The following is a 57,472-nucleotide window of genomic DNA, read 5'->3' as shown; positions in this document are numbered from 1 at the left end:
CGCCGATGGTACTGCGAAAGCGGGAGAGTAGGTCGCCGCCAGTTTTTATTTAAAAGTCTCATAGATTAAATTCTATGAGACTTTTTTTTTGCGCATAACTCTCCATCTCTCATCTTAATCTATCCCTTATCAAAGGAAAGAAACAAGGGAAAAGTAAAAAGAACCAGGAGAAAAGGAAATAGAACAAAGTAAGAAGTAGGAAGTAGGAAGTAGGAAGTAGGAAGTAGGAAGTAGGAAGTAGGAAGTAAAAAAAGACAAGTAAAGAAGCCGGAGAATGTAATCAATCATCATTCATCAATTATCTTTCATTACTCATTACTCATTACTCATTACCCATCAATTATCAATATTGTTTGCCATCTTCTAGCCGCGATAGAAACGGTTACCCCGCAGCGGGAACAGGAAAAGTGAGGCACTAACCCGGGAAGCAAGGCGCGAGGAGTAAGAGTGGATAGCGGGATAAAGCTCCTGAAAATATGATCTGCGTTTGAGAGAACAAATTGTTATAAAGCACTTATTGTAAATATAATCTGGCTGTTATAGTTTGTGGCAGGAAGGGCAACCGATACTCCAGAAAGATGTAATTGTACAGGGATGTTCGAATAGGATGCCAAAGCGAGTACTGCTGTAATTCTAAAAAATTCTATATCTGTAGTTGGTGGGATAACGGTATATGTTGTACCACCTGAAATTGAACATCCAACGCATGTTGTGGTTCCGTCTCCGGTTCGTCTGGCACTTAAAATAAGATTAGAATTCCAGGTAGGATTGGCAACGTAATGCATACTTACTTTACCGCTGGTTAGTAATAATGGAACGCTTGCTGCCAGAATAATTTGGTTGGTAGAGCTTTCGTAGGTTCCGGCGTAATTATTTCCTGCTTCGGTTATGGATGGAATTGTAACTGTCCAGTTTGTTCCGCCTACTGTTAATGTGCGTTGTGACTGTAACTGAGAAAATACAACCAGAATGGCAATAAATATATTTTTAGCAATAAACTTCTTTAGATCAATCATTTTTTCCTTTTATTCTGTTATGGTATAGGTAATGATAACCGGCGTGTTCGATCTTGCATTTAGACTGGAATAGTTGTTGGTTACAAGAGTTACTGTTAGCTGATGTCCATTATTGGATCCGTTTCCTGTAAAGGCTCCTCCAATTCCGCTGATTACAGTCTGAGCTACCGTCGTAAGGGTAATCTGTGCAGATGGAATTCCTAATGTTCCTCCTCCTGAACCTGATGCTGTTGCTGCCTGAATTTTAATATCGATTCCCGGAATGGTCTGGTTGACAGATGCCGTGATTCTGCGTGATAATCCGGAAGGGGCAATGGCAGAAGTATAGTTAATCCATTTTGATGTATTTGCAATGGGCGCTGTTATAGCATTTCCGGCCTCGGTTGGGGCAGTATAATTTAAACTGATCGTTCCGGAAGGTTCAATATCCATAAGTGTTACGACAGGTAGGGCAACAGCAACATTTCGGCTTCCTGTCGTTTGAGAAAATAGTTGACAGGATATCATCAGTAAAATTAAAAATATAGATTTTGAATAATTCATTTTTTTATTTCGTTGTAAGTTACTTTGATGGATTCCTGCTGATATTTGATTTCCGATGGCTGCTTTATGACGTTAATGATTACTTTTTTTATTTCTGAAGGATTTAGCGTTAAATCAAAACTTTCTATGGGAATTTTGTACTTTTTATCCAATCCGTTTCTGTAAACTTTTACTTTCCATTCTCCGGGTCGCAAATAGGTAAAATCAAAATTTTCTCCGATCATCACTATTTTACGATAAATCTGATTTCCGTTTGAGGCTTCGATGATGATATTTTCTTTTTTCTTATGGTCTTTTTTGTTGGATAATCCGATAAAGTTGGATTGCGTATTTTCCGAATATTCAATTTTTCCCTGAATTCCTGCGGCGCCTGTTAATCCGAAATTGAAAACATTTTCCTTATTGGTTAACTGTAAAAAAGCAGGAAGACTGATGTTTGAAATATCATTAATATCCGTTGTAGAGCGATCGATTTCCAGAATATAATCTCCGGGAATCACATTTTTAAAAACAAAATTTCCGTTTTTATCTGTTACAGATAAATAATGCCCAAGTAACACTCTGATTCCTTCCACTTTTTTTACGCCTAGATTGGAAATTGTTCCGGAAAGGGCAGTATAATCCGCTGTTTTTTGTGTGGGAATATTCAGTCTGGCGGTATATCGAAGGGAGAAGATAAAATCTTTATTCCCTAATTCTCCGCGCTGTAATGTGTATCTTCCGGAAATATCGAACTCATGTCCCCGAAAAATTTCCTGATGAAACAATACTTCAAATAAATTTCTGTCGGCAAAATATTCTTCAGGCATGTAATTGTTCTGATAAAATAAACTGAAACTTGTCTTTTGAGAAATCCTGCTCAGAATTCTTGCTCCGTAATAAACCTGCTTCTGATTTTGCATCTGGTATCTTGAAGTAACGGCATAACTTCCATAGATATTGAATGAAGTTCTGAATTTTTCAAAGCCGATGTTTGCCGTATAAAAACTTGAATTGCCTGAAAAATTCAGAAGGTAATTTTTTGTTTTTCCGAATTGTCCTTCTGCATTGAATTGAAAAATGCCGAGCTGCTGATCGATGCTGATTCTGAAAAACTGTTCTTTATAATCAAACTCCTTTGGCATAAGGCGGTCTTCGTATCGCTGAAATCCATTGAAAACGGAGAAAGATCCTTTTTTTGCATATCTGTATAGAATTCCATACTGAAGGTGTTTTCTGTAAGGTGCGGCAAGAAACAGGGTGTCGCGCTGAAAGTTTTTTGCATCCTGAACAAAATTGGCGATAAGATCTACTTCTTTTGAAATCCGGTACTGAAGAGTTCCGTTGAAAGTACTCGTATTGTTAAAATATCCTGCATATTGCGGACTTGTACGCATATACATGACATTTCCGCTGATTTTATTAAAATTCGCAACCGTCTGCATCATAAAAGCGTTTCCTTCTGTCTTTTGAGTTTTGCTGTAAGAGATCTCTCCGGAAACTTCAATATTTTTATTTAATTTAAATTTTCCTGTTACATACGGAAGCTGTGCATCAGAATCCAGCCTGAAATTGTTGAAACTTAAAACAGTATTGTCTTTACGGGGAATTTTATATAAATATCCCGCTGTAATTTCAGACTCTTTTGAGATTTTAAATTTGGAATACACATTAAATTCATCCTGAATCTCTCTGAAAAATCTGGGGTGATTATAAAAACCTCCGAAACTTATTTTCTTGATGTCAATACGAACTTCTGCACCGCGGCCGTATCGGGCATATTCCGTTAAAAATGAAGAGGAATAATTTTTATCTCCGAGATGAATAAATACGTTTTCCCTCTTGTAATTCACAAAATATTCTTCATACTTCGTGAAAGAATTAAATTCGACAGGATTTTTCGTTACCGCGTGAAATTCGATGAGATTTTTATTTTCTTTATCCAGACTGCCTTTACCGTAAATTTCTCCCTGAAATCCGTTTTGGTAATCGCCTCGGTTTTCCATTCCTGTAAAAGCAAGGGAAGCAAAGACAGGAAGCCTGTGAAAAACATCTTCTTCTGATGGTTTTACTGAAATAATCTTCACACTTGCATAAGCAGACTGATTTTCTTTCGGATGATCTGCCGAATAAACGGAAAGTATGATGTTTTGAGATTCATTTTTACCTAAATCCGGACTGGTTGTTTTTGATACAGTTATTATTTTCTGTTCACCCGGAGATAAAATCAATGAATTTTCCTGATCAGTCAGCGCGTTTTTACTTTCCAGAATCAGATTTTCTTTAAAGTTTCCGTTGTTTTTTAATAGAAAAGTGGAAATGATAGTTTCTCCCGCTTTTACAAATTCAGGAGCATTTAAAGCAGTGAGTAAAAGTTTTCGGTTTCCGGAAATAACAAATTCAAAATCATTTGAAAACTGATCGCCTGTTTTCTTTTCCGTTCCGTAAAGAGTAATTTTATATGTTCCCTGAGGAGTTTCGGATGCAATTTTTACCGGAACAAGGTAGACACTTTTTTCTCCTGATGAGATTTCGATTTCTCCTTTTGCTAAAATGGGAACGATGTTCTGGTTAGAAGTTTCAACAGAGAGCTTGTAAATTTTATTTTCAGAAAAATTATTTTCTATGGTAAATGGAATAGAAGTGGTGATTCCCGGCATCAGACTGTCTTTTTTTTCAGCAAAACTTTTTGTCTGAGAAAAAATTACTGCCGGAAATAAAATGAAAATATATGATGCACAGTTTTTAATCATTTTTTACTTCTAATTCCACATTGAGGGCAAAAGCATTTTCATCTTCATCGGTTGCGATGAGAACAGCCTTATAAAGGGAAGGAGCCGTTTTTTCCAGATCAATATGAAAGGATTTTGAGGTTTGTGGCAGCAATCCCATTGCCTGACTGGAAAAACTTCCTGTTTTCTGTCCGCTCTTTTTATCATACATTTCCATTACCACTGTCGGTTTGCAATACAGATTTCCTTTATTGGCAATGGCAACTTTTAAAATCTGTCTTCTGTTTTCTTTTTCAATCTTTATTCCTTCGAATTTAAGATCTGGTTTTGCTAGCTCTGCATCAAGATCAGTAATCACCTGAATGGCATAACGGATGATCGAAGTTATGCTCACTCCCTGCTTATTCTCATCAGGATTTATTTCTTCCACAGGTTCTACAATAATAACGCTCCAGTAACTTCCGGGTTCAGAAAGTTGATCAGGAACGGTAATTTCATAGTAGATTTCTGTTTTTTCCTTGGATTTAAGCGTAACCAGATTGGTGTTCATTTTAATCCAGTCTGTATTGGTTTTAACGTTGGTATGAGGAGCAGAATACTGAATCGTTCCATCGGACTGATAACTGAAATCCTGAAGAAACAATTTTACACTTTGGGATCGGCTCCCTGTATTTTCAAGAGCAATTTTGCCTTTATAGATTTTTCCGTTTTCCACTTTATAGGTATGGGAAAGTCCGTTCAGTACTACAATTCCTGCTTTCAGAAATACAAACTGAAGCATTAAAAAAGAAAATAGCAAGATCTGCTTTATCATAATCTATGTAAAGTTTTAAGTTTGATAAAAGGCTATACAAGACCAAGAAGAAATTTTTGCAACTTCTTCCTGCCTGTATATCGGAAAATGTATTTCTTAATTGTCCGAGATCGTGTAAGTAACGGTTGCAACCGTAGTTGCCGCCGCTGTGAGATCTGCGTAGGCAGCAACTCCGCCGGGACCACTTCCGGGAGCTAAAGCATAGGTAAGATTGTGTCCGTTATTCGCTCCGTTTCCGGTATATGCGCTTCCGATTCCGGAAATAATGGTTTGGTCTGCGGCGCTTAAGGTAAGCTGTGCAGAAGGAGTTCCTAAAGTTCCGCCTCCCGATCCTGTTGCCGCTGCAGCGGTTACGTTGATATCAACCCCCGGAATAACGGCATTTAGTTTTACGGAAACATTGCGGGTAGGATCTGCGACAGATTTTATAGAAGAATAATTAAGTCATAAAGTGGTATTGGCTGCGTTTGCGACAATCGGGTTTCCGGCTTCTGTAGGAGCGGTGAAGCCCAAAGTAATGTTTTTGCTGGCTGCAGGTTCAATATCTACCAAAGCTACTTCCGGAACGGAAATCGTAATGGTGTGATTGTCGGTATTGGTGTCTTGGGCGCTCAAATGCGCAGATGCAGCAAGGGTGACTAAAGACAAAGTTAAACTGAATTTAAATCTTTTCATGGTGATATATTTTGTTCAGTGAAGTTAATAAATTAAAATGTAATATGAAAAGTTTTTAACAATAAATTTTTATCATTATTAATTCGTTATCAATAATTTATAATTTAAATGTTTTATTCAATTTAATTATTTTGAGTGTGAAATTTTATGATTTACCTCAGTATAAAAGAAAAAGCTTTAACCTGTTTTGCATGAGGCTTCATCCATTTTACTTAAAATGAAATGAAAATACTCCGTTGAAAAGTTAAGATTAAAACCTGCTTAAAATTCCCCAATGGATTTTAATATCGTTGAATTTAAAAGGATTTCCAAACTCATTACCATTAGAAAGCTGGAAACTCATCAATCCGATCGGGATAAAGAAATTGAAACCGAGCCCGACACTGTAGAGTTTGGGTTTTACATTAAGAGATTTGTTGTTGAGCTGTCCGTATTGCCCGAAAACATCAAAAAATGCCTGACTTCCGATGAGATAACGGTATTCTAAACTTCCGTAATAGTAAAAATCGGCGGCGAGAGAGTTTTCATTGAAACCCCGCATGGAATTCCAGCCCCCGAACCGGTACAATTCATTGGCAGAAAAGTCGATTTTAGAATCCATCATCGCTCCTTCCGCTTTGATGTTGAGGAAATGATTTCCGTTGATATGATAATTGTGCTCTCCAAAGAAGTAAAACTGATTCTGCGGAGATTTTATATTGTCTTTGGTATAAGTGGTCGTTAAATAATCGTATCCCGCGTTAATTTTTGTTTTATAAAGGAAAAGATCAATATCGGTCGGTTCTACCATTTCAAACCAGATTCCGATTCCTTTTTTGTTGTAATCTTTACCCTGAACATACAACGTATCGATGATGCTGGAACTTTCGAAAGTTCCTCTCAGTCCCAGTTTGTTTCGGGAGTTCAGATGATAATAAAATGCGGGAAGAGCCTTCACATTGGCAAAAGTAGAATCCTGACGGAAAATATTCACCTTCATATTAAGACCTACATTGGATTTAAAAAGGTAAGGAATATCGGTCTGAAGATCAAAAGTCTGTCCTTTATCCGGGTTTCTCTGCCAGTAAAGATTGATGAGCTCAAAACTGTTGAAAATATTTCTGAAATTTACATTCAAAGTTCCGTTCAGGGTAAATTTATCCGTTTTATCGTTTCCGAAACCAATGACCCCGTCAAAACTGTTTGTCTTTTTCTTTTCCATGAAAAGATAAATGCTCGTGGAATCTTTGGTAAATAACGTTTGCGGAGGACGCTCCAAAGCAACAAACTGATGGCTCTGGAAAGACTTATTAATGGCAATCAGGTTTTTATCATCATAGGTTTTTCCCTTAAATTCCTTTTCAAGATTTTTAATGAATCTTTTCGGAACACTGGTGTAGCCTTTTACCACGAAGTTATCAATGGTTCTTTTATCGTTCTTGTTGATGTCGAGTTCTACAATAGGATAACCGTTTTTCTGTCCTTTATATTTGGATTTTATTCTGCTGAATGCAAAGCCTTCATCAATGTACTTTTTGTTGATGCTTCTTTTTGTTGAATCTAAATTTTTAGTGAAAAATTCTTTCTGAATCTTCGTTTTATTTGAAATAGAATCTGAAAGATTAACGTAAGTCTGGTTGAAATTCTTCCCTTTGTCATAAAATATTTCTGTGCTGTCACCTTTTTTTCTGACTTCTTTCAACTGGGTGAAAAAGTAATTGGTCTGAGCCAGAGAATCCAGAAACTTCACTGCTGAAGCAGAATCTTTTACCTTTTTCTTCACCTTGGTTTCAGAATCGATCAGGAAATAATGCTTCTTCTGCGCCTGTACAAAAACGCAAAACAGTATAAAAAATATTTTTAGAATTAATTTCAATTTGTCATTCTGAATATAGTGAAGCGGAATGAAGAATCTCTATAAAAATACAAAAAGATTCTTCACTGCATTTCATCCCGTTCAGAATGACAATGCGCCCAATCATTCAACTCAATTTAAGCCAGTTTATTGTATTTCTTCATCAAATTTTCATAAGTTCCCTGCGGAAGAATCCATTTGAGCGGAACTCCGATTTTCTGTCCGAATTTACCAAAATAATAGTGTGCTTTCCATTTATTTTTGCTTAAAAGCTGATCTACATATGTTGCAACTTCCAGAGGTTCTGTTCCGTCGCCCACGTGAGAATTCATTAAAGCATACACTTTATCGAAAACACTTTTGTAAGGTTCTGAAACCTTTGTTCTCACCCTGTTTTCTGCGATATTTGTTTTAATATCACCCAAATGAAGCGAACAAACGTGAATGTTCCAGGGATACACTTCGTATCTCATTGCTTCAGTTACTTTATCCAAAGCCGATTTTGAAGCCGAATAAAATCCTCGGAAAGGCAGTCCCATTTCACTTCCGATACTGGAAACATTGATGATTTGTCCGAATTTATTTTCGCGCATTTTAGGCATCACGGCGCTCATCATTTGTACAGCTCCGACCAAATTCAGGTTAAACAGTTTCAAAATATCTTCTTTTGAAGAATCTTCCACGGCTCCTACCATTCCCATTCCGGCATTGTTGATCAGAACATCGATTCTGGTTTCTGTTTTCAAGACTTCAGCAATCGCATTTTGAACGGCTTCATTGTCTGTAACGTCCGTCGGAATCGATTTGAAATACTGACTTTCGGTGTGTTTTCTGCTTAAGCCATATACTTTATGACCTTTCTTCCCGAAATATTCTGCTAACACGAAACCAATTCCTGAGGAAGTTCCGGTGATGATGATGGTTTTATGTTGTGACATCTGATTGTATGTAAATTTAAACTCTGTTGTCATTCTGAATGAAACTCAGTGGAATGAAGAATCTGTTTTTAGATTTCTCCTTCGTCGAAATGACAACTATAAATTGATATTATGTGTAAATATTATTCTTTAATTAATAAAATTTCCAAATCCTCCCAAAACATCGGATACGATTTCTCCACAACATCTTCCTCTTCAATATTTAATTCTTTGATCAGGCAAAACGGTGCAAAACTCATCGCCATTCTGTGATCCTGATACGTTGCAATGGAAATGTTTTCCTGAGGTTCGTTGAAACTGATGGATTTAATTGTCAAATCTGTAAATTCTGTTTCTGCACCCAGCTTTTTTAGTTCATTATGTAAAGCTAAAAGACGATCGGTTTCTTTTACACGCAAAGTTTCTAATCCTGAAATTTCAAAAGGAATTTTCAGAGCTGCCGCGGTTACACAAAGTGTTTGGGCGATGTCCGGACAATTATTCATATCCAGAACGATCTTTTCGGGAAACTGAAATCCTTCAATCGGCTCAAGCGTTAATTTATGCTCCTGTTCCGTGAAAGTCGTTTTGATTCCGAAAAATTCTTCATATATTTTTACAATTGCCGAGTCTCCCTGTGTAGATTCTTTGTAAAAGCTTTTTAAATGAATGGTTTTTCTTCCCAACGCAGCGAAAGAGTAGAAGTAAGATGCCGAACTCCAGTCACTTTCGACTTCATAATTGATAATTGACGATTGACTATTCACATCAAATTTTTCAACTTTTATGGTATTTTCGATGAAGCTGCTTTTAATTCCGAATCGGGTTAAAATGTTGAGCGTCATTTCAATATAAGACCGTGAAGTCACTTTGCCAACCAGATTTATTTCAAGTCCGTTTTCCAGTTTCCCAGCAATCAGAAGAAGAGAGGTGATGAACTGGCTGGAAATATCCGCCGGAACATCCACTTTGGTCTCCGTAATTTTTCTCCCGTGAATTTTAAGAGGCGGAAATCCTTCATTTTCCAGATATTCGATTTCGACACCCAGATTTTGCAAAGCAGTGACCAGATTTTTGATCGGTCTTTCTTTCATTCTCTTGGAACCCGTAAGAATTGTGGTCTTTCCCTCCTGAATAGAATAATAGGAAGTAAGGAAACGCATCGCTGTTCCCGCGTGATGAATATCCACGATCTCCGAATCTTCGGATAGGGCTTTTTTCAGGAGCTGTGTGTCCTGAGAATTCGATAAATTCCCGATTTCTATATTTTTAAACAGACTTTCTAAAATCAACAAACGATTCGAAATACTTTTCGAACCGCTGATCTGTATGGTTTTGTTTTTCTGTAATTTTGATTTTTCTAGCTTCTTCATTGTTCGTCTAAGTTGGAAGCTCGAAGCTGGAAGATGGAGGTGAAAAGTTTAGTTTAAAAACTTCCGGCTTCCAACTTCCGGCATCCAGCTATTTTAATTTTTCATTATTCTGATGGCGGTCTTTGTCGCGATCCGTCTTGATCTTCATTTTTCTGTCAAAAGCTTCCTGCAGATTAACTCCGGTCTGATTGGCTAAACATAACGTTACAAACAGAACATCTGCCAATTCCTCGCCTAAATCTTTGCTTTTGTCGCTTTCCTTCTCGCTTTGTTCTCCATATCTTCTGGCAATGATTCTTGCCACTTCGCCTACTTCTTCCGTCAACATTGCCATATTGGTCAGTTCATTGAAATAACGAACGCCAATTGTCTTGATCCATTCGTCAACTTGCTGCTGCAGATGTGTAATTTCCATTTATGGTTTGTTATTGATCTTTTCCTCTAATACAATTATTTTCGCTTCCAGTGTTTTTATTTCTTCTTCATGATAGACAGAATTTCCGATGTTCTCGGTAAAATCTGCAAATCTTTTCAGAAGTTTTCTTACCGTTATATACACAATAATCAAAACGGCAAAAGCTCCGATATTTACAATATTTAGATCCATTTTTTAAAAGTATTGATAAGCACCCACTGTAGGATTTGAAGTTCTCGATACATTTGCGATATCGGTTGGAACGGTTGCCGCAACAGTTGTACTTCCTTTTCCGATTGCCGGAGAATTCTGTTTTACTCTCAGATTCATCTGGGCTGCGAAATAATTAACAAACAGCGGATCCAAATTTTTAAGTGACTGAATAACTCCCGGACTTGTATTGAAATCAAAACCTGCTTCCGATGTTCCGGAATATTTGATGAGACAGTTCTGAATGGTAAAATTAAATAAGTTTGGCGGAGTCTGCTCAAAATTAACCGAATTGTCACGGTCGGAATACACGATGCTGTTTCTTAAATTAAAGATCAGCGCTCCGTATTCTTTCACTCCGGATGCATTCGTCCATTCGTTGGCGGCTAAAATTCCGTTTCGGTTATAAGAATGCAGAAGCTCCGAATAATTGGCAATCGTACAGTGGGTAAAATTATGCGTTCCTCCTTTGAAAATTCCTACCGCAGATTCTCCGCAATTATTCATCACAAGATTTTTTGCAGTAATGGTAGAAGCAACGGCATAAATCCCATATTCCTGAAAGGTGTGGATAAAAGAATTGCTGATATTGGCATTGGTCTGTTTCATCTCAAGACCTTTTGTTCCTCCGAATAATCTTGCATAATTCATATTCAGGGTAGACCCGGCTTCCATTTTAATGGAGTTCCAGTTCTTAGGAATTGTATCGTATGCAGGATCATTTCTGTCTCCGCGAAGCGTAACATTGTTGGCTAAAGTACCGTTGATATTCAGTGTGGCTCCCGAAAGCACTTTCATTCCGCTGTTTTTGTGGAAATACAATTTTGTACCCTGCTGAATATTCAGGATAACATTCTGGTCAATCGTTAAATCTCCGTAGATAATTTTAGCCTTATTGTTATTCCATGTTGCATCTGAGGTAATAATATTCGGATTCGTAGGTGTTTTTATAAAAAATTCCGCATCCTGAACCACGGAGAACAATACAACCTGTTGTTGTCCTACTGGGCTCTGGAATAATATTTTATCTTCGGCAATCGCTTCAGGACCGGTTGCTTCCGGTGCAATTTCAACGAAAATATACAGACTGTCTTTTTTTCTTAACGGTACATCTTTAAAATCATATCCCGGTTTCCCATCCACATTGATCTTATACAAAGAGGTTGCACCTTTTTGCAGGTGAATCCGAGGGATCAGAATGTCTTTGTCTTCATTATTATATACTTTTACCGCATACGTTTCTGAACGAACCTGATGATAAACCGTATCGCAGAAAACCGTGTCTTTGGAAAAGCTTAATTCCTGCGAAGGAGCATCGAAACTGATGTCGTCCTTATTACAAGATACAGCCATAACAAGCATCCAGAAAGAAAAAGCCAGTAATAATTTGAATTTCATCGAAATTAAAGTTTAAATAGATTTCAAATTTAACGAAAATACTTTGAATTTCTTATGAAGAAAAAAATATTGATCGTCTATTTGTAATTTTAAAAAATTATTGTATTTTTGCACCCTAAAATTAGCAGAGAAATATCCATTACTATTTCGAAAGCAAACTTTAATTTTTTAAAAATTGTATTATGAAAAACGGAATCCACCCAGAAAATTATAGACTTGTTGTTTTCAAAGATATGAGTAACGACGAGGTGTTTCTTTGCAAGTCTACTGCAGAAACAAAAGATACTATCGAGTACGAAGGACAAGAATACCCATTGATTAAAATGGAAATCTCTTCAACTTCTCACCCTTTCTACACTGGTAAAGTGAAGTTAGTTGACACTGCAGGTAGAGTTGATAAGTTCATGAACAAATACAAAAAATTCGCTAAGTAATTTTTTGTTGCCACAATATTTAAAAGTCTTTCGGTTTCCGGAGGACTTTTTTGTTGTATTTTTGTTTAGACGTTAAACATTGAATTTTAAACTAAAAACTGAACGATGCAATTAGTATTTTCAGATGCACAATACTGGGAAGATTTTCTTCCGCTTACTTTTACACGTCCCGTTGCAGAAATGCGATGCGGAATCCTTACTTTCTCCGAAAGATGGCAGAAAATTTTAGAAAACGCCGAAATTTCTTTCTTCACGGAGATGTATCTGCAGGGAAAATTTCCTGAGCCTGCAAAAAAAGAGAGTCTTTTTCTGGTGACGAATTTTTTACCGACAGAAAATGTTATTCAGCAGATCAAAGACCTGAAACAGGGAGAAGCATTGGTGTATGAAGATGAATTAGTTGCTGCAAAAATCAATATGGATGGTTTTTCTCTGCATCAGATTGAGAAAATGACGGATATTAAAGAGGAGCTTATTTTCTTTAAAAAACCGACGGATCTTTTTACCTATAATAAAGAAGCTATAGATTTCGATTTTGCATTGCTTACGAAAGGCAGAGTTTCTCAGGAGCTTTCTTCAACCAATGGATTTTTGGGAAATAAAGAAGATCTGTATATAGAAGAAGGAGCACAAATTGAATTTTCGACCATCAATACAAAAACAGGCAAAATCTATATCGGGAAAAATGCTGAGGTAATGGAAGGTTGTAATCTTCGTGGTCCGATTGCGCTGTGTGAAGAGTCTAAGTTTAATTTAGGCGCGAAGATTTACGGAGCAACAACAATTGGTCCTCATTGCAAAGTGGGCGGAGAAGTGAATAATATTATCATTTTTGGATATTCTAATAAAGGGCATGACGGTTTTGTTGGAAATTCGGTGATCGGAGAATGGTGTAATCTGGGAGCAGATACCAATTCTTCCAATCTTAAAAATAATTATGCTCCTGTAAAATTGTGGAACTACAGAACCAAATCTTTTGAAGATACAGGATTGCAGTTTGCCGGTTTAATTATGGGCGACCATTCTAAAACAGCCATCAACACGCAACTAAATACAGGAACAGTTGTAGGTGTTGCTTCTAATATTTTCAAAGAAGGTTTCCCGCCGAATCTGGTGGAAAGTTTTTCGTGGGGCGGTTTCAAAGGAGATGAGAAATTTAAATTAGACAAAGCCTATGAAGTGGCAGAACGGGCAATGGCAAGAAGAAAAGTGCCTTTAACCGATGAAGATAAGGCTATTTTTAAACATATTTTTGATGCGTATTAATGCGATCAATAAAGGAAACTTCAAATTATTTTGAAGTTTTTTTATTTTTAATGTAATAAAATGTAAAATCCGGTTGTCTTACTTATAGAAACAAAACTTATGACCCAAGAAACTTTCAGAAGTACGGTATTCATTCTCAAAGATGAGATGTATCGCTTTGCGAAAAGGTTTGTCATGAGCAGTGATGAAGCAGAAGACGTGGTGCAGGATCTTATGATTAAATTCTGGCAGAAGAAAGAAGAACTGGAGCAGTTTGGGAATTTAAAATCCTATGCTCTGAAGTCGGTCCGGAACGAGTGCCTGAACAGACTGAAGCATCACGATGTAAAGCTGGGATTTGCAGATATGCAGCTTCATCGTTCCGAACTTTACAGTATGGAAGTCAATAATTTAAAGGAACACATCATTGGTTTCATTAATCAGCTTCCGGAAAAACAGAAAATGGTAATCCATTTGAAGGATGTAGAAGAATATGAAGTCTCGGAAATCGGCGAAATGCTGGAAATGGAAGAGAATGCAGTAAGAGTAAATCTTATGCGGGCCAGACAAAAGGTAAAAGAACAAATTTCACAATTGATGAGTTATGAGCAACGACAAATTTCAAGATAAATACGAAGAAATCTTCCAGAATTTAAAGGAAGAAAAAATGAACTGGGATTTTAATGATTTTCTGAAAAAAACGGAAGAAAAAAATGATGAGGTTCAGGAAAATATAACACCGATCGTCCCTATCGATACGAAAACAAAACCATCGTTCCCGAAATGGTTCTGGATGGCTGCAAGCGTAGTTTTGCTATTGAGTGTTGGTCTGATTTTTAATTATACTCACAATTCAAATATGGAAAATCAGGCTCAGTTGGTTGAAAACCAGATAAAGAAGCAAAAAGATAATTTCATCGAAGAAAACAGTGAACATACGGAGCAGGTAGCGGTAAACCTTCCGAATGATTCAGTTTCCGGAGCGAAAAAAGATTCGGTTTTTCATGAAACTCCGGTTGCCGAGAAAGATTATCTGGATGAAATTTTACCGAAAAGAGGAAGGCTGAAGAAAGAAAGAAAGCCGAAGTATGTATATAACTCCTCTAAAGCTTCAGATTCTACAGGATATAAAGATTCTTACGTTATCGTTAACGGAAAAAGAATCGAAAATGTAGAAGAAGCGATTAATGTGACTAAGTATTCATTTCAAATATTTGCAAATAATGTTAGTGAAAAATTAGCAAAACCAACCGTCGTGGATGACGATTATTAATTAACCTTAAAAGATTATGCACCTGATCAGGCACTAATAATCCAAAATAAAAAATTGACTCATGAAAAAAGTATTCATAATATTCGCACTCGCTTTTTCCCATTTCTTTAATATTTACGGGCAGGAAAAAGATAAGTTAGATCAGCTTTTTGATAAATATCAGGAAGTGGAAGGAGTAACGTCCATTAAAATTGCCAAACCGATGTTCGGAATGCTGAGCAATCTGGATTTGGGAGATGCTGAACTGGATCAGATAAAACCGTTATTATCCAAAATTAACGGACTGAAAGTATTCATTGCCGAAAAACCACAGGACGGAAGTTCTGCGAAAGGACAGAAGCTGTCGCAAATCAACAAAGACATTTCTTCTTATTTAAGCAATCTTAAGTACAGTGAAATCATGACAATGAACAGTAACGGAGCTAAAATAAAATTTCTTTCAGCAGAAGAGAAAAACGGAATTTTGGATGATCTGTTATTGAGCATCGATAGCGGAGGAGAGGAAAATATTCTTGTAAAACTGGACGGAAAACTTTCGATGAATGATATCAATAAAATCATCAATTCTACAGAAACAAAAACAAATCCGGTTACCAATACCAGAAATAACCTCACTTCGGAAAATACCTCTTCTTATCTGAATGGCGAATCCAGAAATGTAGGCGAGTTCTCAGGAATTCAGGTGAGTACAGGTGTTAATCTGGTGTTCAAGCAGGAAAGTCCGACCAATGTAAAGGTAATTGCCGATGCCGATAAGCTTCAGTACATTGTTACAAAAGTTGACAACGGGGTTCTGAAAGTGTATGTTGATAACAAAGGACAGAAAAATTTAAAATTTAAAAACATCAGTGTCAACGTTTCTTCGCCAAGAATGGATAACATTAAAGCGTCTTCGGGAGCAACTTTTACCACGATTAATTCTGTAAAAGAAAATAACCTTACCATTGATGCATCTTCAGGTTCTGTAGTGAAAGGTAAATTCAATATTTCGAATAATGCTTTATTGGAAGCGTCTTCAGGAACAAGCGTAAAAGTTGAGGTAAATTCCAGAAGCTTAGTATTTAAAGGATCAAGCGGTTCGGATGCAAGTATTCAAGGTGAAGCAGAAACAGCAGCTTTTGATGTCAGCAGCGGTGCGGTTTGTAAAGGCGAAGCATTTCAGGCAAATCTGGTGGAAGCGGAATCTACTTCGGGATCTAACCTTTCTGTAAATGCGGTAGATAAATTAAAAGCGAAGGCTTCATCAGGCGGAACCATCCGATACAGAGGAAATCCGGAAATTACTTCAGACATCAGCAAAATGTCCGGCGGAAGTTTAAAACCCATCAACTAAAAATTTAATTTAAATCCAAATTGCCATGAAAATATTAAAACACCTTTTTCTTATCGCCTGTGCGATGTTCATGTTACAATCCTGTATAGTTTCTTCGGGAGCCGGTAAAATGGCTTACTTTTCAGATTCCGGGAACGATTTTAAAGGAGCAAAATTTACCACCATCAATGTTCCGATGTTTTTAGCAAAACCTGTTATTAAAAAAGCATTAAGAGAAGACGGTGAAGATAATGAAGAGGTGATCCGGCTGATCCGGAAAGTTTCAAAAATTAAAGTTTTAACTGTAGAAAACGGAGATAAATCGATGCTGAATGATTTTGCGAAGTATTTAAATAACAATAATTATGAAGAATGGGCAACCATAAAACATGACGGAGAAAATGTAAATATCCGGGTGAAACAGAAAGATGATGTTATTAAAAATATGCTGATTACGGTAAATTCAGATAAAGAGTTGGTTTTTGTGGATGTTCGGGGAAATTTTACAGCCAATGATATTTCAAAAATGATTTCATCGGCATCCGATAAATAGCACTTTATCTTCAAATCATATCACTAAATTGTTTTTTTGTACAACTACCGTTCCGCAAAAAGGAGCGGTTTTTTGATTTAAGTTATTGATTATTAAGTTTTATTTAAACTATGAAAATCGATTTTCGTATTTCGGTAAAATACCTTAATTTTGCAAGAAAGTAAAGATGTCTATTCATAACAAAATTGTAGAGACAGCCATCACTTTCGATGACGTGCTTCTAGTCCCTTCTTATTCAGAAGTTTTACCTAATCAGGTTTCTTTAAAATCAAGACTTACCGACAAAATTACGCTTAATGTTCCGATTGTTTCCGCTGCAATGGATACCGTTACAGAAGCTGAACTGGCAATTGCACTGGCAAGAGTCGGCGGTTTAGGATTTATTCATAAAAACATGACGATCGCTGAACAGGCTGCACAGGTTAATCGTGTAAAGCGTTCGGAAAACGGAATGATTTCAGATCCTGTTACGCTTTCAAAAGATCATACTTTGGCTCAGGCTAAAGAAACAATGGCGAAATATAAAATTTCAGGACTTCCTGTAGTAGATGCCGAAAATACTTTAATCGGGATCATTACCAACAGAGATGTAAAATATCAGGAAAATCTTGAAATGAAGGTGGAAGAGATCATGACGAAAGAAAAGCTGATTACTTCTGATAAAAATACCAATCTGGAGAAAGCGAAAGAGATCCTTCTTAAAAACAGAGTGGAAAAGCTTCCGATCGTAGATGCTGAAAACAAACTGGTAGGATTAATTACCATTAAAGATATCGACAATCAGTTAGAATATCCAAATGCTAACAAAGATCAGAGCGGAAGATTAATAGTTGGAGCAGGAGTTGGAGTAGGTGAAGATACATTGGAAAGAATCGAGGCGCTTGTAAAAGCAGGCGTTGATATCATTGGAATCGATTCAGCTCACGGGCATTCCATCGGAGTCTTAAATAAAATTAAAGAAATCCGACAGGCTTATCCTGATCTGGATATCGTTGGAGGAAATATCGTAACGGCTGAAGCGGCTAAAGATCTGATCGAAGCCGGAGCAAATGTTCTGAAAGTAGGAGTAGGTCCCGGTTCAATCTGTACAACGAGAGTGGTTGCAGGAGTTGGAGTTCCTCAATTATCAGCAATTTACAATGTTTACGAATATGCGAAAACAAAGAACGTAGCTGTAATTGCAGACGGAGGAATCAAGCTTTCCGGAGATATCGTAAAAGCGATTGCCAGTGGAGCAGGAGCCGTAATGTTAGGTTCGCTTTTGGCAGGAACTGATGAAGCTCCGGGTGAAGAAATCATTTTTCAGGGTAGAAAATTCAAGACTTATCAGGGAATGGGAAGTCTTTCTGCGATGAAGAGAGGAGGAAAAGAGAGATATTTCCAGAGTGAGGCTAAGAAATTCGTTCCGGAAGGAATCGAAGGAAGAGTTCCAAGCAAAGGATCTCTGGAAGAAGTAATTTTCCAGTTAACAGGAGGTCTGAGAGCAGGAATGGGATATTGCGGTGCTAAAGATATTGAAGCGTTACAAAACGATACCAAGATGGTAATGATCACAGGAAGCGGATTGAAAGAATCTCACCCGCACGATGTCATCATCACGCAGGAAGCTCCGAATTACTCTTTATAATAAATTAAATATATTTTAAAAGCTATCTCAGTACTGTTGAGGTAGCTTTTTTTATTTGTTTTTTGTCCTGATTATAAAAAAACCTCCGCTTTTGGCGAAGGTTTATCACATATAATAAAATTTTATTTCTTCACAAACTTAAATTCGTGAGTCTGGAAATTTTTAGTATTGATCTTCAAAAGATAGATTCCTGCGCTTAGTTCAGAAACGTTTACTTTTTCATTAAATTCTTCAGATTTTACAATTTGTCCGGCCATATTGTAGATCTGAACAGATTTTCCGTCTTTTATCCCTGAAATTTTAATGATCTCAGCAACCGGATTGGGGAAGATCTGAATTTTAGAATCATTGTTTCTAACATCTGAAGCTGCAAGAGATGTGCTGTGCAAATCTCCCGTCATGGTCGCATTGGAAGTCGTAAGATTTCCTCCGCAACCTCCGGCTTGTGATGTAAATGATGTATTCTCAACCCAGGTTCCAAAAGTAATTGATGGTGGATTTTGTACGAAATTATTGTTACCCGTAGAATTATAGTAGATTAAGTTTGGGCTTGAAAAAGTTCCGTATCCTTCATCAGCAAGGAATTCCCATCTGCTTAATGTATTATTCCACTGAATTTTAAATTCGCAGGTTCCTAAGCCGCCACAAGGTTGTCCGTCTAAAGGTGTTGTAATATATATCCCTTTATTAAAGGCGTCTACTCCCGTTTTTGTAAAAACAAAATTCTGATTATCAAATATATTATGACAACCGTTAAAGGTGATCGTCTGTGCAAAGGCAGAACTGCCTAAAGCCAGACATAACAGGTAAAGTTTTTTCATAATATTTTAAAATTGTGTCGGGAAAATACCTTGTAAGGAAATAATACATTTCAAAGTTACGAAAGGAGGTCTGTTTTCGTGTGGCTGTCCTCCTCCTGTCTGGTTTACCATGGTCGATTTCATGGTTGTATTTGCAGCAGCATCAGAATATTCTTTATCTAATCCTTTTGTATCTGCAGGAAGATTACCCGTAGGCGAATTTTGATTTCCTTCAGCGGTTACAGCATTTACTGTATGCGAGTGAGGCGGCATTTGCGTTACCTGAAGTGTTACAGATTCTGTTCCCCCGATTTGTCCCATCGTGTAGTTGGTAGGTCCTCCCGGAGCTTGTCCTTCGTGTACCAGAACTCTTCCCCTCATATCTGGTAAAGCGAATGTTGTAGTTCCGTTACCACCATAAGTGGTTCCTAACAGTGCAAAAAGAGCCTGATTTTGTGCAATTGGTAAAAGTTGTCCGTTACAGGCAGCCCAGTTTTTTGGAACGAAATTGTAAGGTACGAATGCGATTTGTCCTAGGAAAGGCTCTGAAGCTTGTGCTTTTAAAACAGAAGTAGATGCAATGCTCAATAGCAGAGTACATCCGAATACAAGTTTTTTCATGACGAATAAATTAGTTTTAATTAGGTGTTGTAAAGTTAACTATTATTCTGTATATTTTAATTATAAATAACAAAACCTTTCAGACTTGGCTGAAAGGTTGAAATATTTTAATTGATATTTAATTATTTATTTAAATTATTTTTAAAATCATCGATCCTGAAATCTGTCAGGGCATTGCCTTTTTCCACTTTTTCTTTTGAATATAATCTGAAATCATTTTCTGTTTTTTCTAAAAGATAATCGTAAGGCCCAACGTGGGAAATTAGTTTTACTAAAACAGGGGAAATTTCAAGACATATAAAAAGTCCCATAATAAAAGCGGCAGCTAAACCGATAATGGCGGAGTTTTTTCCCAGTTCGTCCAAAGCCTGTAATCTTGCTGCAAAACCATTGAATTTATCTTCAAAAGTCTCGGTAGATTTTCTCTCTGTTTCTAAATTGGTATATACTTTAGAAATTTCTTTATCTAAATATTCAAGTCTGGGAGAAACCTGTTTCTGGTAATTTTCAAGATCCTGTCTTCTCTGCTCCTTCAGTTCCTGCTTTCGTTTTGCATTGGGACCGAAACCTTCTTTCCCGCTTGTTAATCCGGATTGCTTTCCTAAAATTTCTTTTTCAAGCTCTACAGAAGCGGAATCATAAGATTTTTGATAGTTGGCGATTTTATCGGAGATTTGTTTCTTTTCAGTCTCAAAAGGTCCGCTTTGCTGAAGAATTCTTCCGTTCATCTCGCCCTGAAGCTGTTTTTTATTTCTCTGAATGATTGTATTCAGTTGTTTGTTTACCTCCTTTTCAAAAATTTTAAGCTCAAGAGGTTTAGAAATAATAATTCCTAAAAAAGTCGCCAGAATTAATCTGGGAATTGCCATTAGAATCTGATTCCACCATGTTCCTGTCTTTTTGATGGAAGAAACGATGTATCGGTCCAGATTAAAAATCATTAAACCCCATAAAACACCGAAGCCAATTGCTGTCCAGATATCATCGAAAACCGTATACATCGCGTAACCTGCGGAAAGTGTTGCAAATACAGCGGTAAAAAGTACAATTCCTCCGATTCCCGCGAATTTATTCCATTCGCTCGGAGTTTTTCTCAAAATATGAATGTTTCCTCCGGAACAGACCATCAGAAACTTTTGGAACCAGTTTATTTTATGATTCACCTGATTTATAGTTTGTTGGTTGTTTTTCATGATAGAAAAATTTATACAAATGTACTACTAAAAATCATACCAATGTAAAAGATAGTATTATGTTTTACCAAGTATATAGGTTTGTTTTATTATTTTACTGTAAATCAATTAATTAAATTTATTAAATAAAATATTCTTATCTTTATGTATAATCACTAAATATCAAAATATGAAAAATGTAATCTGCCTTTCTCTGGCAATGGCTTCGTTTGCGCTTACTTCCTGTACCAAAGAAAAATCGATAGATGATGATCTGAAAGAAGTTGCCGCAAACATCAACAAAACGACACCTCAGAATCTTGCCGACGGAGTGCGTCTCGACAGCGTTTCTGTACAGCCTGGGAAAATTTTTAAATATAATTATACCCTAACCGACGATGTAAAAGAAAGTGTAAGTCCTGAAGAAATTCAAGTTTTTAAAAACAATGCAAAAGAAGGAGCTTTAAGAGTTATTAAAACTTCGCCGGAGATTAAAGAATTCAGGGATAATGATGTTACCATGATATATAGCTACTATGATAAAAACGGAAAACCGACTGCCGATTTTAAAATTACCCCCGAAGAATACAAAACAAAATAAACCAATCAATCACTCACAAAATATTTATCTGTGAGTGATTTTTATTTCAGCCGATCCGGATTTTGTTTTAAAAAGCTTTCCCAGCCGGTGTAAGATTTTGTATCTGCAATCGTTCCTGAATTAAAATGATGACATACCGCAACTGCCAATCCATCGGAGGCATCGAGATATTTTGTGGGAAATTCTTTCAGATTTAAAAGACTTTGGAGCATTCCTGCAACCTGCTCTTTACTGGCATTTCCGTTTCCGGTGATCGCCATTTTTATTTTTTTCGGAGAATATTCTGTAATCGGGATATTTCTGTGAAGACTTGCCGCCATCGCAACGCCTTGCGCGCGGCCTAATTTCAGCATACTCTGAACATTTTTTCCGTAGAAAGGAGCTTCGAGAGCAACCTCATCAGGATGAAATTCGTCAATCAGCGCCAAAGTTTTATCAAAAATATATTTAAGTTTGGTTTCGTGGTTCGGATACTTTTTCAGCAATAATTCATGGATGGAAATCATTTCCATTTTTCCTTTTTTTATGGAAATAATCCCAAAACCCATCACGGTTGTTCCCGGGTCGATTCCTAAAATAATCTTCTCTGCAATCATTGCTTCAAAGATATGAACTTTCAGCCTTTTAAGAATGTATTTTTTTGAATCATATTTTACAGCAGTCCCAGTTTCTTTTCTGCAATAGGAATCCAGTTTTCATCATGTCGAAGCAAAGTGATTTTATCAACTAAGAATTTAGTTTTATATTCTTTTTCTTGATATTTCTCCCATGCTTTCAGATAGTTTTCCCACGTCAGATTTCGAAAACCCACCGTTACATGAGGGTGGAAAGAATAATTCATAAAGTTGAATATTTCCTTTACCCGAAGATAAAGATCATTTAGTTGTTCGTTGTTTTCAGGTTTCACAAAAACCACAGGATTTTTAGGATGGGCAAAACTTCCGAAACCATTCAGTTCAATTTCAAAAGGAGAAACAGCAGTATCAATCTTCTGGAAAGCTTCCAGAATGTCATTTTCTAAAGTAAGCTCTCTGGAAAACGGCGGAAACAAAGTAATGTGCGCTTCATTTTTCAGAGCTTTGGAATTGTCAAAATTTAATGCAAAGTCCTGTTTGAATATTTTTATTTCTTCAATAATTTTTTGTGGCGGATAAATGGCGATGAAATACATCTTTTTCATTGATTGAAATTAAGAATTTTAAAATTAATTATGATGCATAAGAAAATTATGTATAGATTTGCTAGGTATAAAAGATGAGATATTGAAAAAGAACAGTCTGTATAAAGGAACCCTCCAAAACATCATCCTGAAGCTTCTTGCCAAGGAAGTAAAGATGTATGGATACCAGATCACGCAGCGCGCGAAAGAACTTACGCAGGGCGAACTGGAAATGACGGAAGGTGCGCTGTATCCGCTTTTGCATAAGCTGGAAGCGGAAGGAATGATTTTGTCTGAAATCCAGAAGATCAACGGAAGAGACCGGAAATATTATCTTCTGACCGAAAAAGGGAAAAAGCAGCAGGCAGAACAGGAAGCAGAAATGAAAAATTATTTATTTAACCTCAATACGATTTTTAATATATGATAACCAAAGAACAGGAACATCAAATAGAATTATATTTAAATTCAAAAAAGCTGACTGCTCAGATTTTAGCTGAAGTGAAAGATCATTTTATTTCTCAGATCAGTCATCTGATGCTGTCTGAAAATTTAAGTTTTCCCGAGGCTTTTCTGAAAACTAAAATCAGTTGGAAGAATGAGCTGGAAATGGTAAACGCAGATTTTCTTTCGTTCAAAAAAGTAGCCAGAATCGAAAAAGTTATTTTACAGCAGAGGTTTAGAAAGATTGGCATTTTTTCTTTCATTCTTGCAACAGTAGCAACATTCATAATGTTTTTAAATACGGATGTTTTTTTTACAGTTCAGATTGTATTGTTGGGAAGCTTAGCAATTCTTTTGGCATACAGTTTCATTGCTAAAAAGATGAAATTTTCCAATTATATCGCCATGAGCTTTCATCCCTTACTGCTTAGAAATCTTCTTTTCGGAGTGCTGATCTTTGCTTTTGGATCTTTTATAACAGCAGAAAACTGGAAAATCATGGATATGAATGTTTCAAAATTTCTATCGGTATATTCTTTGGCGGTTCAGCTTCAGTTATTGTATTTCAATTCAAAGAAAATTAATGTTTTAGTTTAAAATTTAAAATGATGTTTTCAAAAGAACACGAACAGGAAATTACGGATTATCTTATTTTTCACAGGCTTCCTCTGGATATTTTAGTTGAGGTGAAAGATCATATGATCTCTCAGATTGCCGATATTCAGATGGAGGAAAATGTGGGTTTCGATGAAGCTTTTCTTAAAACGAAAAAGTTATGGGGAAGTGAATTTAAAATGACGCGTTACTCTATTTTTTACCAAGAACAGATTCCTGTTATTGTAAAGAGAATTGCGAAGGTAAAGTATCGCAGCATTTTTAAAAAATCGTTGATTTTCGGTCTGGCTTCTTTTACAGTAAATCTCCTTTTGATCTATTTTTCAACCGATCAGGAAACTTACAGTGATCTTTTCAGGCTGTATAATTCACTTTTTGTAATGGTTCCTTTTTTATTATGGCTGTTTAATAAAAATTTGAGAAAATATGTAAAAAAAGATTTTAAATATCAGGGAAAATCTTTCTTTACCATCTATCAACAGAATCTGGGACTTTTTGTTTTGACGCTTAATATCTCTTTTCAGCTTATTCTACGGGATGATAAATATGTTTTCCGGTTTTTCAGAACAGATGATCCTGTATCGGTATTTTCATTGCTGATTGCTCTAATCATACCTTATATACTGCACACCACTGTGATCTTCGTGCTGATTAATTTTTTCGAACATAAAAAGACAATGACGAAGATGAATAATTTTTTAACGATTTAATCAGTTGAAGATTTAAAATAAAATAAGATGTTTTCAAAAGAACAGGAACAGGAAATTACAGATTATCTTATGCTTCATAAGCTTCCTCTGGATATTTTGCTGGAAGTGAAAGATCACATGATTTCTCAGGTTGCAGATATTCAGACGGAAGAAAATTTAAATTTTCAGGATGCTTTTCATAAAACCCGGAAATTGTGGGAAAGTGAGTTTAAACGTACAACGTATTCCGCATTTTTTTCAGAAGAGATTCCAGTAATTGTGAAGAAAATCGTAAAAGAAAGGTATTTCAGTATTTTCAAAAAATCTTTGTTGTTGGGGTTGGTTTCAGCTGCGGTGAATTTTGCATCTGTTTTTCTGATGAAGGATGCCGAAATCTATTCTTTATTTTTCCAAATACAGAACGGGCTGTTTATTCTGTTTCCTGTCGCGATCTGGGCTCTGCATTACAAAATGCTTAAATACATTAAGTCTGATTACAAATACAAAGGTAAATTATATTATACCATGTATCAGCAGAATGCGGCAGTTACTATTTCCATGATCGGAATTATGGGGCAGATCGTTTCTAAAGAAGGAAATTATCCGTATCTGTATTTCAGAGAACATAACCACGATGAAATTGTTTATGTTCTGATCACCTTAATCCTTCCTTTTGTTGTTCAGGTGATGATTATTTTCGTGATGATTAATTTTTTTGAACATAAAAAATCATTAGAAAAAATGAAAGAGTTCCTGAATCTTTCTGCTGAATAATTTACATCTTCATTGCATTTCCTTTTGTAGAATTCATCTCCGAAATAGTGCTTTCCAGAGCATCTGTAATTTTTTTGATCTCAACGTGAGGTTTAAAAGTAAATCCTTTTCCCTGTTCCTCATCGGCGATATTAGAAAGAATAATAACCGAAGTTTTTGTTTCCGGATAAAAGATATTTAATGAAGGAGAACCTTTAACGTAACCGCTGTGGAAAAATGCCGACGGTTTTCCGATGTTGCTCATAATTCCGTATCCATAACCCATTTTCCCGAAAATAGCATGATGTCTTTCTGCACTTTTAGATTCAAACTTTTTCAGTGTTTCAGGACGGAGGATTTTTCCGCTGTATAAAGCAGTGTTCCACACATGAAGATCGTTAATGGTGGATAAAATTCCGCCTGCAGGAACTCCGATATCTTTACTGGCGAGTCTTTTCGGCATATTCTGGATCTCTTCGAAGTTTTTTCTGTTACCTAAATAAGCTCCGGCAAAGTTTTCTCCCTCAAAAGAAGTCGCAGTTGAAGAATGATTCATTCCGGCTGTTTTAAATAAATCCAAAACATTTTCGTCATACGATTTACCCGAAACTTTTTCCACAATTTTTCCCAATGTATTAAAACCGTCGTTGGAATAAAAGAAATCTGTTCCGCTTTTAAACTGGAGCTTTCCGCCTAAAGTATTCAGTCCCGAAGTATGGTTCAGAAGCTGATGAATGGTAATGTTTTCGTAATTTTTATTTTGAAACTCCTTTAAATACGTTGAAACTTTATCGTCTACATTCAGTTTTCCCTGTTCCATCTGAAGCAGAATTAAAACAGCGGTAAATTGTTTGCTTACAGAACCGATAGCAAAAACAGTACTGTCATTCATTTTTAACTGATCTTTAAAATCTGCAAAGCCCTGATTTTTTCTGTACAGCTCAACCGAATCTTTGAAAACCGCCACACTTCCGTTAAACTGATATTTTTTGAAAACAGAATCGATCTGGTTTTTCAGAAGACTTTTTTCAAAAGCAATGATCGTACTGTCTGCAATTGCCTGTTTGTCCACTTTTTTTTCGGACGGAATAAATGGAATCTCTTTTTGACAGGAAATTAAACTGACAGAAATAGAAGCACAAAGAGCAGAGAAAAGTAATTTTTTAATCATTTATTGTTTTTCTTTCAGGAAGCAATTTTTATGCCCCTGTTACGAAAAAGCCTCCTAATTTTCATTAAGAGGCTGGTTGTAAATTATTAAATGGTAATTAGAATGATACTGTATTTACGGTATTGGTTGCTGAAGTGGTAAATGTACTTTTAAGCGTTCCTCCGGAAGTAGAATAAGTTCCTCCGGTGTATAATCCCCATCCTGAAGTTCCTCCTACATAGCTTCCGCCGGTATAACTTCCGCCAAAATAAACCTTATAAGTAGTACTGTTTGCAAGATTCGGACTGGAAAAATGGAAATAATACACTCCGTTTTTAGGCTTGAAGGTTACCATTTCCGTTCCCGAAGCATTTTCAATATGCAGCATAGAAGTGGCTGCAAGCTGTGCGCTGGATTTCAGGAACATACTTACCTGTGCGGAAGCAGCTCCCATTGCTTTAGTCATACTTGCATTCGATCCCGCAGAAATCAGAAAACCTCCGTTCATTAAAAAAGTTCCGTTGTAATCAATTCCTTCTTCCGGCTGACTTGTCGGTCCGTTTACAATAGTTGTTCCGCCTGTAATGGTGATATTTCCGTTACTGTCGATCGCGTCGCTTCCTGCTACGATATTAATTCCTCCGGTAATGTACAGATGGCTGTTGTCATTAGATTCCGTTCCTCCGGCAACTGTTCCGTAGGTTGCGTTAATTCCGTCATTGGAAGCTGTAATATTGTTTACTCCGCCTGCTAAAGTAATGATCGGCGCTTCTACACCTTCACCGACTCCCGAAGTGGAAGAAATTGCAGAAACCGTATTTGTTCCGCCATTTATGGTAACCGAGGCATCCGAATGGATCCCGTCATCTGTAGAATTAAACGTATTGTTTCCGTTGTTGATTGTAACGGCTCCGGTTGCGACCAAAGTTTTCGGGTGACTGTAATCTGTTCCGGATACTAAAAATCTGGCTCCTGTCGTTTTAATCAGTAAAACAGGATTTCCTGTTGCGCTTCCTATCGTTATCGTTCCGTCTGCTTTTAAGCCTTTTCCTCCTGTTCCCGAACTTGTTGTCGTCACTGAACCTGCATTAATCAGAAGATTTCCGTCTGCAGTAATGGCGGAAGAAGAATAGGAATCCAAAACGCCCGTTGTATTGGTGTAAGTAGCTCCGTTTCCTGCCGTTGTAATCGTTAAATTTCCATTATTGACTGTGATATTCTGAGCGGCTGAAATTCCTTTCCCTCCGTTTGCCGTAGAAGCTAAAGAAAGATTGAAGGTTCCTCCGTTTACAATAACGCTTGCATCGGTTTTTATTGCTGTGGAATACGAAGGATCGTAGCCGCTTCCTGAAGCGGTAAGAACGGCTGCTCCCGAAAGTGAAGCAGTAATATTTCCTCCGTCGAAAGTAATATTTCCTTTTGCACTGATGGCTTTCGATTGTGCGCCTGTTAAAGTTAAATTAAATGTGCCTCCCGAAATTCCGATGGTTGAAGTTCCTGTTTTAATCGCTTTTACATCGGCTGAAGCCAAAGTTGCGGTTACATTTCCTCCCGAAATAGAGATCGCTGTATCTCCTGCATCTATTGCGTCCCCAGTTGCTGTGATGTTTACCGTTCCGCTGCTCATGACATAACCTTCCGAATGAAAACCGTCTGATGCGGCGGAAGTTACTGTAATATTTCCGTTCTGAACTTCAATTCCTGCCGAAGTGGAAACGCCGTGTTTTTTAATTCCTTTGATGTTTAAAGTTCCTGTTCCTGTAAAAATTATTTTTCCGTCGGTTTGTAATGTCCCGTTTTTTGTGCTTGAAGAACCGTCTGTTAACGAATTTGTTGTCCCTGCCTGAATTGCAAATGTATGAGTTTGTCCGCCTGTAATATTAATGGCAGGTCCGGAAGCGTTGGTAAGATTTAAATTATTCATTACAAAACTTGCGGGAAGAGAAGAGCTCATCGTGAGACTTCCTGTTGTGCTTGTTCCCAGTAAATTATATTCTAAATTATTGATGGTTGCTGTTGAAACAACATTCACCGTTCCGCCTGTTGCCGTAATATTAACCCCCTGATTAGAATAAGGATTGATAATGGTTGCGTTTTCCGAACCTTTGTAAATGATATAAATTTTGGTTAAGCTAACCGCAGTAGTAGAGAAGGTTAAGCTGTCAACGGTGCTTTTCGGTAAGTCTAAACTTGTTGCAGCTCCGCTTATGTGAAATTTTGTATAATTTGAGTCAAATTTAATACTGTCGACAACCGGAGTAGGGGAAGCGTACATATTATTTCCCGAATTATGCGCCACAATATTGCTTTGGGCTTTTAATCCAAAAGACAAAATAAACGCAATTACTATATATAAATGCTTTCTCATTTTTTGATCAGTTTTAAAGTTGTGTTATTAACCTGCACCAGATAAAAGCCTTCTCTGAAGCTGCTGACATTGATGTCTTCATTGGGTTGATAAGTTCCCGACAGAACAAGTCTTCCTTCAGCAGAATAGATTTTCACTTTTAAAGATTCTTTTTTGTCTGATGTTATTCTGATGAATTCTGCGGAAGGATTCGGATATAACCTGATCTGGTCTTTATTTATCCCGATTTCCTGAGTGGCTAAAATAGATGACGAAAAAGTAATTTTCCGGATAATACCGGTCGGGATAGAAATATCGGAAGCGGAACTCGCGGTTTTTACCAACAAATTGCTGCCTGAAAAGTAAAGTTTTCCGCTGTTTTCAATCGTGTAGTTCTGTGTGGAACCCGTGTAATAGGTAACTTTTATTGTTGTCTGTGCAAAGGAAACTGTAGCAAACACAAATAAAAGCAAACACATCATTTTACTGAAAGGTTTTGCTATGTTCATTGTCAAATTAATTTATATTTCAAAATTAATTTTTAGTTAACATTGAAAAAATAATTTGAGGTAAACAGTAAAAATGTGTCGGTGAATGAGAAATATTTAATTAAAATAAATTTTTATTGAAGGATTCTTATTTTACAAAAACAATAAAAATGTCTTTTACGAGATCACTTTCGGTGAAAAATTTAGTATAAGGTTTCGGGATGTAATAAATATCGTATTTGCTGCTGTACAAAGAATAACTTTTGTTGTACAGTTTGTAATCAAGTCTTTTACCGTGTAGAAAAACAATTGAATTTTCTTCGGCATACGGCGGACCGAAACTAACTTCTCCCAACTCTTTATAAGCTCCATTGTCCGGAAGTTTGATCACTGTATTCTGTCTGAGTTCATTTCTGCTGAATACTTTCAGCTTTTGATCGAAGCTATAAGAAAAAGGGCTGAATTCTAACAGATAATTCTCTTCCTGAATTAATTCCTGAGGAATTTCCAGTGAATAAAAACCATCTTCGTCCGTTTCTGTAGAATATATCTTGTTGATGGTAATTAAACTGACATACGCTTTAACCGGTTTTCCTTCTTCGTTGGTTATAACTCTTCCGAAGGCGGTTAATTTTTCACTTCCGTCCGTGTTTTTTCTTTGAGTTTTCTCTGTGGATGAATTTTTTCCGGAAAGGACAACCTGAGTTTTTGAAACATCTTTGGTCTGCGCAGGAAGCGTATTCGCCAAACTCGCTGTTAATGCAATTCCTGCAGCAACTTTTGTAAAAGTATTTTTTCTGTGGGAAATATTTTCAGGAATTGAAATGATCTCTTCCCATTTTTGTTCAGGCTTTTTGTTCACAAGTATTCCGCAGAATTTTTCCCCATGATTTCGTTCTGTAATATCTGAAATTTCCGAGTGGCTAAGCTTGGTAAGATCATACACTTTTTTGGAACAGAGACCGCAAAATTTTCCTTCCGGAATATCGCGCATGTTTTCCAGAGATTCTTCACAAGGCTTTTCAATTCTAAGATAAGGTCTCATTGGTTTAGTTTAAACGAGAACGGAGAAAGAGCGGAATTATTTTACAATCAGATCGCAGAACCAGAAAACATATTCGTCATCTTCGCTGTTTTCATCAGATTTCGGTTTCGGATATGTTTTTTTTACAATTTCTCCGATTTCAAACTCAACGGGATTTTTAAAAATAGGTCCGTTAAAAGTAAAAGTATGAAATTCGCCATTTTCTCCGCATACATCTACATTTTCAGGTAAATCTTTAATGAAGTCTTCATCAATAATTCTTCCGGCAAAACTTTTATCGAGATAGGTTTCGTTCACGCAGGTAACAATGGTTTTAAAGCCAAGATCTAAAAATTCACGGATGAGGTCGGTTGTATTGATTTTCCATAAAGGAAAGACTCCTTCCATTCCGATGGAGCGTAACTGGTCTTCGCGGTATTTCTTTAAATCTTCCAGAAAAATATCCCCGAAAATAGAATGGGTAATGCCTTGAGATTTCAAATCATTCATCGTTTTGCTCATCAGTTCACGGTATTCTTCCATTGTAGGTTCTTTCGGAAGTTCCATTTTAATGAGAGGAAAGCCTAAACTTTCTGCCTGCTTTTCCAACAGCGAAACATGAACGCCATGCATGGAGATTCTCTGAAATTCTTTATTAATGCTTGTAAGCAGAGATGTGACTTCAAATTTTTCTTCCTTTAAAATTTTATATAAAGCTAAAGCAGAATCTTTTCCGCTGCTCCAGTTGAAAATGGCTTTCGGTTTCATTGTTTAGGTAATGTTTTTCAAAAATAATCAGATTGATTCAAAAGTCAGTTGACAATTGTACATATTTATTGAAATTATGGTTGTTTGCATTGTATTAGATTATTTTAACTAAATGTTAATAAAAGTTCATATATAATTTTATTTTAGTCAGTTATAAGGATTTATGGTGGGTAATAATGTTATATATTTGCACCTGCTAATTTTTGTGACCGTGAAAAAGATTTTTTTTATTCTTTCTATTTTATTTTTGAGTGAAATGAATGCTCAGAATGTGGGGATTAATTCCGTTACCCCGCAAATGACTCTGGATGTAAACGGAGTGGCTTCTACCGTAGCTAAAGCCGACGGAATGAGAGCTCCCAGAATAACATTGGCCCAACTGAACGCAAAAACAGGGTATAATTCCAATCATGTAGGAGCTTTGCTTTATATTACCAGTGTTGCAGGTGGTTCTACCGTAGCTGCTACAGCACAGATTACGACGGTTGGATATTATTATTTTGACGGTACTGCATGGCAGTCGGTAGTTGCCAAAACAGGTACAGCGGTTTTTATTGCTTCTTTAGGAAACGGAGACGGTTCTGCTACGGCGGCTACAATTAATTCCGGAGCATTTACAACAGTTCCGCTTTCAACCGTCAGTAAAAATGTAGGCGGAGGGATCTGGACTCCCGCAACCAACACGTATACCGTGCCTAATTCAGGAACGTATCTCATCAAATCGAGTATAAGACTGATAGACGGAAGCGCAAGTAGGAATGTATTTCAGGCAGTAAATACGTCTAACTCGGATATTCCTGAAGGAATCTGGGACACGAATCCCGGAAACCGATGGACAATGCTTTATACAAGAATTGCTTATTTTAATAAAAACGATCAGCTAAGACTTTATATATATTCTGACGGAGCAGCAGCTAATATTTCGGATGCTTCGCTGAATATTGTTTTGCTAAGCCAGAACTAAAGTCCTTTTGAAATAAAATAAACCCCTTAGAGAATTTCTCTGAGGGGTTTAATTTTATATTTTTTCAGGTTTGAGCCATTTGATCTGGCAATCCTTAAAGTATTCGTTAATTGCAGGAAGTGCTGCCGATGCTTTTGGATGAACGTCGTGAAATAAGATAATTCCCTTTCTCCACAAAAGCATTAAAGTAATAACCCTTGAAGAGACTTCCTGAGAAGAAATTTTTTCACTCCAGTCCTGCGAATCGATATTCCATAAAAGAACAGGTTGTTTATTTTTCAACAGATATTGTATGATCTCTTTGTTTCTTTGTCCGTAAGGCGGACGAAAATAAAACGTCTTATTATTAAAATCAAAAACATCTTTGATGATACCGTTGCTCGCATCGATCTGCGATTTCCAGTCGGAAAGATACTGATGCGATTTGTGAACCATGCTGTGCGAACCAATCCAGTTTTCTCCATACATTGATGAAACACTGCTTTTGCCGTTTGCTGCAATTCTCTGTTGTAATTTATCTCCCGATAAAAAGAAAATGCCTGTAAGGTTTTGTTCTTTTAAGATGTTAATCAATTGATCTGTATGACCATTTTTCGGAGTCGGGCCATCATCAAACGTGAGAAGATAATTTTTGTCGTTTAATTCAAAACCATTTTTCTCAGTTGGATCTAATGTATTGATTTCACTAGTTCTTTTATTGGATTTTGCAGCCAGACGAAGACATTCTAAAATGTATGTTTTGTAAAAATTTTTAGAATTCCGATACCAGTTTTTTAGATTTTCAGGTAATTCGTCTGAAAGTTTTTTTGTTGCTAAAACCAATTCAGGGTAAGTAGGATTTACTTTCACGGAAATTACTTCGGAAAGAGCATTTGTTTCAAGATTTTTAAAATTAGCAACCAGCCGATCCTCAGTCTGCTTTTTCCATATTTTTATCCCTTCAGAAGTTCCGTCTTTCACCCCCAAAGTTTTAAATAACTCTGTCTCACCGACAGAATTAATTTCATTGAATCTCTGTAAAAACACCAGCATTTCCATTTTGGAAGCAACATCAAAATCTTTACTGCTCTTCATGGGTAATTTCCAAAGATCGCGATTGGCTGTCGCAATGTTGGAAGGCCCCTGTGAGAAGATGATATTTGAAATCAGAATGAATAATAAAAGAAGCTTTTTCATTATCTCATTTTTGATTTTACTCTCAGAATAGCTTTATCGTAGACCGGATTTTCTTTATTTTCTTTTGCCAAGCCGTAATAATAAAGAGCATCTGAATATTGACCGCTGTTTTCGTAAATTTTGGCAATGTTGTAGTAAGAATTTGCTTTAACGGTATTGTCGGTTGCAAATTTAATAGCTTCACGGTTTGCCCAGATTGCTTCTGCATTTCTTCCGATTTTGCTGAATGCAAGTCCAAGATTACTGTAGATTTGTCCGTCAAAAGGATTGTATTCCAACGCTTGCTGATAATAATTAACCGCCTGTTCCATTCTGCCGGAATGATAAAAATTTTCACCTTGTTTATTAATATCAAAAGCTGTCTGTCTGTTGTTTTCCGTAATAGAATTAATTGGTGTTGAAGAATATCTGTAGTTGCTTAATAAGCTCCTCACGCCTTCCCAAGAAGTAGAATTTTCAAAGTTATTGATATCAATAATATTCCCGGATTCATCAATCATGAAAACCACCCAAACGGTTCCTTTTTTACGTTTTGGTACATCATAACTTTTAATCAGGGTATTTCCTATATAAACATAAACTTTTGCATTGCTTATATTGGAAAGGTTATCATTATCCACTCTGTTTTTATCGGAGTAATCATGAACCGCATAAATATATTTTTGATTCTGAGCTCTTTTTTCAATCGTAATAGTTTCAGGACCAAAACTATCTGTATCGTCTACATCAAGATTGGCGTTGGTTCCTTCTTTGTGATAATAGCAAATATGATTGTTCGGATAAGAAAGATGCGAATCCAGATCAGAAGGAGATTTTCCCCAGCTTAAAACAATTCTCATTCCGTCCAGATCTTCCATAACAGGGCTTAAAGCGTACGTCAGACCGCCAAAAGGACCTTTTGTAACCAGTGTGGAATAGCCTTCTTTTTTGATGATTAAAGTGATCTCATTGTTGGCATCAACGAACTGTGGAGGAATAACGGCTTTTCCTGAAGCATCCGTATTGACCGTTTCTGAAGTTTCACCGTTTTTCTGGAAGATAATTTGTGCATTGGGAATAACTTTGTCTTTAACGACTGCACTTAAAACCAATAACTCATTGTTCTTTTGAGCAAAAATAAAGGATTGCCAAAAAACGAACAGCAAAAGAATTTTTTTCATGGAATGTTTTTATTTAATTGGCATCAAATATAAATAAACCTCTGATACAATAAGATGATTAAACGGATATTTATTTTAAATTTTTAAAAGTCTCATAGAATTTTTGTTGTTCGAGGATTTCTTTTCTGAACTTTTCGGCGACATCCAAATCTGTTTTTTTAAGCGGAATACTTTCCTTAAAATTAGAATAATTAATCTCCCTTCTATATTTTATGTAGCTGTCTTCTTTTACATCTTTTTAATTAGATCCCAAAAATACAAAAAACCTCAAAGAAAATTCCTTGAGGTTTTATTTGTGTGAAATTTTTCTTAATAAGGTTTATAAGATTAGTCAAAAATCTTTCCTCCACGTTTAAAAAGTTCATCCCAAGTGATGCCTTTTGTTGCTAATCCTCTCTTGGTTTGAATTGTTTTGTAAAGGATTTTTCTTCCATCAGAAAGCTGTAATTCAATTTGATCTATAGATTCTTCAATATTGTTTCCTCCAGCCCAAGCTCTGACACTATTTCGAATTCTATTTACTGTCGTCATATTGCCATAAAGTCTAAAGGTCTCTGAAATCTTTCCTTTGTCTAAACCTGGATGTATAAAAGTTAAATATCCAAAATTTTCCATAGGTATGATTACATATTTCTTCTATACTTCCCGCCCACTTCAAACAAAGCATTGGTAATCTGTCCAAGAGAACAGTATTTCACAGCATCCATCATCACTTCGAATAAGTTTTGCTGATTAATTGCGGCGTGTTGCAGTGTTTTCAGGGCGGCTTCCGATTTGTCTTCATTGGATTTCTGGAAATTATGAAGCATTTCAATCTGGAACTGCTTTTCTTCCTCCGTTGAACGGATGACTTCTCCCGGACGAACCGTTGGCGAACCGTCTTTTCCTAAGAACGTATTCACTCCGATAATCGGATATTCTCCGGTATGCTTCAGCCATTCGTAATGCATTGATTCTTCCTGAATTTTTGAACGTTGGTACATCGTTTCCATTGCGCCCAAAACACCGCCTCTTTCCGTGATTCTGTCGAATTCTGCGTAAACTGCTTCTTCCACCAAATCCGTCAATTCTTCAATAATAAATGAACCTTGTAGGGGATTTTCATTTTTCGCCAATCCTAACTCTTTATTGATAATCAACTGAATTGCCATCGCTCTTCTTACGGATTGCTCAGTCGGAGTTGTAATTGCCTCGTCATAAGCGTTGGTGTGCAATGAATTACAGTTGTCGTAAATTGCATACAACGCCTGTAAAGTGGTTCTGATATCGTTGAAATCAATTTCCTGAGCGTGAAGAGAACGTCCCGAAGTCTGGATGTGGTATTTCAACATCTGGCTTCTTTCGTCGGCTCCGTATTTCAGTTTCATCGCTTTTGCCCAGATTCTTCTTGCCACACGTCCGATTACTGAATATTCAGGATCAATACCGTTGGAGAAGAAGAACGATAAGTTCGGTGCAAAATCGTTGATGTCCATTCCTCTTGACAGATAATATTCAACATAGGTGAAACCATTTGCCAAAGTAAATGCCAACTGAGAAACCGGATTGGCTCCCGCTTCCGCAATATGATATCCTGAAATGGAAACGGAGTAGAAGTTTCTTACTTTTTCTTTGATAAAATATTCCTGAACGTCACCCATTAATCTCAAAGCAAATTCAGTAGAGAAAATACAGGTGTTCTGCGCCTGATCCTCCTTTAAAATATCTGCCTGAACGGTTCCACGAACAGTTGCAATGGTTTTCGCTTTAATTTCTGCATACACATCAGTCGGAATAATTTCATCTCCTGTAATTCCCAATAGTTTTAATCCTAAACCGTTATTGGAAGGCGGCAATTCTCCGTTGTATTTTGGTCTTGCTAAACCTTTGTCGTCGAATTTCGCTTTTAAAACTTCCTCAACCTTAGCCTCAAGCTTATTCTCAACAATATATTTCTCCACATTCTGGTCGATGGCTGCATTCATAAAGAAAGCCAACAACATCGGCGCAGGTCCGTTAATCGTCATTGAAACCGAAGTTAGTGCATTCACCAGATCAAATCCTGAATATAGTTTTTTAGCATCGTCCAAAGTGGCAATAGAAACGCCCGCATTTCCGATTTTGCCATAAATATCCGGCGGTAAAGCAGGATCCTGCCCGTAAAGAGTTACCGAGTCAAAAGCCGTAGATAAACGTTTTGCAGGCATTTCCGCAGAAACGTAGTGGAATCTTCTGTTGGTTCTTTCAGGACCTCCTTCTCCGGCAAACATTCTCGTAGGATCTTCTCCAGTTCTTTTGAAAGGATAAATTCCCGCAGTATAAGGGAAGCTTCCCGGAAGGTTTTCCTGTCCTTTCCATTTAATCAGATCACCCCAGTCGTTGTATTTCGGTAAAGAAATTTTCGGAATTCTTAGGTGGGATAAAGATTCTGTTGAGGTTTCCACCTTAATTTCTTTTCCTCTTACGAAATAGGAATAAAATTCAGCTTTGAAAGCCTCTTTCGTATTGTCCCATGTTTTAAGGAAGTCTATGTTTTCCTGTTGAAGTTCCTTTTCAGCTTTCTGATATTCAGCATCTAATGTTTCATTGGAAAGGAAATTTTTAACGCCTTCAATATGATACATTTTTCTTGCTAACTCAGCCTGTTTTTCAACATTCGCATCGTACTGTCTGTTGTTTTCAACGATTTCGGAAAGATAACGGACTCTTTTAGGAGGAATAATCGTTACTTCGTCTGTAATTTCCTGTTCAACAAATGTTTTTAAATTTAAATCAGCAAATTTATCGTTGACTTTTGCAACCAGTCTGTTGTATAATTCTGTTGTTCCGTGATCATTGAACTGAGATGCTTTTGTAGCATACACAGGCATTTCATCCAATGGCTGTTCCCATAACAGGTGGTTTCTCTGGAACTGTTTTCTTACGGCTTGAAGGGCATCAAGAGCGCCACGTTTGTCAGATTTATTTAAAGCAACCAAATCTGCGTAATCCAACATATCGATTTTCTCCAACTGTGTGGAAGCTCCGTATTCCGGAGTCATTACATACATTGAAACATCCGCAAAGTCTGAAACTTCCGAGCCGGATTGTCCGATACCTGAAGTTTCCAGAATGATAACATCGGGATGAGCCAGTTTCAATACATTCAATGCAGAATGAATGAATGGAGAAACTGAAACGTTATTTTCTCTTGTCGCCATTGAGCGCATATACACTCTTGGATCATTAATCGCGTTCATACGGATTCTGTCTCCCAAAAGTGCACCTCCTGTTTTCTTTTTAGAAGGGTCGATCGAAATGATCGCAATTTTTTTATCAGTATTGGAACGTAGGAAACGTCTTACCAATTCATCTGTTAAGGATGATTTTCCGGCTCCTCCGGTTCCTGTGATCCCGATAATCGGAATATGTAAGTCTTTTGATTTTTCGTCGATCGCTTTTACCAGTTCCGGTTTTTCTTCCGAGAAGTTTTCAACGGCAGAAATGATTTTAGCAATGCTTGTAGAATTTTCAAAACTGATTGAATCCAGATCTTTTACATCAATATCTTTTCCTGTTGCGAAATCTGATTTCTGAACCAAATCGTCGATCATTCCCTGTAAACCAAGTTCACGACCATCATCCGGAGAATAAATTCTGTCGATTCCGTAAGACATGATATCTTCGATTTCTTCGGGCAGAATTACACCGCCTCCGCCACCGAAAATTTTGATCTGCGGAGAGTTTTTCTCTCTTAAAAGGTCATAGATGTATTTGAAATATTCATTGTGACCACCCTGATAAGAGGTTAATGCAATGGCATTTGCATCTTCCTGAATCGCAGTATTTACTACTTCTTCAGCCGATTTATCGTGTCCAAGGTGGATAACTTCGCATCCTGTTCCCTGAATCACACGGCGCATAATATTAATCGCAGCATCATGACCGTCGAATAGCGACGCAGCCGTCACGATTCTGACTTTATTTTTTGGAGTGTATTTTTGGGTTTCCATAAAAGATTTAGAAAATTTCTGAATTTTTCAAAGATAAAAAAATTGATCAGAGGAGCTCACATAAATGCAGATTTATTTGATTGCAGTAAAATGATAAAGAGAAGATAGGCGTTTTTAAACTTCGTATTAAGGTACTTTACATTAAAAAGGAGGAAATATACTCCCTCCCTCTTGCTGATTTTTTTAATAGTATATAGTATCTGTGTTCTTTTAAAATAAGAATAATAGCTTTTAAATTGTTAAAATTATCCACTTATTGAGTCATAGTTCCGGTTTTCAGTGAAATTCGTTGGTGTTTATATTTTTGCGTCATCAATTTTGCACTACATTTATTGCTCAACGATAGTAAGAGTGTTATATGAAGAATCATTAATCAGATTAACTCCGATTCCGGGGTTCAAGTCTACCCAAGCCAAAGGATAAAGTCTTTGTCCAGCTGTTAAATGTACAGTAACGGTACAGTTGCTGCCGACAAGCGTAGAAATAATAGTTCCACTTGAATTGCGGCTGTTTGCAGGAAAATTGTTGGCACATTTCAGGCGGTTTAGGATAGTTGTCGCATCACTTCTTACTTCCCATATAGCTTCAATTTGGTTAGGATCGTCAAATGTTGTATTTTGAAAAGCCTGAACCAATGTATTGGCTGCAAAAGTAAAAGTTGCCAGATAATTTCCTGTCCGAGGTGCAGTAAAATATCCTCCCGTAGGATTTGTTTCCCCGGCGCCGTTTGATCCTGCTGTAAAATTATTATTAGAATCATAAATTTTATTCCATCCGAAATAATAAGACGTCCTGTGAGGAATATTCGGTGTATCTGTTTTATTTGCAATAACTACAGATTTGTTAGAGTTTGTGGTACTTTCTATGTTTACCCACTCTAAGCCGTTGCTGTATTGCAGTATAGTTCCGTTGTACCGCAAAGCGCCTTCTTTGGCTGCGTCTGCGGTAAGAGTAGTATTACCGATGCCTATGGCGCTGTTGTTTCCTGCTGTAGTCCTTACATCCAGTTTTACTTTTGGCGAACTGTTTCCTATGCCGATGTAGCCTTCTGTACCTGCTGAATTTGATATGATAAAGTCGTCCACAACAGTGGTGCTTGTAGGAGCTGCGTTGAGATTGTTTTTTGAAGCATCAACATGAAATATTCCTACAGGTACAGAAGTGTCAATACCCAACTGAGCGGAGATATCTTGAAATGCAAAAATAATGAGGAGTAAGAGATATTTTTTTTTCATTTTTCATTTTTTTTAAATTCCGAAAATCGTTAATGTTGTTTTTGCCGGGTCGGAAGCAATAATTTTGTTTCCGCCGGTAACATTTTTTACCTGCACATTTACTGTGTCGTTTTGTTTCAGGTTAAAAATGGCGGTACACGCTCCTGAAGCAGAAATATTGCTGTTGGAACTTCCAGGATAAGAAGAAACACATTTGAAAGTCTGTATATTATTATTGGTTCTGTTGCTGGTAATGATAGCTTCTACGTATGCATTGGTTCCTAAAGTCGCTGTCTGAAATTCGAAATTGAAAGTAACCAGATATCGCCCGTCTTTATTTGCTGAAAAGATGCCTGTGGCGGGATTAAAACTCTCCGTTAAATCTTTGTTCTCAGACCAGTTTACCACGGTTGAAGTAGTATTGTCATTAACAGACTGGCTGGAAACCTTACCCGCAAGGACAAATGCATTGGGGGTTACTACGGGCAATACAATCCATGTTGTTCCATCAGAATATTCCAGATTGGTTCCGTTGTATCGAACTGCGCCTGAACCCGCATTTGAGGCGGTTTGGGAAGTGTTTCCGACAGCAATGGCATTGTTGTCTCCTTTTGAGCGTACATCAACCCGCGTTACAGGGTTTTTGGTTCCTATTCCCAGAAATCCGTTTTCGTTAATTACTACATCATCATAATAATAACTTGCATCAGCTGACGGAATTTGAGGATTATTTTTTTTGGCATCTACGTGTAAAACATTTTCGGGATTTGACGTACCTATTCCTACATTTTGTGCGGAGATCTTGCCAAATAGTAAAAATCCTATCAGTATAATATATTTCATCATTATTGTTCGGTTATCGTTAAATGGTTAAAACCCTGCTCTGGATTGGAGAGATCGTTTACTGCGGTGGAGGAGGGAAGTCTCATGCTTAGATTTCCGTTATAAGTAGTCTGTCTTATGGTTGCATAAACTTTTTCGTTGGTAGTAAGAGGTATTGCGCCTACACAGGATCCTCCTATCTGCGACTGACGGGCATAAGTAACACCGGAATTATCACCGTAAGAGGCTAAACTGCGGACACATCTTTTTTCGACAGAGGTAGCTCCGGTTTCTGTGATTTTTACAAAATCAACTTCTATGACACCTCCTTTCAATACCCAATATCTCACCATATCGTAAGTGAATGTCAAAAGGTATATTCCGTTACGGGGTGCCGTAAACTCTCCGGATGACGGATCGAATGCATTTTTGTTATCTGTAAATTTTTCAAATTGGGTAACCTTTTTATCCGTATTGTAAGGAAACTGATATTGTGCCTGAAAGGCAGCTGCACGGATTCTTGCCACTACATTTGTTTTTTCGATATCAGGCGTTTTTAGCTGAAACCATGCCGTTCCGTCGGAATATTGAATTACCCCTCCGTTTACAGGGGCATAGCGTACAGCACCGGCGGAGACTTGTGTTGCTGTTTGTGAGGTATTTCCTATGGCTAAAGAATTGTTGCTTCCTGCAGAACGCAGATCCAATTTTACGAGCGGAGTAATTGTTCCGACTCCTACATTTCCGTTTGAATCTATAGTGAAGTCATTTGCAGTCTGGATATTGTTAGGAATTCCTGTTGCAGGATTGTCTCTGTTTCCGTCTATATGAAATTTTTTTTGAGGATTACTGGTATTAATACCTACCTGAGAATTACACAGCTGAAAAAATAACAGTATTGTTATTAAAAGAAACTTACATTTTTTCATTCTATTATCTTATGTTTTTTGCAAAGTTATTATTAGGATAACGGTTTGCATTAATGTAACTTGCTGCATATTTGCAAATTGCGGAATTTTGCAAAAGTATAATTTGCATCTTACTTGTAGGATACAGAATTTTACAAACAAAAGCACGTATGAAAAAGTCCAAAAAACAAATAGCTTTTGTCATAAAGTGTATTTGGTGTTTAGTTTTTATGGGTTTCCATTATGGGAAAGCTCAAAAACAAATCCATTTTGAAGATGAGTACAACCGTTTGAAACAGTTGGCTCAGAGTGATATTCATTCTGCTTTAAAACAGACCGACCAATTAATTCTTAACGCCCGGAATTCAGGAGAGCAAAAGTTTGTTGTAAAAGGGTTATACCTTAAAAGTTTTGCTTATCTGCTGAATGGAGATCCGGAAAGCTGTTTTGAGAATGCACAAGAATCTCTGGAACTTGCAGAGAGCATAAACTATAAAGAAGGGCAGGCTCTCGCCTACAGAATATTAGGAACTCAGTATGCAAAAATGGAGGCTTCTGATCTTGCGATGCAGAACTTTGAACACGGGCTGAATATTTTAAAAAATTTGAGGTCTCAGGAGTCTTATGAGGTAAGAGGATTGATTCTTAATTCAAAACTGATTGTTTTGGGAGATGGTAAGGAACCGCAGCTTACAAAAGAGAAACTTGCTGTTTCGCTGCAAGTTGTAGAAGAATTCCGACATATTGAAGATCCGGAGCTTCGTAATAACCAACTGGTTTCGGCATATACCAATATCGGATACAATTATGCTGATCTGAAAAATCCGGATTCGGCAAATGTCTATTTTCAACGGGCACTGAGTCTTGTAAAGCCGGATAATTTTTATCTTCAGGCTGCCATTAATCATGATATTGGCTATCTGCACATGGGAGCCAAAGATTATCAGAAAGCCATTATGTATTTTAAAAAAGCGTTGGCTATTCTTCCGGATAATAATGATTTTGTAAATAAAAAGATAGAAATTCTAAAAAACCTTTCTCAAACCTATTCTGAAAACGGAGATCAGTCAAATTTTATTAAATACTCCGAAGAGCTTAAAAAACTTTCGGCAGTTTCAAATAAGAAAAACTTTCATAGTCTGGAAAAATCACTTCAGGAAAAGAACAAGACAATTGAGGATCAGAATACAGAAGTTTCCGTGTATTCAGGATTGCTTATTTCTTTAATCATCATCATGATATTGCTTACCGTTTTTTATCTTTACAGATCGAAAGAAAATCAAAAGAAGTATGAGGAACTGAGAAAGAAAATAAGTATAGGAAACACAGATAATAAGTCTTCAAACCTAAAGGATTCTCTTCAGGAAACATCTGCAAGTGCTTCAGGGAAAGAAATTTCTCCGGAAACTGCTGTTAAAAGCGGACTCATGGTTTCAGAAAAAACAACCGAACGCTTGCGCCTCGCTTTGCAGGATTTTGAAAGCGGAACTTTGTTTCTTGAAAAAAACTTTACTTCAGCAAAACTTGCTTCTCTGCTCGATATCAGTTCCCGAACGATTTCTGATTTTATAAAAACTGAAAAAAATATGAATTTCAATTGGTATATTAACGATCTGCGTGTCAGGCATTTCATTCAAAAATTAGACAGTGAAAGTGAATTTCGTAAATTTAAACTTACATATATTGCAGATTATTTGGGATATTCGTCATTGGGAGCATTCTCTAATTCGTTTAAACAGATTACAGGAATCGGACCTTCTTATTATATGAAAAATCGTAATAAAGAACTAGAATTTTAAAAAATTTATGAAAAAAGCACTGTTATACTTCATGCTCGGAACTGTTCTGAGTTTTTTAATCAATTATTTGTTTTACAGTTCGGAAAACATCGGACTCGATATTTATTATGCTTTTGCTTTTGGCTTCGCATGGGGAATTGCTTATTATTTAGATACCCCGGATTTTACTCTGCCTCAAAAATTAGGATTATCTTTTGTTGCCATGGGAATCTTAGTTCTTGCGGGAACTTTAATTTTCAATCTTGAACAGGCTATTCCTTCCGTGCTGAAATTTTCGACGGTTTTTGTGGCGTATTATTTAATTGCAAGCTTCAGAGCAAACAAAACATTGCGCAATTAATGCATCGTCATAAAACTTACATACATCAATATAAGGAACATGCAGACAAGTCCTAATAAATTCACAATAAATAAAAGAATTCCTTTTACCACGCTTATGCTCCGTGCGTTTTCGTAAACTCTGTGATGCGCAACGAAGAAATACACAAGCATATAAATGATTGCCGCAGAATAAAGCGAAAAACTGAAGGTGTTGAAGATCGTATTATCCGGAAGCAGTGAAGTGAGTTCTGAGACCGTTATGATGATCAGAATTCCTAAAAGAAGAAAGGAAAAATAGTGAAGCGTAAAAATTCCGTGATCAAAATACCACCATTTCTTTTTATTGTGGAAAAGCCAAAGTAGAAAGGCGAAAATCGGCAGGTAAACAAATAGTGCTTTCGGAAGAGTGTGAACAATATTATCAGCAAATTTTTCAAAAATCTGGTCTTTTTTCAGCCCCTGTTCCTGAAAATGAAATATTTTTTCTGCATAAGGTTTTAGAAATGCGAATGTAGCTTTTTTATCCTTGCTTTTTAAGCTTAAAGAATCATACTGTTTTAGGGTAGTAGCTCCCAAAATGCTCATTTTTCCGTCTGCTGTTTCTCCAAAAGTACCCACTTCAGGATCGTTTCTGTCTTTCGGGTCAACAGTTTTCATCTCTTTTTCCGTCTCAGGATGAGATACATTTTCTTTTATCAGTTGATTTTTTTGGAGTGAATGTTTCAGACTGTCTGTGAATCTTGCAATCTTTTCGTCCTGTTCTTTTTCTTTTAAAATCTGTTCTTTCTTTTCATGGTCTGAAAGTTCCTCTTCCGAACTGGAAAATAGAGTAGGGAGGAAGAAAGTAATAAAACTGATGAAAATATACAGTTTTACAGGAGCCACATACATTTGTCTCTTTCCGGCAAGATATTCCTTAGTTAATCTCCCGGGACGAATGAGTAAATATTTTATTGTTTTCCAGAATTGTCCGTCATAATGCGTGAAATCTTCAATGAAATGAGTGAAAAGATAATGGAACGGCTGTTTGGGCTCCGTATTTTCCTGTCCGCAATGAGGGCAGAATCTTTCTTCAACAAGGTGTCCGCAGTTAAGACACGTTTTATCTTCTCTAATTTTTCCGTGGCTCATGATATAGATATGGATTTCAGCAAATATAATTATTTAAAGAAATTAAATAATCATATTGATATGTTTTTGAGGATAATATTAAATTTAATTAATAATTACCTTTAAAATTTATTCGATTTTTAAATGGTTTTTGAATTTATACATGAATTTTTAAATGGTTATTTCCATGTTTTTTGATTGGTTTCTGTACGATTAAGTCTTTCAGATACTTAGGCTTAAACACATAATCAACAGATTAAACGAAATATGTTTTTGCATTCTAAAAATAATTTGTACCTTTGCACACCCTTTTAGGGGAAAATTATGTTTAATCTTTAACTAAAACGTGTGAATACATTAAGTTACAAAACTGTTTCAGCGAACAAAGCTACTGCTAATAAAGAATGGGTTGTGGTAGACGCTGAAGGACAACCGTTGGGAAGACTAGCTTCTACGGTTGCAAAGATTTTGAGAGGTAAGCACAAAACGAACTACACACCTCACGTAGATTGTGGTGATAACGTAATCGTTTTGAACGCTGGGAAAGTAACTCTTTCCGGAAACAAGTGGAACGACAAGACTTATATCTGGCATACAGGTTATCCTGGAGGACAGAAGTCTATGACTGCGGCTGAACTTCAAAAGAAAGATTCTTTAAAAGTATTGGAAAAATCAGTAAAAGGGATGTTGCCTAAAAACAGACTTGGAGCTGCGATCCTTAAGAATCTTTACTTATATGAAGGAACTGAGCACAAACATGAAGCTCAACAGCCTAAAACAATTAATGTTAACGAATTTAAATAATTAATATGTCTACAGTTCACAAAATCGGAAGAAGAAAAACTTCTGTAGCAAGAGTTTATGTAAAGCCAGGAACTGGTAACATTACAGTAAACGGTAAAGACGCTAAAGAATACTTCTCTACAGATGTAATGGTTTACAAATTAAACCAACCATTTATCCTTTCTGAAACTGTTGGTCAGTATGACGTTACCGTAAACGTATTCGGTGGTGGAAATACAGGTCAGGCAGAAGCTATCAGATTAGGTATTTCAAGAGCTTTATGCGAAATCAACGCTGAGTTCAGATTAGCATTGAAGCCTGCTGGTTTACTTACAAGAGACGCAAGAATGGTGGAAAGAAAGAAGCCAGGTCAGAAAAAAGCAAGAAAGAGATTCCAATTCTCAAAACGTTAAGATTTGCTGTTGGCGAATGGCTTATGGTTGTTTGCTACAGAAATGTATTAATTTTTATTTAAACTTAATCTCGGCGAAAAGCCAATTGCCACAAGCAAAAAGCAAAACGCCAATTGCCCGTTACGTTTAGCATCCAAACGCTTCTCCCATCTAAAGAAGTTGTTGATTGTTTAAAAGACGGAAAGTAAACTAACAAAAACAAAAAACATGGCAAAAGCAAATGTAAAAGACCTTCTAGAGGCTGGTGTACACTTCGGTCACATGACTAGAAAGTGGAATCCAAATATGGCTCCATACATTTTTATGGAGAAAAATGGTATTCACATTGTAGACTTACATAAAACAGCTGTTAAATTGGATGAAGCTTGTAACGCTTTAGAAAAATTAACTTCTGCAGGTAAAAAAGTTCTTTTCGTAGCTACTAAGAAGCAGGCGAAAGAAGTAGTTGCAAAACATGCTTCTGAACTTAATATGCCTTATATTACAGAAAGATGGCCGGGTGGTATGTTAACAAACTTTGTTACTATCAGAAAGGCTGTTAAGAAAATGAACTCTATCGACAAAATGAAAAAAGATGGAACGTTCGAAACTTTATCTAAAAAAGAAAGATTACAAGTAGACAGACAAAGAGCTAACCTTGAGAAGAACTTAGGTTCTATCGCTGATATGGTGAGACTTCCATCTGCTGTATTCGTAGTAGATATCATGAGAGAACACATCGCGGTAACTGAAGCTAAGAAATTAGGTATTCCGGTTTTCGGTATTGTTGATACCAACTCTGACCCAAGAAAAGTAGACTTCGTTATCCCAGGAAACGATGATGCTTCTAAATCTATCGATATGATTCTTAGCGTAGTTTCTGAATCTATCAAAGAAGGTCAGTCTCAGAGAAAAGCTGATAAAGAAAAATCTAAAGAAGAAGGAGAAGTAGTATCTGCTGATAAAGATGCTGACTTTGATGCTGAATAATTAAAGATTTTCTTTACTATAGAAAAATCGCCGAATCAAAGATTCGGCGATTTTTTGTTTATATCTATTAAGGGCAAACAAGCATTCCTGGAAAATTTGGATTATCTACACCTATTCTGCAAACACCTGAACAGCATATTTCAGTTTCTTCATTACAACCGTCACTACATTTTCTGTAACCACCTTTAATTGTTCTCAATTCTTTTCTTGAAACTTTTTTCAAATTTTTCATAGTTTTTAATTTGTAATTTTCCTACTCTGTATGCTTTTCGGATTCCGCAATGATTTTATTCAAATGTAATAAATTATTTAATATATCACTTATTTTTGATAAAATATTTTTTCTTAGTTGGAAAGCGTTACATTATAAGACGAACTGATAAACTTTGTTTTCTGGTATACAGAATTGCAAACCATTCCCGAAATATTATAATTCTGATTTTTCGGAACCATTGCCGAGCCGATTTTATTGGCACCAATAGGGATTTTCTTAAAATAATTATTTCCGCTAATCGTAAGAACCATATTGCAGCGGGAATTATTCTCAACAGTAATTGATGTATTCGGGCTGTCTTCGGAACCGTTTAAAAGATCCGTTAAAACTGCCGCCGTTTCGGATTTGTACGTTTTTAGTAAAGTCTGATATTCTAATTCTGTTTGATTGGCAGTAAAGGTTCTGTTACCTGCGTTTGAATTTGTCTTAGGTTTTACAGAACCGCTGGTTGTCCTGTAATGAGTCGTCTCACAACTGTTTAAGACAATGATGATCATAACAGCAAAAGGAAAAAACTTTTTCATAACAAAATTTTCTTGGTGTAAATTTAAAACTTTTACTTACTCGCCCGTCATAATTTATTTTCCAGTCTGAACAGGATTATTAATGGTTAAAAAAATACTTTTCTTAATTTCTTTCTGTGAGGAATATAAAACATCACAGACATGGCTCGTTAAAGTATAACTTCCTTTATTAATTACGATAGAATTCTCTCCTTTCGCCGGTACTGCAAGATTATAGAAATCTTTTCCCTGAATTCTTAAAACAATATTACAGTCAGAATTATTTTTAAACAAAAGAATAACTTCTTTGCTGCTGATATCTTCATTAAACATCGCATTAAGCAGTTTTACGGTTTTGTCTTTATGTTCAGCGGGTGTAGAAGCAATCAGGCGTTTAAATTCCTCCATTTCCGAGGCATTAGAATTCTTCATTAGGTTAGAAGAAATTTCGGAAATAACAGGTCTTGCTTCCATCGGTTTGGCATCCTTTTTTCCTTTTGTCCACTCCGAGTTTTTTAAGGCGATCACCTTGGATTTTAATACGCTTCTTTTTGGGTCATCCGGATGCGCAGTTTTCAGGAATTCTTCTATTTCACTGATGTTTTTGCTTTCTAAAATATTCTGGGATTTATTTTGTACCTGAGCCGTGTTACAGCATACAAGAATTCCCGTCGAAATAATCAACATTAATTTTTTCATAACTTATCTTTATAATTTTGTGTTTATACGTGAAAATGTAAGGGTGTAGAATATTACAGCCTTTAATTGTTTATGTGAATTTTATCACTTAAAAAACTACCGATAAGTTAAATTTGTAAAGAGTCTGGAAATACTGAATTTTTTTTCATCATGTGTTTTGTTGTTTAGTTAATTCTGAATTTAATATACGTTATTGTTTTTCCTTTGGCAGAAAAAAGCTCTTCATAGTACGTTTTAATATCTCTTAAATGCGGAGTATTCGGATCATATTCTAAAGCTCCGTAAATATCGTGGTGTGCGGTAATGATTTCATAACCTGCTCCTTGCAAAAATCCTAAAGTATAGCCGTGAAGAAATTCCGAGTCTGTTTTTAGGTGAATAATTCCTCCGGGTTTTAAGAATTTCTTATATCTTTCTAAAAAGTCAGGATGCGTTAATCTGTGTTTTGTACGCTTGTATTTAATTTGTGGATCCGGAAATGTAATCCAGATTTCATCCACTTCATTTTCTCCGAAAAAATAATCAACGAGTTCAATCTGGGTTCTCAGAAAAGCCACATTTTTCATGTCGTTTTCTACAGCTTCCTTGGCTCCGAACCAGAATCTTGCCCCTTTAATATCAATTCCGATAAAATTTTTCTCAGGGAATGTTTTTGCAAGACCTACCGAATATTCTCCCTTTCCGCAGCCTAATTCTAAAACAATAGGATTGTCGTTTTTAAAGAAATCTGTTCTCCATTTTCCTTTAAGATCGAAACCGTTTAAAGCATCTTCCCGCGTTGGCTGAATAACGTTTGGTAATATCTTGTTTTCTGCGAATCTTGCTAATTTATTTTTACCCATGAGAAATTTATAAAATCCTGCAAAAATAACTAATTTTAAGCAAATGCTTCATTTTTAAACCTGAAAATAACAGCTAACTGCGTTATTTTCTCATAGAACTTCCCAATGCAACCATGATGGGTTTCTGGATGGTTTTCTGTGATGCGTACTGAGCTCCACAAACAATACTGGTGAAAAGATAATCACCTTTCTGTACCACAATCGAATTGTCGCCGTGCGAAGGAACAGGAAGCCTGTACTTCGTAGTTCCGATTCCTTCTATTCGTACAATAATATTACAGTCCGATTTATTTTCAATCATCACAATACATTCTTTCGCATTGGGGTCGTTATCGAAAAGAGAGTTCAGGATTTTTACCGTTTTGTTTTTATGTTCCGTCGGATTTTCCGCCATCAGCATATTAAATTCAGAAGCTTCCGCATCAGGAATGGCAGCAACAGGTTTAGTGTTTGCAGATGTTATGGAATGAGCAGCAGGAGTAATGTATACGTTTTTAGGATTGCTTGGTGTGTACACTACCGCAGATTGCCCCACCTGCAGTTCTTTCTGATATTTTGCAATCTGTTTCTGTTTGATGAGGGCATTCATCTCATCAAAAGATATTTTGGTAGAAGGTCTTCGCTTCAGCATAGCAAGCCAGTCCTGCATCTGTTTTACTTTCTGGTCACCGGGTTGCGCATTTTTTATGTATTCCTTCATCATTTCCATCACGCGGGGTTTAAGCACAGATCTTCGCGGATCATCGGGATGAGCATCTCTCAGGAAAGCATTAATTTCGTAAATATTTTTACTTTTTAAAATTTCACTGTAATCTTTCCCTTTCGACTGAGCGGAAAGAGTGATGCACAGAATCATACTAAAAAATATAAATAACTTTTTCATTCACTGGTATTAAAGTGTAAAAGTAAAATATTTTCTCGTTTAATTGATTTATTTTTAAGGCATTAGTATCCAAAATTGCAGCGAAAATTACACCAACTGTAATGAACATTCAATTTTTTCTAAATTTAAAAATTATTTTAGGTAAAACAAAAAAATGTACATCCCAGTTGGAAAATGTACATTTTTTTATTCGTATGAAGGAAATTTTTATTTCAGAACATCCTGAAGGTGAGAATTCCTTAATCTTCTCTGGTAAATCGGAAGATATTTTTCAATCGGAATTTTTATCGCCTCGAAATTTCCGGCAAGAACATAAGGTTCGATATTTTCTGAAGTATAGACAAACTGCAGGAAGTTATCAATTAAGTTTTCAGGAATTTTGAATCTTGTAAAATAATCTTTTCCTAAATAATTTTTAATCTGCGTTACAGAATTATTCATTTTTTCGTAGGCTACATAGCGCTGCTTTTTCTTTCTTTCGCCGGATAAAATATCATAAATACTTTCGAGGCTGAAGGTAAGTCCGCCATCGCGAAGACCTGCAACAGGAAGCTGCGGCGGAGTTCCGTCTCCTTTAGGTTCCGGAAGACCGATTACTTTTTTAATGGCTAAAGCCTTATCTTCTTTTCTGATTGAATTTACATCATAACGTAAGTTTCCGGTAGGTTTAAACCTGCTGATGATGACTTCCTGAATATCGTGATACGCCACTTTCAGTTCAACCAGATTTTTTTGATCCATCATCTGAGGCGTCAGCTTAATATCTTTTCGCTCTGTAATAATCGACGTAAAACGGATCACATCTCCCGGATTGGCAGAGATAGAAAAATCACCATTATAATCACTTAAAACAGTTTTCAGGGTATTAAGATTCGTAACATACATCTGGTTCAGATACAAAACAGAATTATCTTTTAGAAAAACTTCTCCGGAGTATGTTTGTGCGTTAATTTTTGCCAGAAAAACCAACAGCAGCAGAGTAAATAGCTTCTTCATATAATACCGCAAAATTACGCAGAAAACCAACAAGCTATACCTATTTTAGTAGTGAAAACAGGTTAAAGTTATATTAAACTTTGATTCAGAATTGTTAATGAATGTTATAAGGATGCATTTAAATATAAAATGTGTGAAAATTTTTAATGATTTTTCATCCCGATTAATAATTCTTTACCAAAAGCCAACTCGTATATTTTACAGTAGTTGTGCCACCGAACTCCGTCCAGCTGATGAAATACCAGTACGTTGCTGTATTTACGAGTCTTCCTCCGACTCTTCCGTCCCAGGTAAATCTGTTGGAAGGCGCTCCTCGAAATACTTCCGCTCCATATCGGTCAAAAATTCTGAAAACAATGTTGTCATTATTCATTAATTCAGAATAATTTATAGCATCGTTATAGCCATCAAGATTAGGCGTAATTGTATTGATAAGATTAATAATAACAAATGGTCTGGTCACTTCCTCGCACTGATTAGTGTCCCGAATGTGGATAATATGATTTCCCCTCGGAACATTCATGAAAACATTTGAACTCTGCCAGTTTACGCCATCCAGAGAATATTCGTAAGGCGGAGTGCCACCGCTTGCTCCGATCGTTACTGTACTTCCGTTTATTTCAATCATCGTGATAACCGGAAGAGAAGATTCTGTAACGGTTACATTTTGTCTGTAGGTACAGCCTTCTGCGGTAAGATCTACCCAATAATTTCCGGGGGCAACATTTCCGATTGAAGAGGTGGTTGCTCCGGTACTCCATAGATAACTGTCGAATCCCGGTCCTGCATCTAAAGTCGTCAGTGTTTTAGGGCAAACTATTTTATCTTTCAGAATTAGTGATGATTTTGGAGTTTTTATCGTAACGGTAATTGAAGCAATATTAGGACAGACTCCGGATTTCTCAAATCTTATAAAAACCGTTTGGGTTCCCGATAAATTCATTGGGTTTGCAATCTGCGCCGTGTTGTTCTGAGCATCCGGAAGAGTAGGGTGAAAAGTCACTGTAACAGAAGGATCTGTTGTAAACTGACTGATATAAGGTATCAGATCAATCACTTTTGTACCGTCCAGATTATCATCACACATGGTGATGGCGTGTGTGGTTTTAATTAAAGAAATTTTATTTCCGATAACAAAAACAAGCGGCTTCACAACTGGAGGACAGCCGTCCGGAGAATCTACTCTTATATAAATTGTAGTGGTGGTTGTGTAAGACCAGTTATTCGGTAAAGTATTTGCGTTTCCGGCATTGGCATCTGCTAAGTTGGCGTAATATCTTACATTCGTAAAATAAGTCGGATTGTTTAAAACAAGAGGGGTGATGTTAGGCAGAATTACATTCACCACGCCGTCCAGATTATCATCACAAAAAGTTCCGGTATAATTATTAAGAACGTTGGCAAAAGGATAAAGATTAAGCGTAATCTGGGCAATAGCTTTACATCCAAGTGTATTTTTTACCACGGCATACACAATGGTTCCGTTCGTTGCGGTATAAGAAGTCGTATTGGTAATTGCGGTTCCCGGAGTTTCGTTCTGGGCATCCAACAGATTCGTATAATAGGTAATGGTTACCGGAGAATTAGTGGTAACATTGGCTGTTGTTAAATTAAATATCCCCTGTCCCGATCCGTTATCACAGACTTTTAATGTTGCATTATTCACCGTTAAAACCTGAATGTTAATGGTAACGGTTACAGTTTCGCAGTCAGGAAAATCCGGGTTGTTTCCGCAGAATGTATACGTGAAAGTGTCTGTTCCTGCAGTTCCGGGATTCGTAACGGTGTAAGTAATGACTCCTGTCGTTGCATTTACGGTTGCTGTTCCTAAAGTCGGAGCCGTAAGCACTGCGACTGTTGAAGGGATCGGAGTCTGGGTAGAACTGGTAAATGCAGGAGCAATTGTTTTTGTGGTACAGACATCATAGGTAGCGGTAGACAGTTTTGTACAGTTCTGTACCTTGTACTGTGCCGTGATTAAAGGAGCACAGCTTCCCATTGTTACTGAGCAGGTGTAATAACCGGACTGAGTTGGTGAGTAAGAAGCTCCTGTAGCTCCCGGAATTAAGACTCCGCCGACGTACCATTGATAGGTGTCATAAATTACAGGATCTACTGTAAGAACAATTCCCGGAGCGCAGTCTCCACCGGATTTTAAAATTACAGGCTGTGTGGGAAATCCTGCGAAAAAACCGCCATATCCTACCGCATCACTTCCTGCGTTGATTCCTGCAGTTATCGCTTTAGACGAAACAACGGTTACCGTTCCTGCAGTATTCGGAATTCCGTAAGTTACCCAGTTAAGAGTTCCCGTCATATTAAAAGGACCTGTTGAAATAGGAGGAGTAACTCCGTTTACGGTAACTACTGCGCCTCTTTCTGTGATGAGATTTAATTTCGTGGGAACATTTAAAATACCATTCGGATTTCCGTTGGAATACACAAAGTTTTCATCAATTAATCCAAGTTCGTTAATCTGTTTCGGTAAGTAACAGTTCAATGCAGGAATAAAATTGAATCCACCGGTTGCCACTTCGTTCCCTGCGGTACTTGCACCTGCAAGAACCTGATAAATATAGACGTTTTTGGTTGTTTTGATGTATAGATTATAATGTCCGCTTCCCTGAAGCTGATATTTGGAGTCAGGAATCATGAAATACTGTCCCGTATTTAAAGTGGCAACAGGAACAACTTCATTATTTACACGGATTTCCGTATTGTCTTCGGTGGCAATTACCAAAGCACCTTCCATATTCGAACCGATGCTTCCGTTGCCTTTTACCAGAGCAAATTCATTTCCTAATCTGTCCACCGGAACCGCCTGATCCATTAAAATATCCGAACTTGAAGGAAAATTGCCTGCATATTGCCCGTTGAAATTTCCGTTCGTAACATTGATGTTTTTATTGGCTGTAATTTTGGCTCCGATAAATCCGTCAAAATTTCCCGCATTATTTCCGATTCCGTCGATGATGTAGGATTGCCCTTTATTTAAATTAAACGTAATGGTAGGATTGGTTGCTCCCGTTGTTCCGTTGGAAAACTGTACGGTGGGTTTATATCCTGTTATGGTAACGGTGGTATTGTCTTCAGTTGCCAGAACACTCGTCATAAAATTCAGGATAGAATTACTTACAGAGAGGGGAGCATTGGCTGCGTAAAAAGTTTTTCCGGTGGAAGGAATTCCTTTGGATGTAATAATTTCAGCGTGATTAAACACTGAAAATCTTAAGTTGGCGTAAAAGGGAAATTCTGCTTTTACAAAAAGCCCTTTAGTTGTCGTCGTAAAAAGATCTGTCTGTAGTGACGTAATAATATAATCTCTTAGGATATCAACTTTTTGAGGATTTCCTTTACTGATCGTTACCGTAGCAATTAAAGTGTTGTTGTTATAAATTTCTACCGGAAAAGGCGTAGTACGGTTAGTAGAAAGATACAGTTTCTGATTGGGATTTGAATTTCCTGTACGGTCTACCATCGGCGCAAACCAGTGTTCTCTATCCAATTGTGCAAAAGTAGAGGTGAAAAACAGAAGTAAAAACAGAAAAGATAGAATTTTCTTCATTCAGATATTGCCTTTAACACAAATTTAATAATAAAAAGCATTCTGAGCTTAAAAAAATAAAAAAAACCATGATATCAAAATCATGGTTTTCAGAGTATTATTTAAAGAGATATTTAAAATTAATTTCTGTTTTTCACTAAGATCCATCCGGAATATTTAATAGGGGTCTGTTTACCGTTTGGCTCATTCCAGCTTACATCGTACCAGTAGTTTCCTGTAGGTACTTTTTTGCCGCCGACTGCGCCGTCCCATTTGTATCCGTTTTCTTTATTTCCCTCATGCATTTTTGTGCCGTATCTGTCGTAAATATTGAATACAAGATTTTTCTTGTTTCCTAACGCCGAATAATCAATTACATCATTTACGCCATCTCCGTTCGGAGTAATTACGTTAATAAGATTCGGTACGGTAACTTCTACCTGCATTGGATTACAGTTGTAGGAATCTTTTACATAGAATGTATTATTTCCTCTCGGAACATTGGTAAATACATTGGAATCCTGCCAGTGAATATTATCAATGGAGTATTGATAAGGAGCTGTTCCTCCCAATACATATACCGTAACGGTATTGTTTGAAATATCAATATTTGAAATAACAGGCTGTTCTGAAGCATAGACTTTTACCGTCTGTCTTGTTACACAATTTCCAGTTTTCAGATCTACCCAGTAAGTTCCAGTGGTAACGTTACTGATCGACTGTGTTGTTGCACCTGTACTCCATAAATACGCTGTAAATCCTGGACCAGCATCTAAAGTTGTTTTATTTTCAATACAGATAATCTTCTCCTGCAAAACGCTGGAATACACTGGTGGAAGAACAATTAAAGTAACTTTTGCTATTCTGAAACATCCGTTTGCATTGCTTACTTTCACGAAAACCACTCCGTTTGGTGCTATATAGTTTACCGGATTGATGATTTCATTGGTTCCGAGCTGTGCATCCGTTAAAGAAGGATAATATTTTTTTGTAATTCCTGTAGTGGTAGATACAAGAGCCGTTGTAAGGTCAAATAATGCCGTAGCAGGATTAGCCGGAATAAAACATGATCTCAGTGTTGCGTCTGTTACTGTAGGACTTGCAGAAACGGTAAACGTTAAAGTTACCTGCTCACAATCCGTAAAATCAGGATCGTTTCCACAGAATTTATAAACCATAGTATCTGTACCTGTAAAACCGAAATTTGGAGTATAAATGATTACGCCGTTCGGATCAATAACTGCAGAACCGTTTGCAGGAGGTGTAACAATCGTTACTGTACTCGGAACATAGGTCTGGGTAGAATTTGTAAAAGACGGAACCACAGCCTGAAAACCTTCACAAACCGTAAGCGCTTTTGTAGACTGCTGAAGGCAGGTGTAGACTTTATAAACAGGAGTTATTGCAGGAACACAAGATCCTACTGTAATTCTTACCGTAAAATTTCCTGCTACTGTCGGCGTATAGCTGTTTGAATTGGCTCCCGGAATAGGATTTCCGTTCAGATACCACTGATACGTTTCATAGCTGTCGTCAACCTCAAGAACAATTCCCGGAATACAGTCTCCGGTTTGTTTTGTAATTAAAGGAATGGAAGAGAATCCTGCAAAATATCCTCCGTACCCTGCCGTGCTGTATCCTCCGTTCACTCCGGCTGTTACCGCTTTTGTTGAGGTTACCGTCACATTTCCTGTAATTCCTGTAATAGCATAAGTTACCCAGTTCGTATTTCCTGTTAACGGATAAGGTCCCTGAGCTGCAGTAGGAGTTGCTCCGTTTACGGTAACTGCTGCTCCGGCTTCTGTAAGAATATTAAGCTTCAGGGTTACCCCCGAAACACTTGGCATTTCGTTAATCTTTCCGATCTCATCGATTTTTCTTGGAAGGAAACAGTTCAAAGGTGGAATATAGTTGTATCCTCCGGTATTATTTTCTGTTCCTACTCCTACTAACTGATATAAATATACATTTTTAGAGGTTGAAATAAACATATTGAAATGTCCGCTTGCTCCTCCCTGCTGAATATAATTGGTTTCATTAATTCTATACCATTCCCCTGCATTAATCGTTGCAATGGGAGCGGTGGCGCCGTTGATGAAAATCTGGGTATTGTCTTCTGTGGCAATAACAATTCCACCTTCCATGTTTTCGGCAGGAGCGGTAGATCTTGTTTTTACCATGGCAAAAGTATTCCCCAGTCTTTCCGCCGGAACCGACTGATCCATAATTAAATCTGAACCACTTGAACTTAAAGCACCGAAATTACCGTTAGAACTTCCGTTGGTTAATGTGATGGGCTTATCAGAAACTATTTTGGCTCCGATAAATCCTGTAAGGTTTGCTGCGGTACCATTATTTCCGGCCATAATGTAAGACTTTCCTTTATTCAGGGTAAAAGTGTGGGTGTTGGTACCGGAAGGAGTTCCTCCTAAAAAGACCAATCCTGAAGTATTCCATGTAACCGTAACCTGTGTATTGTCTTCCGTAGCCAAAATTCCTGCTGTAAAATTATTGGAAGTTCCTGTTCCTGCATTAGTATTGGGCGGATTGGCTACAAAGAATAATTTCCCGATTCCTGCTTTACCTTTGGATGTGATGATCTCACCGTGCGAAGGTTGTGCAGATCTCAATGTGCAGTAAAAAGGCTTGTCTCCCTTCAGGTAAAGACCTTTTGTAATGATCTGTAACGCCTCCGAAGTGGTGGTTGCGCTAATAAGATTGGCAGAAACGGTATACGATTGAGGATTTCCTTTGCTGATGGTAACGGTGGTAAGCAAAGTATTATTATTATAAATTTTTACATCAAACGGAGTGGTAGAGTCTGTAGAAAGATATAGTGCATTGGTATATCCTGTGGTGGATGCATAATAAGGCGCGATCCAGTGCTCTGTATCCCTCTGTGCAAAAAAAGTACTCATGCCGAAAAGCATCAGTACAAGAGACAGTAGAATTTTATTCATAAGTTGTTGAATTAGGATTCATGCAAAAATAATGGAATTTTCTAATACATATTCAAATTATGTTTTAAATATGATAACATATTAGCGTAAAAAAGCCACGATAAAAAATCGTGGCTTTAGGATTCAGCTTTTTTGTTTGCTTAATCAATATTTTTAACAAGGATCCATCCTGAATATTTA

At 36.8% G+C, this 57,472-nt stretch carries 56 protein-coding genes; 19 read left to right on the top strand and 37 right to left on the bottom strand.

The window, feature by feature from the left end; translation table 11 throughout:
- Positions 1–503: 503 nt before the first annotated feature.
- From BW951_RS20990 to BW951_RS20975, 4 genes are read right to left on the bottom strand one after another with little or no spacing between them, the layout of a single operon-like run.
- On the bottom strand, positions 504–1,016 hold the full coding sequence (locus BW951_RS20990) for a hypothetical protein (protein WP_175608855.1): 513 nt from the start codon (positions 1,014–1,016) through the stop codon (positions 504–506).
- A gap of 9 nt (positions 1,017–1,025) precedes the next feature.
- Positions 1,026–1,559 (bottom strand): hypothetical protein, encoded by a 534-nt coding sequence (locus BW951_RS20985; RefSeq protein WP_076396430.1) that lies wholly within the window; start codon positions 1,557–1,559, stop codon positions 1,026–1,028.
- The gene (locus BW951_RS20980; RefSeq protein ID WP_076396428.1) at positions 1,556–4,291 is read right to left on the bottom strand and encodes a COG1470 family protein; all 2,736 of its coding nucleotides are present in this window, start codon (positions 4,289–4,291) and stop codon (positions 1,556–1,558) included. The genes BW951_RS20985 and BW951_RS20980 overlap by 4 nt, the downstream gene beginning before the upstream one ends.
- The gene (locus BW951_RS20975; RefSeq protein ID WP_076396426.1) at positions 4,284–5,084 is read right to left on the bottom strand and encodes a WxL protein host-binding domain-containing protein; all 801 of its coding nucleotides are present in this window, start codon (positions 5,082–5,084) and stop codon (positions 4,284–4,286) included. Before BW951_RS20975 ends, BW951_RS20980 begins: the two co-directional genes overlap by 8 nt.
- 211 nt (positions 5,085–5,295) lie before the next feature.
- Between BW951_RS20975 and BW951_RS23100 the strand changes: the two genes are divergently transcribed.
- On the top strand, positions 5,296–5,523 hold the full coding sequence (locus BW951_RS23100) for a hypothetical protein (RefSeq protein ID WP_228427584.1): 228 nt from the start codon (positions 5,296–5,298) through the stop codon (positions 5,521–5,523).
- Positions 5,524–5,528: 5 nt separating this feature from the next.
- Here BW951_RS23100 and BW951_RS23095 read toward each other — a convergent pair whose 3' ends face one another.
- The 7 genes from BW951_RS23095 to BW951_RS20940 form a co-directional block, all read right to left on the bottom strand.
- Entirely contained in the window at positions 5,529–5,759 is a 231-nt protein-coding gene (locus BW951_RS23095) for a hypothetical protein (RefSeq protein ID WP_228427582.1), read from the bottom strand.
- Positions 5,760–6,009: 250 nt separating this feature from the next.
- Entirely contained in the window at positions 6,010–7,614 is a 1,605-nt protein-coding gene (locus BW951_RS20965) for a BamA/TamA family outer membrane protein (RefSeq protein ID WP_076396424.1), read from the bottom strand.
- Positions 7,615–7,730: 116 nt separating this feature from the next.
- Positions 7,731–8,531, bottom strand: a complete 801-nt coding sequence (locus BW951_RS20960; RefSeq protein ID WP_076396436.1) for an SDR family oxidoreductase — start codon at positions 8,529–8,531, stop codon at positions 7,731–7,733.
- A 122-nt stretch (positions 8,532–8,653) separates the two neighbouring features.
- Complete coding sequence (locus BW951_RS20955) at positions 8,654–9,883, bottom strand: 3-phosphoshikimate 1-carboxyvinyltransferase (protein WP_076396422.1); 1,230 nt, start codon at positions 9,881–9,883, stop codon at positions 8,654–8,656.
- 88 nt (positions 9,884–9,971) lie between these two features.
- Positions 9,972–10,298, bottom strand: a complete 327-nt coding sequence (locus BW951_RS20950; protein WP_076396420.1) for a nucleotide pyrophosphohydrolase — start codon at positions 10,296–10,298, stop codon at positions 9,972–9,974.
- A complete protein-coding gene (locus BW951_RS20945) occupies positions 10,299–10,490 on the bottom strand; it encodes a hypothetical protein (protein ID WP_076396418.1) in 192 nt (63 codons plus the stop codon).
- Between the two features lie 3 nt (positions 10,491–10,493).
- Positions 10,494–11,906 carry a hypothetical protein gene (locus BW951_RS20940; RefSeq protein WP_076396416.1) on the bottom strand — a complete coding sequence of 471 codons (1,413 nt, stop codon included), beginning with the start codon at positions 11,904–11,906 and terminating at the stop codon, positions 10,494–10,496.
- A 182-nt stretch (positions 11,907–12,088) separates the two neighbouring features.
- Between BW951_RS20940 and BW951_RS20935 the strand changes: the two genes are divergently transcribed.
- The 7 genes from BW951_RS20935 (at position 12,089) to guaB (ending at position 18,350) form a co-directional block, all read left to right on the top strand.
- Entirely contained in the window at positions 12,089–12,340 is a 252-nt protein-coding gene (locus tag BW951_RS20935; protein ID WP_002976190.1) for a type B 50S ribosomal protein L31, read from the top strand.
- Between the two features lie 105 nt (positions 12,341–12,445).
- Positions 12,446–13,606, top strand: coding sequence for a GlmU family protein (locus BW951_RS20930; protein ID WP_076396414.1), 1,161 nt, complete (start codon positions 12,446–12,448; stop codon positions 13,604–13,606).
- A 99-nt stretch (positions 13,607–13,705) separates the two neighbouring features.
- Complete coding sequence (locus BW951_RS20925; protein ID WP_076396412.1) at positions 13,706–14,215, top strand: RNA polymerase sigma factor; 510 nt, start codon at positions 13,706–13,708, stop codon at positions 14,213–14,215.
- Entirely contained in the window at positions 14,190–14,858 is a 669-nt protein-coding gene (locus tag BW951_RS20920; RefSeq protein WP_139326230.1) for a hypothetical protein, read from the top strand. Before BW951_RS20925 ends, BW951_RS20920 begins: the two co-directional genes overlap by 26 nt.
- 61 nt (positions 14,859–14,919) lie before the next feature.
- Entirely contained in the window at positions 14,920–16,191 is a 1,272-nt protein-coding gene (locus BW951_RS20915; protein ID WP_076396410.1) for a DUF4252 domain-containing protein, read from the top strand.
- A gap of 25 nt (positions 16,192–16,216) precedes the next feature.
- Positions 16,217–16,723, top strand: a complete 507-nt coding sequence (locus BW951_RS20910) for a DUF4252 domain-containing protein (protein WP_076396408.1) — start codon at positions 16,217–16,219, stop codon at positions 16,721–16,723.
- 166 nt (positions 16,724–16,889) lie between these two features.
- Complete coding sequence (gene guaB / locus BW951_RS20905; RefSeq protein WP_076396406.1) at positions 16,890–18,350, top strand: IMP dehydrogenase; 1,461 nt, start codon at positions 16,890–16,892, stop codon at positions 18,348–18,350.
- Positions 18,351–18,472: 122 nt separating this feature from the next.
- On the opposite strand, the gene BW951_RS20900 is transcribed toward guaB, so the two are convergent.
- From BW951_RS20900 to BW951_RS20890, 3 genes are all read right to left on the bottom strand, one after another.
- A complete protein-coding gene (locus tag BW951_RS20900; protein WP_076396404.1) occupies positions 18,473–19,171 on the bottom strand; it encodes a T9SS type A sorting domain-containing protein in 699 nt (232 codons plus the stop codon).
- A gap of 6 nt (positions 19,172–19,177) precedes the next feature.
- A complete protein-coding gene (locus tag BW951_RS20895; protein ID WP_076396402.1) occupies positions 19,178–19,771 on the bottom strand; it encodes a phage tail protein in 594 nt (197 codons plus the stop codon).
- A 122-nt stretch (positions 19,772–19,893) separates the two neighbouring features.
- Complete coding sequence (locus tag BW951_RS20890) at positions 19,894–20,964, bottom strand: DUF4407 domain-containing protein (RefSeq protein WP_076396400.1); 1,071 nt, start codon at positions 20,962–20,964, stop codon at positions 19,894–19,896.
- 169 nt (positions 20,965–21,133) lie between these two features.
- Here BW951_RS20890 and BW951_RS20885 point away from each other — a divergent pair, with 169 nt between their 5' ends.
- Entirely contained in the window at positions 21,134–21,544 is a 411-nt protein-coding gene (locus tag BW951_RS20885) for a hypothetical protein (protein WP_076396398.1), read from the top strand.
- A 41-nt stretch (positions 21,545–21,585) separates the two neighbouring features.
- Here BW951_RS20885 and ruvC read toward each other — a convergent pair whose 3' ends face one another.
- Both ruvC and BW951_RS20875 read right to left on the bottom strand, forming a co-directional pair.
- Positions 21,586–22,140: a crossover junction endodeoxyribonuclease RuvC gene (gene ruvC, locus BW951_RS20880; RefSeq protein WP_076396396.1), complete on the bottom strand. Its 555-nt coding sequence runs from the start codon at positions 22,138–22,140 to the stop codon at positions 21,586–21,588.
- Positions 22,141–22,196: 56 nt separating this feature from the next.
- Positions 22,197–22,724 (bottom strand): 2'-5' RNA ligase family protein, encoded by a 528-nt coding sequence (locus tag BW951_RS20875; RefSeq protein WP_076396394.1) that lies wholly within the window; start codon positions 22,722–22,724, stop codon positions 22,197–22,199.
- Positions 22,725–22,806: 82 nt separating this feature from the next.
- Here BW951_RS20875 and BW951_RS20870 point away from each other — a divergent pair, with 82 nt between their 5' ends.
- Genes BW951_RS20870 through BW951_RS20855 form a run of 4 tightly spaced genes read left to right on the top strand, consistent with a single transcriptional unit; the run spans position 22,807 to position 25,225 of the window.
- Positions 22,807–23,130, top strand: coding sequence for a PadR family transcriptional regulator (locus BW951_RS20870; protein ID WP_076396392.1), 324 nt, complete (start codon positions 22,807–22,809; stop codon positions 23,128–23,130).
- The gene (locus BW951_RS20865; protein WP_076396390.1) at positions 23,127–23,744 is read left to right on the top strand and encodes a hypothetical protein; all 618 of its coding nucleotides are present in this window, start codon (positions 23,127–23,129) and stop codon (positions 23,742–23,744) included. Before BW951_RS20870 ends, BW951_RS20865 begins: the two co-directional genes overlap by 4 nt.
- Positions 23,745–23,755: 11 nt before the next feature.
- Entirely contained in the window at positions 23,756–24,472 is a 717-nt protein-coding gene (locus BW951_RS20860) for a hypothetical protein (protein ID WP_076396387.1), read from the top strand.
- Between the two features lie 27 nt (positions 24,473–24,499).
- Positions 24,500–25,225: a hypothetical protein gene (locus BW951_RS20855; RefSeq protein ID WP_076396385.1), complete on the top strand. Its 726-nt coding sequence runs from the start codon at positions 24,500–24,502 to the stop codon at positions 25,223–25,225.
- Position 25,226: 1 nt separating this feature from the next.
- On the opposite strand, the gene BW951_RS20850 is transcribed toward BW951_RS20855, so the two are convergent.
- The 5 genes from BW951_RS20850 to BW951_RS20830 form a co-directional block, all read right to left on the bottom strand.
- Positions 25,227–26,375, bottom strand: coding sequence for a serine hydrolase domain-containing protein (locus BW951_RS20850; RefSeq protein WP_076396383.1), 1,149 nt, complete (start codon positions 26,373–26,375; stop codon positions 25,227–25,229).
- Positions 26,376–26,472: 97 nt separating this feature from the next.
- Positions 26,473–28,722 carry a carbohydrate-binding domain-containing protein gene (locus tag BW951_RS20845; protein WP_076396381.1) on the bottom strand — a complete coding sequence of 750 codons (2,250 nt, stop codon included), beginning with the start codon at positions 28,720–28,722 and terminating at the stop codon, positions 26,473–26,475.
- Positions 28,719–29,210: a T9SS type A sorting domain-containing protein gene (locus tag BW951_RS20840; RefSeq protein WP_076396379.1), complete on the bottom strand. Its 492-nt coding sequence runs from the start codon at positions 29,208–29,210 to the stop codon at positions 28,719–28,721. The genes BW951_RS20845 and BW951_RS20840 overlap by 4 nt, the downstream gene beginning before the upstream one ends.
- A 127-nt stretch (positions 29,211–29,337) precedes the next feature.
- A complete protein-coding gene (locus BW951_RS20835) occupies positions 29,338–30,234 on the bottom strand; it encodes a peptidase associated/transthyretin-like domain-containing protein (protein ID WP_076396377.1) in 897 nt (298 codons plus the stop codon).
- A gap of 36 nt (positions 30,235–30,270) precedes the next feature.
- A complete protein-coding gene (locus BW951_RS20830; protein ID WP_076396375.1) occupies positions 30,271–30,981 on the bottom strand; it encodes a Dph6-related ATP pyrophosphatase in 711 nt (236 codons plus the stop codon).
- A gap of 211 nt (positions 30,982–31,192) precedes the next feature.
- Here BW951_RS20830 and BW951_RS20825 point away from each other — a divergent pair, with 211 nt between their 5' ends.
- Positions 31,193–31,945: a hypothetical protein gene (locus BW951_RS20825; RefSeq protein ID WP_116548209.1), complete on the top strand. Its 753-nt coding sequence runs from the start codon at positions 31,193–31,195 to the stop codon at positions 31,943–31,945.
- Positions 31,946–31,999: 54 nt separating this feature from the next.
- On the opposite strand, the gene BW951_RS20820 is transcribed toward BW951_RS20825, so the two are convergent.
- From BW951_RS20820 to BW951_RS20790, 7 genes are all read right to left on the bottom strand, one after another.
- Positions 32,000–33,121, bottom strand: coding sequence for a polysaccharide deacetylase family protein (locus tag BW951_RS20820; RefSeq protein WP_076396371.1), 1,122 nt, complete (start codon positions 33,119–33,121; stop codon positions 32,000–32,002).
- A complete protein-coding gene (locus tag BW951_RS20815; RefSeq protein WP_076396369.1) occupies positions 33,121–34,281 on the bottom strand; it encodes a tetratricopeptide repeat protein in 1,161 nt (386 codons plus the stop codon). Before BW951_RS20815 ends, BW951_RS20820 begins: the two co-directional genes overlap by 1 nt.
- Before the next feature lie 327 nt (positions 34,282–34,608).
- Positions 34,609–34,896 carry a hypothetical protein gene (locus BW951_RS20810; protein ID WP_139326229.1) on the bottom strand — a complete coding sequence of 96 codons (288 nt, stop codon included), beginning with the start codon at positions 34,894–34,896 and terminating at the stop codon, positions 34,609–34,611.
- An 8-nt stretch (positions 34,897–34,904) separates the two neighbouring features.
- Positions 34,905–38,252 (bottom strand): methylmalonyl-CoA mutase family protein, encoded by a 3,348-nt coding sequence (locus BW951_RS20805; protein WP_076396365.1) that lies wholly within the window; start codon positions 38,250–38,252, stop codon positions 34,905–34,907.
- Positions 38,253–38,581: 329 nt separating this feature from the next.
- On the bottom strand, positions 38,582–39,487 hold the full coding sequence (locus BW951_RS20800; RefSeq protein ID WP_076396363.1) for a hypothetical protein: 906 nt from the start codon (positions 39,485–39,487) through the stop codon (positions 38,582–38,584).
- A 12-nt stretch (positions 39,488–39,499) separates the two neighbouring features.
- A complete protein-coding gene (locus tag BW951_RS20795) occupies positions 39,500–40,312 on the bottom strand; it encodes a hypothetical protein (RefSeq protein ID WP_076396361.1) in 813 nt (270 codons plus the stop codon).
- On the bottom strand, positions 40,312–41,217 hold the full coding sequence (locus BW951_RS20790; RefSeq protein ID WP_076396359.1) for a C1q-like domain-containing protein: 906 nt from the start codon (positions 41,215–41,217) through the stop codon (positions 40,312–40,314). The genes BW951_RS20795 and BW951_RS20790 overlap by 1 nt, the downstream gene beginning before the upstream one ends.
- A 149-nt stretch (positions 41,218–41,366) precedes the next feature.
- On the opposite strand from BW951_RS20790, the gene BW951_RS20785 reads away from it, so the two are divergent.
- Positions 41,367–42,995 (top strand): helix-turn-helix domain-containing protein, encoded by a 1,629-nt coding sequence (locus BW951_RS20785; protein WP_084196504.1) that lies wholly within the window; start codon positions 41,367–41,369, stop codon positions 42,993–42,995.
- Positions 42,996–43,002: 7 nt separating this feature from the next.
- Positions 43,003–43,335, top strand: coding sequence for a hypothetical protein (locus tag BW951_RS20780; protein ID WP_076396353.1), 333 nt, complete (start codon positions 43,003–43,005; stop codon positions 43,333–43,335).
- Here BW951_RS20780 and BW951_RS20775 read toward each other — a convergent pair.
- Positions 43,332–44,447, bottom strand: a complete 1,116-nt coding sequence (locus BW951_RS20775; protein WP_076396350.1) for a DUF3667 domain-containing protein — start codon at positions 44,445–44,447, stop codon at positions 43,332–43,334. The genes BW951_RS20780 and BW951_RS20775 overlap by 4 nt on opposite strands.
- Before the next feature lie 327 nt (positions 44,448–44,774).
- Between BW951_RS20775 and rplM the strand changes: the two genes are divergently transcribed.
- The 3 genes from rplM to rpsB all read left to right on the top strand — a co-directional run bounded on the left by rplM (position 44,775) and on the right by rpsB (position 46,591).
- Positions 44,775–45,230: a 50S ribosomal protein L13 gene (rplM, locus tag BW951_RS20770; protein ID WP_027381190.1), complete on the top strand. Its 456-nt coding sequence runs from the start codon at positions 44,775–44,777 to the stop codon at positions 45,228–45,230.
- Positions 45,231–45,235: 5 nt separating this feature from the next.
- Complete coding sequence (gene rpsI / locus BW951_RS20765) at positions 45,236–45,622, top strand: 30S ribosomal protein S9 (RefSeq protein ID WP_072883409.1); 387 nt, start codon at positions 45,236–45,238, stop codon at positions 45,620–45,622.
- 207 nt (positions 45,623–45,829) lie between these two features.
- A complete protein-coding gene (rpsB, locus tag BW951_RS20760) occupies positions 45,830–46,591 on the top strand; it encodes a 30S ribosomal protein S2 (RefSeq protein ID WP_076396348.1) in 762 nt (253 codons plus the stop codon).
- Positions 46,592–46,658: 67 nt separating this feature from the next.
- Here the strand turns inward: rpsB and BW951_RS22920 are convergent, their stop codons facing one another.
- The 8 genes from BW951_RS22920 to BW951_RS20725 all read right to left on the bottom strand — a co-directional run bounded on the left by BW951_RS22920 (position 46,659) and on the right by BW951_RS20725 (position 57,292).
- A complete protein-coding gene (locus BW951_RS22920) occupies positions 46,659–46,823 on the bottom strand; it encodes a bacteriocin-like protein (protein WP_165762947.1) in 165 nt (54 codons plus the stop codon).
- 113 nt (positions 46,824–46,936) lie between these two features.
- Positions 46,937–47,389 (bottom strand): DUF6759 domain-containing protein, encoded by a 453-nt coding sequence (locus tag BW951_RS20755; protein WP_076396346.1) that lies wholly within the window; start codon positions 47,387–47,389, stop codon positions 46,937–46,939.
- Positions 47,390–47,443: 54 nt separating this feature from the next.
- The gene (locus BW951_RS20750) at positions 47,444–48,067 is read right to left on the bottom strand and encodes a DUF6759 domain-containing protein (protein ID WP_076396344.1); all 624 of its coding nucleotides are present in this window, start codon (positions 48,065–48,067) and stop codon (positions 47,444–47,446) included.
- A gap of 164 nt (positions 48,068–48,231) precedes the next feature.
- A complete protein-coding gene (gene trmB / locus BW951_RS20745) occupies positions 48,232–48,909 on the bottom strand; it encodes a tRNA (guanosine(46)-N7)-methyltransferase TrmB (protein ID WP_076396342.1) in 678 nt (225 codons plus the stop codon).
- Positions 48,910–48,991: 82 nt separating this feature from the next.
- On the bottom strand, positions 48,992–49,792 hold the full coding sequence (locus tag BW951_RS20740) for a DUF6759 domain-containing protein (protein WP_076396340.1): 801 nt from the start codon (positions 49,790–49,792) through the stop codon (positions 48,992–48,994).
- A gap of 207 nt (positions 49,793–49,999) precedes the next feature.
- Entirely contained in the window at positions 50,000–50,788 is a 789-nt protein-coding gene (locus BW951_RS20735) for a hypothetical protein (RefSeq protein ID WP_084196503.1), read from the bottom strand.
- A 163-nt stretch (positions 50,789–50,951) separates the two neighbouring features.
- Complete coding sequence (locus BW951_RS20730; protein ID WP_076396338.1) at positions 50,952–54,353, bottom strand: T9SS type B sorting domain-containing protein; 3,402 nt, start codon at positions 54,351–54,353, stop codon at positions 50,952–50,954.
- 119 nt (positions 54,354–54,472) lie between these two features.
- On the bottom strand, positions 54,473–57,292 hold the full coding sequence (locus tag BW951_RS20725; RefSeq protein ID WP_076396336.1) for a T9SS type B sorting domain-containing protein: 2,820 nt from the start codon (positions 57,290–57,292) through the stop codon (positions 54,473–54,475).
- Positions 57,293–57,472 lie beyond the last annotated feature (180 nt).

Origin of the sequence: Chryseobacterium gambrini, assembly GCF_900156825.1 — a bacterium.
GTDB classification, from domain to species: domain Bacteria; phylum Bacteroidota; class Bacteroidia; order Flavobacteriales; family Weeksellaceae; genus Chryseobacterium; species Chryseobacterium gambrini.
This window is presented reverse-complemented; position numbering and strand designations above follow the sequence as displayed.

Bases quoted from the DNA above. Each gene is read 5' to 3' on its own strand.
- BW951_RS20925 (WP_076396412.1), top strand. From the start codon at position 13,706: ATGACCCAAGAAACTTTCAGAAGTACGGTATTCATTCTCAAAGATGAG.
- guaB (WP_076396406.1), top strand. From the start codon at position 16,890: ATGTCTATTCATAACAAAATTGTAGAGACAGCCATCACTTTCGATGAC.
- BW951_RS20990 (WP_175608855.1), bottom strand. From the start codon at position 1,016: ATGATTGATCTAAAGAAGTTTATTGCTAAAAATATATTTATTGCCATT.
- BW951_RS20775 (WP_076396350.1), bottom strand. From the start codon at position 44,447: ATGAGCCACGGAAAAATTAGAGAAGATAAAACGTGTCTTAACTGCGGA.
- BW951_RS20780 (WP_076396353.1), top strand. From the start codon at position 43,003: ATGAAAAAAGCACTGTTATACTTCATGCTCGGAACTGTTCTGAGTTTT.
- BW951_RS20755 (WP_076396346.1), bottom strand. From the start codon at position 47,389: ATGAAAAAGTTTTTTCCTTTTGCTGTTATGATCATCATTGTCTTAAAC.
- BW951_RS20945 (WP_076396418.1), bottom strand. From the start codon at position 10,490: ATGGATCTAAATATTGTAAATATCGGAGCTTTTGCCGTTTTGATTATT.
- BW951_RS20820 (WP_076396371.1), bottom strand. From the start codon at position 33,121: ATGAAAAAGCTTCTTTTATTATTCATTCTGATTTCAAATATCATCTTC.
- BW951_RS20865 (WP_076396390.1), top strand. From the start codon at position 23,127: ATGATAACCAAAGAACAGGAACATCAAATAGAATTATATTTAAATTCA.
- BW951_RS20815 (WP_076396369.1), bottom strand. From the start codon at position 34,281: ATGAAAAAAATTCTTTTGCTGTTCGTTTTTTGGCAATCCTTTATTTTT.
- BW951_RS20910 (WP_076396408.1), top strand. From the start codon at position 16,217: ATGAAAATATTAAAACACCTTTTTCTTATCGCCTGTGCGATGTTCATG.
- BW951_RS20985 (WP_076396430.1), bottom strand. From the start codon at position 1,559: ATGAATTATTCAAAATCTATATTTTTAATTTTACTGATGATATCCTGT.
- BW951_RS20845 (WP_076396381.1), bottom strand. From the start codon at position 28,722: ATGAGAAAGCATTTATATATAGTAATTGCGTTTATTTTGTCTTTTGGA.
- BW951_RS20790 (WP_076396359.1), bottom strand. From the start codon at position 41,217: ATGAAAAAATGTAAGTTTCTTTTAATAACAATACTGTTATTTTTTCAG.
- BW951_RS20980 (WP_076396428.1), bottom strand. From the start codon at position 4,291: ATGATTAAAAACTGTGCATCATATATTTTCATTTTATTTCCGGCAGTA.
- BW951_RS20810 (WP_139326229.1), bottom strand. From the start codon at position 34,896: ATGGAAAATTTTGGATATTTAACTTTTATACATCCAGGTTTAGACAAA.
- BW951_RS20890 (WP_076396400.1), bottom strand. From the start codon at position 20,964: ATGAAAAACAACCAACAAACTATAAATCAGGTGAATCATAAAATAAAC.
- BW951_RS20830 (WP_076396375.1), bottom strand. From the start codon at position 30,981: ATGAAACCGAAAGCCATTTTCAACTGGAGCAGCGGAAAAGATTCTGCT.
- BW951_RS20935 (WP_002976190.1), top strand. From the start codon at position 12,089: ATGAAAAACGGAATCCACCCAGAAAATTATAGACTTGTTGTTTTCAAA.
- BW951_RS20950 (WP_076396420.1), bottom strand. From the start codon at position 10,298: ATGGAAATTACACATCTGCAGCAGCAAGTTGACGAATGGATCAAGACA.
- BW951_RS20725 (WP_076396336.1), bottom strand. From the start codon at position 57,292: ATGAATAAAATTCTACTGTCTCTTGTACTGATGCTTTTCGGCATGAGT.
- rpsI (WP_072883409.1), top strand. From the start codon at position 45,236: ATGTCTACAGTTCACAAAATCGGAAGAAGAAAAACTTCTGTAGCAAGA.
- BW951_RS20740 (WP_076396340.1), bottom strand. From the start codon at position 49,792: ATGAAAAAGTTATTTATATTTTTTAGTATGATTCTGTGCATCACTCTT.
- rpsB (WP_076396348.1), top strand. From the start codon at position 45,830: ATGGCAAAAGCAAATGTAAAAGACCTTCTAGAGGCTGGTGTACACTTC.
- BW951_RS20850 (WP_076396383.1), bottom strand. From the start codon at position 26,375: ATGATTAAAAAATTACTTTTCTCTGCTCTTTGTGCTTCTATTTCTGTC.
- BW951_RS20730 (WP_076396338.1), bottom strand. From the start codon at position 54,353: ATGAAGAAAATTCTATCTTTTCTGTTTTTACTTCTGTTTTTCACCTCT.
- BW951_RS20930 (WP_076396414.1), top strand. From the start codon at position 12,446: ATGCAATTAGTATTTTCAGATGCACAATACTGGGAAGATTTTCTTCCG.
- BW951_RS20885 (WP_076396398.1), top strand. From the start codon at position 21,134: ATGAAAAATGTAATCTGCCTTTCTCTGGCAATGGCTTCGTTTGCGCTT.
- BW951_RS20975 (WP_076396426.1), bottom strand. From the start codon at position 5,084: ATGATAAAGCAGATCTTGCTATTTTCTTTTTTAATGCTTCAGTTTGTA.
- BW951_RS20785 (WP_084196504.1), top strand. From the start codon at position 41,367: ATGAAAAAGTCCAAAAAACAAATAGCTTTTGTCATAAAGTGTATTTGG.
- BW951_RS20895 (WP_076396402.1), bottom strand. From the start codon at position 19,771: ATGAAAAAACTTGTATTCGGATGTACTCTGCTATTGAGCATTGCATCT.
- BW951_RS20855 (WP_076396385.1), top strand. From the start codon at position 24,500: ATGTTTTCAAAAGAACAGGAACAGGAAATTACAGATTATCTTATGCTT.
- BW951_RS20955 (WP_076396422.1), bottom strand. From the start codon at position 9,883: ATGAAGAAGCTAGAAAAATCAAAATTACAGAAAAACAAAACCATACAG.
- BW951_RS20915 (WP_076396410.1), top strand. From the start codon at position 14,920: ATGAAAAAAGTATTCATAATATTCGCACTCGCTTTTTCCCATTTCTTT.
- ruvC (WP_076396396.1), bottom strand. From the start codon at position 22,140: ATGATTGCAGAGAAGATTATTTTAGGAATCGACCCGGGAACAACCGTG.
- trmB (WP_076396342.1), bottom strand. From the start codon at position 48,909: ATGGGTAAAAATAAATTAGCAAGATTCGCAGAAAACAAGATATTACCA.
- BW951_RS20920 (WP_139326230.1), top strand. From the start codon at position 14,190: ATGAGCAACGACAAATTTCAAGATAAATACGAAGAAATCTTCCAGAAT.
- BW951_RS20795 (WP_076396361.1), bottom strand. From the start codon at position 40,312: ATGATGAAATATATTATACTGATAGGATTTTTACTATTTGGCAAGATC.
- BW951_RS20840 (WP_076396379.1), bottom strand. From the start codon at position 29,210: ATGAACATAGCAAAACCTTTCAGTAAAATGATGTGTTTGCTTTTATTT.
- BW951_RS20960 (WP_076396436.1), bottom strand. From the start codon at position 8,531: ATGTCACAACATAAAACCATCATCATCACCGGAACTTCCTCAGGAATT.
- BW951_RS22920 (WP_165762947.1), bottom strand. From the start codon at position 46,823: ATGAAAAATTTGAAAAAAGTTTCAAGAAAAGAATTGAGAACAATTAAA.
- BW951_RS20940 (WP_076396416.1), bottom strand. From the start codon at position 11,906: ATGAAATTCAAATTATTACTGGCTTTTTCTTTCTGGATGCTTGTTATG.
- BW951_RS20860 (WP_076396387.1), top strand. From the start codon at position 23,756: ATGTTTTCAAAAGAACACGAACAGGAAATTACGGATTATCTTATTTTT.
- BW951_RS20835 (WP_076396377.1), bottom strand. From the start codon at position 30,234: ATGAGACCTTATCTTAGAATTGAAAAGCCTTGTGAAGAATCTCTGGAA.
- BW951_RS20875 (WP_076396394.1), bottom strand. From the start codon at position 22,724: ATGAAAAAGATGTATTTCATCGCCATTTATCCGCCACAAAAAATTATT.
- BW951_RS20805 (WP_076396365.1), bottom strand. From the start codon at position 38,252: ATGGAAACCCAAAAATACACTCCAAAAAATAAAGTCAGAATCGTGACG.
- BW951_RS20735 (WP_084196503.1), bottom strand. From the start codon at position 50,788: ATGAAGAAGCTATTTACTCTGCTGCTGTTGGTTTTTCTGGCAAAAATT.
- BW951_RS23095 (WP_228427582.1), bottom strand. From the start codon at position 5,759: ATGAAAAGATTTAAATTCAGTTTAACTTTGTCTTTAGTCACCCTTGCT.
- BW951_RS20750 (WP_076396344.1), bottom strand. From the start codon at position 48,067: ATGAAAAAATTAATGTTGATTATTTCGACGGGAATTCTTGTATGCTGT.
- BW951_RS20900 (WP_076396404.1), bottom strand. From the start codon at position 19,171: ATGAAAAAACTTTACCTGTTATGTCTGGCTTTAGGCAGTTCTGCCTTT.
- BW951_RS20800 (WP_076396363.1), bottom strand. From the start codon at position 39,487: ATGAAAAAAAAATATCTCTTACTCCTCATTATTTTTGCATTTCAAGAT.